Below are 50,014 nucleotides of genomic sequence, written 5' to 3' on the forward strand. Positions count from 1 at the left end.
TGCGATCAGGTTTCGGACAACTTCCGCGTCATCGATCCTGCAGATTTCAGAATCATGGCTTGAGCGAGCGACGATTTCGCGGGTCGTCAAGCAGACGGAGTATAACGTCGATCTGTCGTCTGGCGTGTCCACCGGCAAATCGGAAGTCGTTCGCGGTGTTGCGGGTTTCGATGGAGAGGTGACAATCTTGCAGGCGCGGCCTTGGCGCTTCGAGGGGTATGTCAATTACGGCCGGTCGCATGTGACGAGCCGCAATCCCGAGCTCAACGAGCAGAACTTCCTCAACGCGATCAACGCGGTATCGTCAGGTGGGCAGATCACGTGCGCGCCGGGCGCTGTCAACTCGCCGATCGCGACCGTCAGCGCGACCTGTGCCCCGATCAATCCGTTTGGCGGCCAGGTCTCGCAGGCCGCGAAGGATTATATCACCACCATTGCAACGCCGGAAAACATCAACAACCAGTATGACGGCGTGGTATCGATCGCGGGCCCGCTGCTCAAGCTTCCGGGCGGGGATTTGGCTTTTGCGCTGGGGTACGAGCATCGCGCAGAAAACTCGCGGTTTAAACCCGGCGCTTTTTATCAGGGCGCCACGACCGACCTTTATCCCGGCGATTTCGACCAGAATGGCGATCCGATCGACCTGTTCTACGGCCGCTCGGTGCCGATCCAGCCGGTCTACGGGGCGTATCACACCAACGAGATTTTTGGCGAACTCAACGCCGATCTGATCTCGCCGTCGAATGCCGTGCCTTTTGTGCATCAACTGTCGATCCAGACCGCCGGTCGCTATATTTGGAATTCGATCGCCGGGAACGATCCGACCTATACCGTCCAAGGTCGATATGCCCCGCTTCCAGATATCGCGTTTCGGGGGGCCTATACCCGCGCGGTCCGTGCGCCCTCGATCACCGAAGCGTTCAATCCAACCTCGAGCGCCTTTGGTTTTGCTACCGACGTGTGCGACCAGTCCTTGCGCAACCAGGGGCCAGCCCCTGCAACGCGTGCGGCGAACTGCGCTGCGGCAGGCGTCCCGGCCAATTTCACCTCGCTTTCGAACCAGCGCTCGTTCTTCACCTACGTGTTCGGTAACCCCAAGCTCCAGAATGAAAAATCGGATAATTTCACGGTCGGCGCGGTAGTGACTCCACGTTTTCTCAAGGGCTTCAGCGCGACGATCGATTATATCGACATCAAGTTGCAGAATGCGATCAGCCAGTATTCCAACTCGCAAGTCGTCGCTGCCTGCTATGACGCCGCGACGTTCCCGGCGAATCAATTCTGCTCGCTCGTAACGCGCGATTTCTCTGCCGCGCCGGCGTCGAGCGGCTATGCTCAACTCAAGCAGGTCGGTTCGTCCTACTTCAACTCCGCGCAACTTCGCTACAAGGGTATTCTGGCCGAGGTGGAATATCGTACCCGCTCGGATTTCCTCGGCGCGGGGAGCCATATCGGCTTCTCGGTCAACTATCAGTATCTCGACACGCTCTCGACCGCGGCGACCGCCGGTTCGGCGCCAACCAACACCGGAAATTCGGTCGGCTATTCGCGGCACAAGGGCATTGCCACGGTTCGTTATGACATTGGCGGTTTCTTTGGGCAGGTGCAGGTCAACTATATCGGGTCGGCGCGGGTCGATCCTGATACCGCTTATAATTTCTACTCGGTGCCGAAGGTTGGTGCTTTCACCTATGTAAACCTCTCGCTGCGCTATGAAGTGAACAAGCAGTTCTCGATCAATGCCGACGTCGACAATCTGTTCAATGCGAAAGCGCCCTTTCCCTATCCTGCGTCGGGTGGGACAGCGACCTACTTTCAGGGCATAATTGGAACGTATCTCCGCTTCGGCGCGGCGGTGCATTTCTAAGCCGGGACACGACGTTCCCGAGGGCGGTGCTGTGCGGCACCGCCCAAGTGGCTACGCTCGGTAACGATCCTGCTCAACCGATTGAACAAGCGTCCGAAGAGGGAATGCGGATCGCACGGCCCGAACGATCGCAATCGGGTCGTACCGGCCGCGAAGCGGTCGGGGAAATTGCAGTTAGATCTACGGTGCGTTGATCGCGCCGCAGCGGATCGGTTTGAGAGATTGTTCTTTTTTTGTTCTAATGCGGGCATGGCTCGCTTCGATCATCAATCCGAACCAGTCGTCACGCCCGACGACCTTGCTGCAACCGTCCTGACGGCTCTGTCAGACCAACGAGGCGCTCGCTATCGTGGCCCAACGAGCCGCAAATCGAGAGCCCTGCCCCCTAGCCCGTTCCGCGTTAGACTGACAGCACCCGCGCAACCGCTTATACCACTACGATTGAGGCTGGCACGCCCGCGATCGAGGAGGGCGCGACCCAGACATCGAATGCCCCCGGCTCGGCGAAGCGGCGATAGTCGCGATGGACAAAGGCCAAATCCGCCCGCGTCAGCCTGAACGCCACGCGCGCACTTTGCCCGGGGTCGAGGTCGAGATGGCGAATGCCCTTCAGCGCGCGGACCGGCTGGGTAAGGCTTGCGACCTTGTCGTGGATATACAGCTGCGCCACCTCGTGCAGTCGCCGTTTGCCCGTGTTGGTGATCGTCGCCGAGACGATGATCGCGCCGTCGCCGGCAAGGGTCGTCGCGCTAACCGCGGTGCTGGAATAGCGGGCGGTCGCGTAGCCCAATCCGTGCCCGAACGGGTAGAGCGCTGCGTTCGTCACGTCGCGGTAGCGCGCTTTCCATGTCGGATCCGCGCCGAGTTGCGGGCGGCCGGTGGTGCGATGGTCGTAGAAGAAGGGCTCCTGCCCCGATGCCTGCGGGAAGCTAACCGGCAGGCGGCCCTGCGGCGCGACGGCGCCGAACACGATATCGGCCATCGCATGGCCCGTTTCGGATCCGAGGAACCAGGTCGCCAGGATCGCCGGCGCCGCGCGCACCGCGCCGCTCAGCGCGAGGGCGCGGCCATGCCGCAGCAGCACGATGACGGGTTTGCCAGTTGCGGCTACCGCTTCTGCCAGCACGCGTTGCGGCTCGGGGATCGTCACCTCGACCCGCGCCTGCGCCTCGCCCGACATGCGCGCACTTTCGCCGATCACCAGCACAACCACGTCCGACGCCTTCGCGGCCGCGACCGCCTCCTCGATCCCGCCCGCGAGCGGCGCCTCGTAATCGGCGCCGCGCGCCACGCGCAGCGTTGCCCCCGGCGCCAGTGCCGCGCGAAACCCCTCTTCCGGTGTGACGCACGACGCGAAATCGGGAAAACTCGCCCAGGGCCCAGGCATGTCGCCCCTGTCGGACACGCAGGGACCGATCAGCGCGATCTTCGCCGATGTCGCCAGCGGTAGCAGATCCCCCTTGTTCTTGAGCAGCACGATCGACTTGCCAGCCGCCTCGCGCGCCAGCACGATCGCCTGCGGCAGGCGCACGTCGCGCTGCTCGCGCGCGAGATCGAGCGATCGATAGGGATTGTCGAACAGCCCGAGCGCCTGCTTGACGCGGAGCACGCGCCGCACCGCGGTATCGACCGTCGCCAGCGTGACCTTTCCCGATCGTACCAGCGCGGGCAGATGTGTGTTGTACAGCCCGCTCTGCATCGAGATGTCGCATCCCGCGTTGATCGCCTTGGCCGCCGCATCGGCGCCATCGGCGGCGAAACCGTGGAGGATCATCTCTTCGTCCGATGTGTAATCGGACACGACCAGCCCCTTATATCCCCATTCGCCGCGCAATATGTCGGTGAGCAGATAGCGGTTGCCGGTCGAAGGCACCCCGGCCACGTCGTTGAAGCTCGCCATCGTCGACAGCGCGCCGGCGTCGAACGCGGCCTTGAACGGTGGCAGATGCGTCTCGCGCAGTGTCGTCTCGGGGATGTCGGCGGTGTTGTAGTCCATGCCGCCCAGCACCGCGCCGTAGCCGGCGAAATGCTTCGGGCAGGCCAGCACGCAATCCTCTGCCGTCAAATCGTCGCCCTGGAATCCGCGCACGCGCGCCGCGGCGAACTGCGCGCCGAGCCAGCTATCCTCGCCCGCGCCCTCGACGACGCGGCCCCAGCGCTGATCGCGCGCGACGTCGACCATCGGCGCGAAGATCCAGTGGATTCCCTTGGCGCTCGCCTCGACCGCCGCCGCGCGCGCGGTGCGCCGGGCGAGCTCGGGATCGAAACTCGCCGCTTCGCCGAGCGGCACGGGAAACGTCGTTTTCATCCCGTGGATCACATCGCCCGCGAAGATCAGCGGGATCTTGTGCGGCCCCTGCTCGACCGCGACTCGCTGGAGTTCGCGCCCCGCGGCGACGCCGATGCCGTTGTACAGCCCTGTCATCCGCCCCGCGGCGATCTCGCGCTTCACTGTATCCATGCTCTGCGCGACGAGCCCGGGATTGACCGGCGGCCCGTCGATCCGTGCGGGATCGCTGAAGATGCTGAGCTGTCCGGCCTTCTCCTCGAGGCTCATCGCGGCGATCAGGCGCTCGATCCGCGCATCGCGCATAAGACCGACACGCGCGACCGCGGGCGAAAGCATGATCGAGATCGCCGATACGGACGCGCCCTTGAGCAGCGTGCGGCGCGAAACATGGCTCGTCACTGGTCATCCTCTCCTGTGCCGTCGCGAATAGCCGTTGAGTCTCGGACGCGACGCATTTTCCGCTTGGCGAATGCGCATGAAACCGGTTACTGGGCAAGCCTTGGAACCGGTTACCCGGCCCGTCAGAGGCCGGTTCGGGGTTCCGTCCATCGCCGCGCTAAGGCAGGAAAAGACGGGTGTATCGCACGGGTTTCGGCCCGCAGGGTCGCGCGACATTCCGTCCCGCGCTGCTGCCGACGGCCCCCGCGCACGTGGCCGATCCGCTGACGAACGAGAACATGACGAGGCTGGCATCCGCCTCGAATTAGGGGAGACGACATGAACACGCTGATCAAGGCGAGCCTGAAGGTGGCGCTTGCGACTACCGCCCTCGTCACCGGGACGCTGCTGCTCAGCGCGCCCGCGATGGCGCAGACGACATCGACCGTGCGCGGGCACATCGACGGTGCGACCGCGGGCGCGACCGTCACGCTTACCGATCTCGGCACCGGCCATGTCGAAACGGTCAAGGCCGACGCCAAGGGCGACTATATTCTGGTCGGCCTGCCGCCGAGCACGTATCGCGTGGCCTCGGGCAGTCGCTCGGCCGAAGTCGTCGTGCCGCTTGGCCAGGCGGTCACTGTCGATCTCGCCGCACCCGCACCTGCCGCTGCCGGCGGTGGCAACGATATTGTCGTCACCGGATCGCGCGCGCGCGACGTGCGCACCGCGACTGTCGGCGCCAATATCTCGCGCTTCCAGCTCGAGAATTTGCCCAATGGCGACCGCAACTTCCTCAACTTCGCAGCGCTCGCGCCCGGCGTCACCGTCTCGCCGCCGACACTCGGCGGCAAGGCGCGCCAGGTTCAGGCGGGTGGCATCAATTCGGACAATACCAACACCTTCATCGACGGCATCAGCATCAAAAATTTGGTGAACCACGGCGGGACGGTTGGGCAGAATCTGTCGTCGGGCAACCCGTTCCCGGCGTCGGCGGTCGATCAGTTCGACGTCCAGACACAGAACTTCAAGGCCGAGTTCGAGCAGGCCGGCTCGGCGGTGATCTCGTCGATCACCAAGACCGGCGGCAACACCTTCCACGGCGAGATCTTCGGCGAATGGCAGCCCAAGGCGTTCATCAGCCGGAACTATGACGACCGCCCGGGTAAGCGCAACAACGCTACCGCGCCGTACGCAGTGAAACCCGATTTCGACACCAAATATTACGGCGCCAATCTCGGCGGCCCGATCGTCAAGGACAAGCTGACCTTCTTCGTCGATTTCGAAGGCACGAGTAAGACCTTCGGCGCGAACGACATCAACGTCTATAACGGTACGTTCCTGTCGGCGCTGCCAGCGGCCGCGCAGACCTATGCGCGAAGCGCCAGATCGCAGTATAACGGGAGCTTCCCCGCGACCTTCGACGAGAAGCTCTATTTCGGGAAGCTGACGTTCTACGCGACCGCGCGTGATACGATCAACGTCAGCGCGTTCATCCGCAAGGAATCGAACCTCCAGATCAATGGCGGAGCGACGACGATCGACGCTTCGACCAACAATCGCAACGACGAGCACCGGTATCAGCTGACGTGGAACCATCGTGGCGAAGGCTGGCTCAATGAATTCATTTTCGCGCGCGACGCCGCCGCCAACGGCGCGATCCCCAACGTCACGGGCCCGTCGAGCGTCGTGACCTTCAACAACGGCGCGACGACGGGCGCTGCGGCGCGGGCGCCCAATATCGGCGATACCAGGGTGTTAATCCTCGGCGGCACCAACTTTACGCAGGACGACAACCAATATCAGACGCTGTTTAAGGACAACGTCACCTTCTTCGGCGGGGCGCACACCATCAAGGCCGGCGTGAAGGTCAACTTCACCAAGTTGCAGAGGCTCGAGGATAATAATAGCGCCGGCACCTATTTCTACGATGCCAACACCTTTGTCGGCCTCGGCAATGCAAACACCGGCGCGCCCTATGCCGCGACGATCAACACCGCGGCGGTCAAGCCGGTCACCGCGAACAACACCGAGATTGGCGGCTTCGTTCAGGACGATTGGCGGCCGAACGACCACTGGTTGATCAGCGGCGGCCTGCGCTGGGACTATGAGTCCAACGCGGTTAACAACAACTATGTCACGCCGGCCGCGATCGCTACCGCCCTTCGCGCCTATCCCGGCTGGAAGGCGGCGGGGATCAACGCCGAAGATTACATCTCGACCGGCAACAACCGGAAGCCGTTCCTCGGCGCGTTCCAGCCGCGCTTCGGGATTTCCTATGATGTGAAAGGCGATCGCGATCTCGTTTTCGTGCTCGGCGGCGGACGCTATTATAACCGCTCACTGTTCATCGATTCGGCGATCGAGACCATCAAGAACCAGTATGAATCGGTCGTTACGATCAACACGCCGCCGAATTGCACGCTAGGAACGGCGCGCTGCGTAGCGACGATCCCGACCAACGTCGACCAGTTGCGCACGCTCGCCGCGATGCAGGGCGGCGAGGTCCATGTGCTCAACAACCGGACGCGGATGCCCTATTCGGATCAGGTCAATTTTGCGGTGAAGAAGCGCCTGGGCGTGGTCAACACCTCGATCACTTTCGCCTATATCAAGTCGCACAACATCTATCAGGAAGTGATCGGCAACCGCAATCCGGACGGATCGTACAGCCCGGGCGGCAACCCGGTCTATTCTTATAACGGCGTGCCCTATGCCGCGGGGATCTTCTACGGCACCGCCGCGATCAACACCGCGCCGCTGCCCGGCTATGGCGCGGTCTTCATCGGCAACAGCGACGGCAAGGCGCATTATGCCGCGGTCTATCTCCAGGCCGACAAGCCTTATACCGAGGCGTCGGGCTGGGGCTTCAGCACGACGCTGACGATCTCGAGCTCGCGCTCGAACGACACGCGCAACGGCGCCTCGATCGGCGATCCTTTCAACTTCGACGCGCCAACGATCGGCGCGCAGGGGTATGGCGATTCGAGCGGGCTCGAGCGCTGGCGCTTCGTCGCGACCGGCACCGTCAAGCTGCCGCTCAACATCCGCGCGACGGGCTTTGCAACGATCTCGTCGGGCCCGTCCTATGGCGGTGCGCTTTGCGGCATCCCGAGCACCGCGCCCGGCGGCGGCGGCTGCTACACGACCAATTTCGGCATCTATCAGCCGGGTGGAATCGGCTACAAGAACATCGACTTCAACATCGCGAAGACGTTCAAGATGCCCTACGCGCACGGCCATGCGCTGACTGTCTATTTCCAGGCGCTCAACGCGTTCGACTTCGTCAACCGCAACTATTCGACGTTCGGCGGCGGTTTGCAGACGCTCAACGGCGCTGGCCCGACACGCAATCCTGACACTGGCTCGGTCGCGAGCCAGGGACGCAACTTCAAGATCGGCGCTAAGTACACGTTCTAAGGGCGAGCGCCCCGGGGAAACCCGGGGCGCTGCCTGCTACGCTGCGAGCCAGCCGCCGGTGAAGCCCGCGCGCTGCAGCCCGAGCCGGATCGGCGCCGAGCGGCGCATCAGCCGCCAGATCATGCCGTCGCGCGCATTCGCGATCGCGCCGAGGATCGGTCCTTGGTCGATCCCGAGATAGTTCTCCGACACCCATCCCCGCACCGGATCGACCGCCCCGCGTTGGATCGGCTTTTCAGGGGTGCAAAAGCTCGGGTTGAACGCGTCGTAAAAGCCGTAGCGGCCGTAGAGCCGGTCGCCCTGCTGCTTGTGCAGCGCCAGCGTCGCCGGCACCACAATCTCGGGCGCAAAGGCGAGCGAGCCGATCGCCGCGGTCGGCGCGATCGTGCCGTCGTCGAAACCGTCGGGCTCGTCGACCGGCCCCCGCGCCGAATAGGAGCGGTAATAGGTGATGTGCCCGTTGACGTCATATTGCACGTCGGCCGGGCCGGCGGACGAGGTCAGCCCCCAGATGTCGCGCGAATAGCCCGCCCAACCCATCGGGTTGCGGATCGCATAATTCCGTTGCGCCCAGGTCGCGCGGCGGCTGTTCTCGAAATAATCCATCCCCGCTGCGCGCATCGCGGCGTCGCGGATGCCGCGAAAGTCGATCCACATCTGGCTGTATTGGTGGCCGAACATCGGCGCAAAGGCGAGCCGCCGCGTCGCGCCGCTGCCGCGCCAGCACTTCGCGTAGGGCCCACACCACGCCGCCCAAGCATCGGGGCCAACCGCGTGCGTGGGCGATCCCAGCGCGAGCAGATTGACCATCATGCCCTCGTTATAGCCGTCCCAATTGCGCGTGATGAAGCCGGCGCCGGGGTGCCAGCCCATCGACAGCACCGCCTGCCCGCGCCGGAACCACTCCCAATCCGCCCGCGCATAGATCGCTCGGGCAAGCCGGCCGATCTCGCGTTCGTCGGGATGGTCCTGATCATAATATTCGGCGGCGAACAGCATGCCGAGGAACAGTATCGTGCTGTCGACCGACGACAGTTCAACATCGCGGAAGCGCAGCCCGCTATCCATGTGGAGGAAGTGGTAGAAGAAGCCGCGGAAACCCACGACGCCGGACGTTCCATCGCCCTGCGGCGCCTGATCGAAGAAGCGCAGCGTCGCCAGCGTGCGCTCGCGCGCGGCGGCGCGGCCGATCCAACCACGCTCGACCCCGATCGGATAGGCGGTCAGCGCGAAGCCGACCGCGGCGACGCTGCAGAATTCGGGATTGGGCCAGGCGTCGGGCACCAGCCCGTTCGCCGGATTGCCCGTCTCCCAGAACCAGCGGAAGGTGCGTTGCTCGAGATCGTCGAACAAGGCCGGCAGCTTGGGTGCGCGCATGGAATCGCGGCGGCGATCGCGCGCCTCCTCGGGCGCCGTGACTCCGCCTGCCAACCCTCCCACCGCCATGAAGGTGGAGGCGGCGAAGGTACGGCGATCGATCACAAGGGCTCTCCAGCCCATGCCGGCTAGCGCATCGGGCACCGCGGATGTAACCGGTTACAGAGGTCGGTCAAGCGAAATGCCGAGCGATCAGCCAAGCCGTGCTATCGCGCCCTCGATGACCGATTCGGCATCCCTTGCACCACAGCTTTGCTGGCCCGCGCGGCTGCGGTTCGCGTCGGGGGATTTCGCGTGCAATCTCTTCTGGCAGAGCTCGAGCCTGTTTCTGTTTTTCTATTATACCGACATACTGCACCTCGCGCCGCAGGTGGCCGGCCTGATCTACATGATCGGTTCGGTGTGGGACGGTATCGCCGATCTGCTGACCGGCATCTGGGCCGAGCGCGGACGGCCCGCTTATGCGCGCGTAATCAGCTATGGCGCGATTCCGCTCGGGCTCGCCTTTCCATTGCTCTATTTCGCGCCGCCGTCCCACGGCATGGCGCTGGTCGTCGGCCTGCTGGTCGCGCAGATCGCGTTCCGGTCGCTCTACGCGCTGGTCAACATCTCCTATGCTGCATGGAGCGTACGGATCAGCAGCGACAGCCGCGACCGCGCGGCGATCGCGGGCGTGCGGATGCTGTTCGGTACGATCGCCGCGGTGGTGGTCTCGCTGTCCACCGAGCGGATCTCGCTCGCGGTGTCGGGGACGCCGACCGGAACGACGGGGTTCCTCGTCGCGGCGGCGCTATTCGCGGCAATCGCGACGCCGCTTCTGATCCATGTGGCGCGCGGGTCGCCACACGGCGCGGACGCATCGCCGATCGCGCCGCCGACACCCGTGCTGCGCGGTCTTGCCACATTGGGCGCCAACCGCGCGTTCGTCACGCTGTGCGCAGCAATGATGTGCATCGCGATCGCATCGACGATGCTGTCGCGCTCGGTGCTCTATTCCTTCACCTAGGTCGTGCGCGACGCGCTTGCCGGCACGGCCGCGCTGGCGGTTGCGGGCAGCACCGTGTTCGCGCTGACCGACACCGGAGCCGCCTGGCGCGCGGACCTGTTCCTCGTGACGATGCAGGCCGCCCTCGCCGCGTTCAGCTTCGTGTTCTGGGCGATGCTGCCCGATACCGTCGAATACGGCGAACTGCACAGCGGCGTGCGCGTCGAAGCCCTGTCGTTCGGCGTCGCCGCGTTGCTGCAGAAGGTGTCGATCGGCGCCGCGACCGCGATCACCGGATTTGCCTATTCCGCGATCGGCTATGCCCCGCAAACCGCGCAGTCGCCCGAAATCATCACCGATATCCGCTGGATCATGGTCGCCGCGCCGATCCTCGGCTGCCTGCTCTCGGCGCTGGCGATGGCCGCCAACCCGCTGCGCCGCGACACGCACCGGCGGATCGTCGCGACGCTGGCCGAGCGCGCCGCGGCTAGGCCGCCAGCGTAAAGCGGCCCGACACGCCCTCTGCCTCAGCCGATGGCGCGATCCAGACCTGAAACGCGCCGGGCTCGACCGTCGGCTTCATGGCGGTGCCGATGAACGTGAGGTCGGAGCGACGCAGCGTGAAACTCACCTTCTGCGATGCGCCGGGCGCCAGCGTAATCCGCCGATAGGCGACGAGCTGGCGCACCGGGCGCGTGATGCTCGCAGCGACATCGTGCACGTACAGCTGGACGACCTCATCCGCTACGACCTTGCCGGTATTGCTGACCGTCGCAGACACGCTCAGCGTGCCATCTGCCGACACCGTGCCGCCGTTGCTCGTCTCCAAGCCGGTATAGGCGACCTGGCCATAGGTCAGGCCATGCCCGAACGGGAACAGCGCGGTGTTGGGAATGCCGCGATAATGCGCCTTGAACGGCTCAAGCGGACCATCGGGGTTTGGCCGGCCGGTCGCCTTGTGCGCATAGTAATAGGGCGCCTGCCCCGTCGCGCGCGGGAAGCTGACCGGCAGCCGCCCTGACGGGCTGAAGCGCCCGAACAGGATGTCGGCGATCGCCGGCCCGCCTTCCGATCCGAGGAACCACGTCACCAGGATCGCGGGTGCCGCGAGTACCGCCCCGTCGAGCGCCAGCGCGCGACCGTTCTTGAGCAGCACCACGATCGGCTTGCCCGTGGCGGCCAAGGCTTCGGCGAGCACGCGCTGCGCCGCGGGCACGACGATCTCGGTACGCGCCTGCGCCTCGCCCGACATGTCCTGGCTCTCGCCGATCGCGAGCACTACGACATCCGCCGCCTGTGCCGCCGCGACCGCCGCGGCGATTCCGCCGTCGAGCGGCACATCGACGCCCGAGCCCGGCGTCACGCTGATCTCAGCCCGCGGACCGGCTTGCGCCCGCACGCCCGTCGCGAGATCGATCGCATCGGCATCGGATCCATAGACGTTCCACGGGCCGATCAGATCATGCTGTCCCGCCGCGAATGGGCCGACCAGCGCGATCTTGCGGTTCTGCGCCAGAGGCAGCAGCGCGCCATCGTTCTTGAGCAGGACGATCGAGCGCCGAGCCGCGTCGCGCGCCACCGCGCGGTTGGCGGGCGTGCCGATCCGCGCCGCTTCGCGCTTCGCATCGATCCGGCGGAACGGATCGGCAAACAGACCGAGCGCCACCTTCACGCGAAACACGCGCCGCACCGCCTGGTCGAGCCGAGCCATCGGGACGGCGCCCGAACGCACCAAGTCGGGGAGATATTTGATGTAAAGCGCGCTCTGCATGCTCATGTCGACACCCGCTAGGAAGGCCAGCCGTGCAGCGTCGCGCTCGTCGGCGGCGAAGCCGTGCGCGATCAATTCCTCATCGCCAGTATAATCCGACACGGTCAGCCCGCCGAAACCCCATTCGTTGCGCAGCACGTCGGTCATCAGCCAATGGCTGGCAGTCGCCGGAATCCCCGCCACTTCGTTGAATGCCGCCATCACCGACCCGGCGCCGGCATCGAGCGCTGCCGCGAACGGCGGAAAATACACGTCGCGCAGGCTTCGCTCGGAAATATCGACCGAATTGTAATCAAGCCCCCCCTCGCCTGCGCCATATGCCGCGAAATGCTTGGCGCAGGCCATCACCGCGTCGTTCGCGGTCAGCGTGCTGCCCTGGAAGCCGCGCACCCGCGCGCGCGCAAAATCGCAGCCGAGCAGCACGTCCTCGCCCGCGCCCTCGACACCGCGCCCCCAACGCGCGTCGCGCGCGATGTCGACCATCGGCGCGAAGGTCCAATCGATCCCCGCCGCCGCTGCCTCCAACGCCGCGACGCGCGCGGTCCGCTCGGCGAGCGCGGGATCGAAGCTCGCCGCCTCACCCAAGGGCACCGGGAACACCGTGCGGAAGCCGTGGATCACGTCGGCAGCGAAGATCAGTGGAATCTTCAACCGGCCGCGCATCGCGGCCTGCTGCATCGCCAGCGCCATTTTCGCGCCATTGCCGTTGAAGACGCCGGTCAGCCGACCAGCCGCGGCGTCCGCCAACTGACTCTCATAGCCACCGGTCGGGGCGATCGGATTGAGCTTGCTTGCGGCGCCGCCCGCCCAAGCCGCAGCCATCAGCGTCAGCTGCCCTGCTTTTTCCTCGAGCGTCATTTGCCCTACTAGCGCCTCGACCGCCAGCGGTAGCGCGCCGGTGCCAAGCGATTCCAGCAGCGCGCTAGCCGGACTGGAGCGCCACATCAGCGCCGCCGCACCGCCGAGCATTAGGCTGCGTCGCGAGACCTGTATCGTGTTCAATCAATCTTCCCCAGTTTTGCGAGGCCTATCGCAAATGTAACCGGTTACAGCAAGAGCCTTGCCGCGGTGCCGCTTTCGTGGTGCAAGCGGGCTTGAGAACAACAGCCGGAAACCTTCGCTTTATGGCGCATGCCACAATCCGTGATGTCGCTCGCGCGGCGAACGTTTCGATCGCCACGGTCTCACGTGCGTTGAACGGCCACGGAAATGTGCGCGCCAATCTGCGCGAGCACGTCCAGTCGGTCGCAGCCGCGCTCGGCTACGTGCCGCACACCGGCGCGCGCAGCCTTAGCTTGGCGCGCACCAACGCGATCGGCGTGATGTTGCCCGATCTTCACGGCGAATTCTATTCGGAGGCGCTGCGCGGCATCGACGCCGAGGCTTCCGCGCGCGGGTTGCAGCTGCTGCTGTCGAACATGCACGGCGATCAGCGCGGCACTGAGACTTTGCGCTTCATGCGCGGGCGTGTCGACGCCCTGATCATCATGGCGCCCGATATCGACCCCGAGCGCCTGCTCGCGCATATCCCGGCGAGTTTGCCGACGGTCCTCATCAGCTGTCCCGACGTCGCGGCGGACCATCCGCAGTTCCGCATCGATAATGTCGCCGCCGCCGATGCGATGGTCGAGCATTTGGTCGCGTCCGGGCGGCGGCGCATCGTCCACCTCTCTGGCCCGCGCGGCAACCGCGATGCCGAGGAGCGCATCGCCGGCTATCGGGCCGCGATGACCCGCCACGGCCTCAACCCGCGCGTCCTGACGGGCGATTTCGACGAGGAATCGGGGACAGCTGCCGCACAGGCGCTGCTCGGAGACGTCGAGGGGCCCGATGCGCTGTTCGCGGCGAACGACATGATGGCGATCGGCGCGCTCGTCGTTTTTCAGCGCGCCGGGCTTAACGTGCCCGACGACATCGCCGTCGCGGGGTTCGACGATATCCCGCTCGCCCGCTTCGTCACTCCGGCCCTCACCACGATGCGTGTGGGGATTGCGGAGATCGGCGCCGAGGCGGTGTCGCGCGCGGCGGCGATTCTCGCCGGGGGGAACGACACCGGGATACGCTGGGTTGCGCCGCAGATCAGGCAGCGTGCGAGCACGATCAGCGGTACTGCCGATACGCCGCCGCCGGCGCCGCACGGCATCTCCTGACGGTCAATAGACCAAGGTCCCGTGTGACATGCTCCCCAGAAATCATGCCATTGGTAAGTTAGCTCGTCAGATGGAGACGAGTGATGCAGCGAAGCCGATTTGCCGAGGATCAGATCATTGCTGTACTACGCGAGCATGAGGCTGGCGTGAAGACCGCCGACCTGTGCCGCAAGCACGGGATCAGCGATGCGACGTTTTACACCTGGAAGTCGAAGTATGGCGGGCTGACGGTGTCCGATGCTGCGCGATTGCGTGCGCTCGAGGACGAGAACCGACGGCTGAAGAAGCTGCTGGCTGAGTCGATGCTGAACGTGTCGGCGTTGAAGGATCTGCTGCGAAAAAACTGACCCGGTCTGCGGCGCGCTACGTTGCAGTGGAGAAGCTGATGGCCGACCACGGCTTCTCGTAAGCGTCGCGCCTGCAGGCTGGTCGGGGTCAATCGGTCAGCATGGCAATAAGAGCCGCTGCGCGGAAGGGACGACGTTGTCCGCGAGCGGATGCGCGAGATCGCCAATGAGCGCCGCCGGTTCGGCTATCGGCGGCTGGCGATCCTGCTCAAGCGTGAGGGCAAGAGCATGAACCTGAAGAAGGTCTATCGGCTATCTCGCGAGGAGCGGCTGACGGTGCGCAAGCGTGGCGGGCGCAAGCGCGCGCTGGGCACGCGGGCACCGATGGCGATCCCGCAGGAGCCCAACCAGCGCTGGTCGCTCGACTTCGTGTCGGACTCGTTGGCCTGCGGTCGGCGGTTCCGCCTGCTCAACGTCATTGACGTTACAGCCGGGAATGCCTGGCGTGCATCGTCGATACCTCTTTGTCGGGCCGGCGGGTCGTTCGCGAGCTGGGCGCCATCGCCGAACGTCGCGGGCTGCCGTGCGCGGTGTTCAGCGACAATGGCCCTGAGCTCACCTGTCACACCGTCCTCCCTGGTGCCAGGAGACAGGGGTCGAATGGCATTACATTGCGCCGGGCAAGCCGCAGCAGAACGGCTTCGTCAAAAGCTTTAATGGTCGCTTGCGCGACGAGTGCTTGAACGAGCACCTGTTCTCATCGCTGGCTGCGGCGAGACGGATCATCGCGGCATGGCGGACGGACTAAAACAATGTGGGTCCCCACCGCAGCCTTGGCGGGTTGGCACCCGCCGAGTCTACCAACCGCCCCAGCCAAGGGCATATGGACACCAAAGCTAAGGTATCAGCGGCCTGAAAATGGGGAGCACGGGGCAGATGAGGAGCCTACAGAAGTTCGCTTCGGTTCATGCCAACGTCCACAACCACTTCAATCACGAACGCCATCTCATTGATCGCCACACCGGGGATAATCGTACGCGCGCATGTGCTCTCACCGCCCGTCTATTAATGGCTACCGATCGCTGCCTGTTACCCAAAAATACCCCCAAAGCATCGGCACTCTATCGGGTTGAACTTGATCTAGATCATTGACGCGCGAGATTGTGCTGTATCATGATTTTCTGCCAGGCTGCGAGCTTGGCGGGTCAAGAAGGCAGCGGGGTAATCGGACACTGAAATGATGGAATATCGAACGATATAACCACCAGGGAGCAGCGAAGGTGGCTTTAACTCTAGAGCAGGTTCAGCTCGTGAAGGACAGCTACTCGCTGATTTGCAAGCATTCCGAACCGTATTCTATCCTCTTCTATCACCAGCTATTCCTAAAACATCCGTTCGTGCGCGCGCTATTTCCTGACGAATTGACGCACCAAACGAGTGTGTTCAGGCAAACCATCGATGTCTTGGTCGAAAACATCGCTGAACTTGCCCGCATGCGTCCGACCTTGGCGACCTTGGCCAGACAGCATGTTCAGTACGGTGTCGACACATACCAATATGCGATCGTCGGAGCCGTGCTGATCGATACGTTCGCAGAAATTCTGGAGAGCCGTTTCACTTCGGAGGCCCGTAAAGCTTGGGAAGCGCTATATGAAGAGACTGCGGCCATCATGATATCCGAGTCCAGCACAGGACATTAGCGCAGAACGCCAAGGTCGCTCGCACGCCTGCATCGGCCGTCCTGCCCGGCGCGTAGACCGACACGATCGCGGGCGGGACACCGACCGCGATAGCCTTCCCCTCATCGACGGCGATGGCGCCAGGCCGCATTCACGCCTGCGACCATATCGTAGGGGATCGCCGCGGCCTCGCGCATCCACATCTTGGCCTGCAACGGCCTTGGCCCACGCGCGACCATCCGCACTGGACGGCTGGCAAGGCCCAGCAACGCAAACAGCATCCGCACGCGAGGCTGGTGGTACGCATCGGTACAAGTCCGGATCGCCGTATAGCCGTGACGCCGCGCATAGCTCGAAGCCGCGCGAACCGTCTGGAGCGTGTCCGCGCTGACGTCATCGAGGATCAGCCGATCGCGCGCGACGGTGCCGTGCAGCAGTTCGGCCATCACCGCCGCCTCGGACGGTGGATAGGTCCCCACCCCGCCCGAGAGGAACAGGTCGGTGCGCGGATCCGCTTCGGCAACCGCAGCGGCATAACCGACGCGGCGCGCGAGTGCGGGGCTGGCCGTCCCATCGGCCCGCACGGCAGCCCCGAGCACCACGACTAGGGTGCGCGCAGTCGCCTCAGGTCTGTCGATCGTCATCGCGCATCCGATCCGCTATCCCGCGCCCACCCTTTCGCCGCCGGTACGAGCGTCGCGAGGAACGCCTGCGCACTCGCGCGGTAGGAATCGCGCACCTCGGGCTTCATCCGGTTCCACGTCGCGTACATGTTCGCCATGCGGTGATTGCGCCCGAACAGACGTTCGTGCCGCGCGAGAAAATCCCAATACAGCGCATTGAACGGGCAAGCGTCGGGCCCGACCTTCTTCTTCACATCGTAGCGGCATTTGCCGCAATGGTCGGACATCCGGTCGATATACGCGCCGCCCCCGGCATAGGGCTTGGTTGCGAGCCGGCCTCCATCGGCGTGCTGGCTCATGCCGATGACGTTGGGCAGTTCGACCCATTCATAGGCATCGGCATAGACGACGAGGAACCAGTCGGCGACGTCCTGCGGCCGCACGCCGGCGAGCATCGCGAAATTGCCGAGCACCATCAGCCGCTGGATATGATGCGCATAGGCATTGTCGCGCGTGTTGCGCACCGCCTCGGCGAGGCACAGCATCTGCGTGTCGCCGGTCCAGTAGAAATCGGGCAGCGGCCGTGTCGCCTCGAGCGCGTTCGCGGCTGCGACGTCGGGCATCTCGAGCCAGTAATAGCCGCGGACATATTCGCGCCAGCCGATGATCTGGCGAATGAACCCCTCCGCCGCATTGAGCGGGACGCTGCCCGCGGCATAGGCGTCGGCGGCGGCCTGCGCGACCTCGAGCGGGGTCAGCAGCCCGAGATTGAGCGCGGGGCTGAGCCAGCTATGGTAGAGCCAGTCCTGCCCCGTCACCATCGCGTCCTGATACGTGCCGAAATCGGGGAGCGCGGTCGTGACGAAATGCGCGAGCGCCTCGCGCGCCTGCGCGGCGGTCACCGGCAGAGCGAACTGCTCCAGCCGCCCGAAATGCTCGGCAAAGCGATCGGCGACCAGCGCCATCACCGCCTGCGTCGTCTCGTCGGGCGCGAAATGCATTGGCTCGGGATAATTGAGCCCGCGCTTGGGCGGTGCGCGATTGTCCTTGTCGAGGTTCCAGCGGCCGCCCTCGGGCTTGTCGTCGGGCGTCATCAGCAGGCCGGTCTTGCGGCGCATCTCGCGATAGAAATATTCCATCACGAGCTCGCTGCGCGCCTGTGCCCAGGTCTGGAATTCGAGGATGCCGCAGATGAAGCGATCGTCGATCAGCACGTCGACGCGAAGCCCGAACCGCTCGGCCCAGCCGTCGATCATCGTCCGCACGCGCCATTCGCCGGGCTCGACGATCCGGATCGCGCTTGGCCGATGCCGATCGACCGCGCGCGCGACTTCGCCCGAGAAACTCCCACTATTTTCGGGATCGTCGAGCCGGATGTAATCGACGCTCCATCCCGCCGCGCGCAGTTCGTCGGCAAAGTGCCGCATTGCCGAAAAGATCAGCGCGATCTTGCGCTTGTGGTGGCGGACATAGGTCGTCTCGTCGGCGACCTCCATCAGCAGAACGACGGTGCCGTCTTTCGGCACGCCGTGCAGCGAGGCGATGGTGTGCGACAGTTGGTCGCCGAGGATCGGAACGAGGATGGTCATCGCACTCCAACGTCCGGCGTCGCGCCGGGATGCACCACGCCGCGATTCGACGCTCAGAACAGCGTCGTCAGCATGTAGAAGGCCGCGCCGACCGCCGCCGAGGCCGGGATCGTGATGATCCACGCGACCAGCACGTTCTGCGCCACGCCCCACCGCACCGCCGACGCGCGCCTGGCGACGCCGGCACCGATGATGCAGCCCGTGATCGTATGCGTCGTCGAGACGGGAATCCCGAGCAGCGACGCCGCGAACACCATCACCGACCCGCCGAGCGAGGCGCTGAACCCCTGGTGCTGCGACAGTTTGGTGATGCGCGAGCCCATCGTCTCGATGATCTTCCACCCGCCGGTCAGCGTGCCGAGCCCCATCGCGACGTAGCAGCTGATCGCCACCCAATGCGGCACTTCGAAATCGCCGTGGAGATAGCCGGTCGAGAACAGCAGGACGGTGATGATTCCCATCGTCTTCTGCGCATCGTTAAGCCCGTGGCTGAGCGAATAGGTCCCCGACGAGATCAAGTGCAGCGCGCGGAACGAACGCTCCGCAGTGCGATGCGTGGCGCGGCTGAACAGCCAGCTCGACACCAGCATGATCAGCATCGACAGGATCATGCCGAGCACCGGCGACAGCACGATCGCGATCAGCGTCTTGTTGAGCCCGCTCCACTGCACCCCGGTGATGCCCGCATGCGCGACCCCCGACCCGATCATCCCGCCGACGAGCGCGTGGCTCGACGACGAGGGAATCCCCTTGAGCCAGGTCACGACGTTCCAGAACATCGCGCCGACCAGCGCGCCGAACACCACCGCCGGGGTCACCAGTTCCTGCGCGATCAGCCCCTTGCCGATCGTCGAGGCAACCGCGTGCAGGCTCGGAAAGGTGATCGTCAGGAAATAGGCGGCGAAGTTGAAGAAGCCCGCGAAAAGCACGGCGTGGACGGGTTTGAGCAACCGCGTCGACACGACCGTCGCGATCGAATTCGCCGCGTCGTGCAACCCGTTGAGGAAGTCGAACGCGAGCGCGACGGCGATCAGGCCGATCAGCAAGGGCAAGGCTAAGGTGTACATCGATCTGGTCAGGCGTGATCGATGACGATGCCATCGATTTCGTTGGCGACGTGTTTGAAGGCGGCGACGATCCGTTCGAGATGCTTGTACACCTCGCGTTGCACGATGAAGCCGAGCGTGTCGCTCGCGCCGAGTTCCTTGAACGCGCGTTTTACGCCGTTGGCGTGGATCGCGTCGGCCTGGCTCTCCATGCGGACCATCCGCTCGGTCAGTTCGTGCAGCCGCCCGCCATTCCTCCCAACGTCGCGCAGCAGCGGCATCGCCTCGGCGGTGAGCCGCGCGGCATCGACGATGATCGCGGCCATGTCGGTCATTTCCTGGGTGAAGTGCGCGACCTCGTACAGGTCGATCGCTTGCACCGCGGCCTGCATCTCGTCGATCGAATCGTCCATCGCGCCGATCAGGCTCGTTATCGCGCCGCGATCGAACGGCGTGAGGAAGGTGCGCCGCACCGTCAGCAGCATCTCGCGCGTGATGTCATCGGCGTCATGCTCGCGCTCGATCACTTCGCGGATATGGTCGGCGGCGCCGCCGGTGCCGTTGCGCAGCAACCGCGCGACCGCGTCGGCCGCGGCGCCGATCGCGACGGCGTGCGCTTCGAACAGCTCGAAGAAATTGCCGGTGCGCGGCAGGAGGCGTTGGAACCAAGCGAACATCGGACGGACTTTCGTAGTTTTGGCAACGGCCGCAAGCACACCCTTGCGCTCTGCGGCGGTCTTGAATTCGGCGGGGCCGAACGAGCGGATGAGATCGCGCAGATCGCTTTCATCGACCGCGTCCGCGGCGTCGGGGAGCGAGAACCAGCGGCGTTCGCGCTGCGACTGTTCCTTCCACACGTCGTGCTCGCGCGTCACCGCCAACGGGAAGACGTCGACATCGAGCATCAGCGAGGCGCCGTTGCCCTTGCGCTTGCGATAGCGGTACGATCCGAGCGGGGTCGGGCAGACGAGCCCGCTGACGCCGGCCTCCTCCTCGGCCTCGACCGCGGCGGCCCGGTGGGACGCCATCCCGGTCATCGGATTTCCCTTCGGAATGACCCATCGCTTGCTTTCGCGCGAGGTGACCAGCAACACGCGCACGGGCGCGTCGATTCTGGTCCCTTCGGTGCGATAGGGCAGTGCTGCAATCTGGCGGATGATCAGGCTCCCTTTGTTGCACCCCCGTATCGGACCGCCACGACGCCGCCAATCCCATGAGCGGCATCGTCGCTGCGGTTGGATGGGTCGCACGACGATCGCTCGCTACCGCCGAATCGACGCATATTCCACCGCAGACTTGCGTCTCGCGTGCGCTCCGGCGATGTCGGGCCAAGCCGTTCGTCGGAAACGGTACAGGAGCAGAGCAGCAAAAAATGCGAATCCCATGACTGCGCGGTCCCTGTCGCCGTCCGAGCCTGCCGTCCTGTTTCGCTCGCGCGCCGAATGGCCCGACGAGATCGAGCGGGCCGTGCTCGAGCAGATTGGCGACGGCCCTCTGGCCAAGATGATCCGCATCGCGATGACCGATCCCGATGAAGAGCTGTGGCGCTATTCGATCAGCGTGTCGGGACAGACGATCGCGGGGAAAGCGATCCGCGCTTTGGAGCTTCAATAGAGCGGACACGACATTGCGGCCGTACGCGTCGCCGCCTGCGATGTTCGAGATTGACGCAGTGCAGCATCGCACCTACCAGCCCGCGCTCCCAACCTCGCTAAGCCCGATCAGGCGCAGCTTTGCTCAGCGCCGGAGGCGCCGCGTGCCCATGACCATGACTTTCGCCGATCTCGCACTCGCGCCCTGCCTGCTGCGCAGCCTCGCCGACCTCGGCTACGCCAAGCCGACCCCGATCCAGGCCGGCGCGATCCCGCTGCTGCTGCAGGGCCGCGATATGCTCGGCATGGCGCAGACCGGCACCGGCAAGACCGCTGCCTTCGCGCTGCCGCTGCTCCATCGCCTCGCCGCCGATCCCCGCCCCGCACCTGCGCGCGGCGCACGCGTTCTCGTGCTGGCGCCGACGCGCGAACTCGTGTCGCAGATCGCCGCAGGGTTCGAGACTTTCGGTCGCGATCTGAAGCCGCGCGTCACGACGATCTTCGGCGGCGTCAGCGCGTTCCACCAGGTCAAGGCGCTCGAGGCCGGCGTCGACATCATCGTGGCGACACCGGGGCGCTTGCTCGATCTGATCGAGCAGGGCGAATGCGACCTGTCCACGCTCGAGGCGCTGGTGCTCGATGAGGCCGACCAGATGCTCGACATGGGCTTTGCCAAGCCGATCGCGCAGATCGTCGCGACCGTGCCGACCGATCGCCACACCCTACTGTTCTCGGCAACCATGCCCAAGTCGATCACCGCGCTCGCCGATAGCTTGCTGCGCGATCCGGCAAAGGTCGAGATCGCCCCGCCCTCGACCACGGTCGAGCGGATCGAACAGTCGGTGATGTTCCTCGATGCCGCCAACAAGAAAGCGGCATTGCTCGACTTGCTGCGGACCCCCGACATGGGCCAGGCGGTCGTCTTCACGCTGCAGAAGAACATCGCCAACGAAGTGTGCGCGTTCATCAGCGAAGGCGGCATCACCGCCGAGGCGCTCCACGGCAACAAGTCGCAAGGCCAGCGCGAACGCGCGCTCGATGCGTTCCGCGCGGGCACGGTGCAAGTTCTGGTGGCGACTGATATCGCCGCGCGCGGGATCGACGTCGACACCGTGACGCACGTCTTCAACCACGATCTGCCGAGCTTGCCCGAAAGCTATGTCCACCGCATCGGCCGCACCGGGCGCGCAGGGCGCAGCGGCTACGCCATCACGCTGTGCGATGCCGAGCAGCGCGCCTGGCTCCACGATGTCGAACGCGAGATCGGCCAGACGCTCACCGTCCAGGACGATCACCAATGGCATTGCGAGATTGCGCGCCACTCGACCAAGCGCGCGCCCGTGCTCGGCGGCGGCCCGGTCAAGCAAGTCAAGGCGCCCAAGGAGCGCGAGCGCAAGGTCTGGACCGAAGAGGAAAAGGCCGCCGCGCGGATGGCGGCGAAGGCTGCCTGAGCCGTGCTTGGGGCGGCAGCGCCAGATGCGCTCCCGCCCTTTGCGCTTATTGAACCGGTGCGCTCGGGCGTCCGGTGGGCGCGAGCGGGCGACCGCCGTTGAGATCGGCGCCGGTGTTCGAATCGGTCGGTGTCGACTGGATCATCGCACGCATCTGCCACTGATATTTGTCGATCGCGTGCTGGACTTCCTGCAGCAGGTTCGACGTGGTCGGATCGGTGTCGTTGGTCGCCTTGATCCCCTGCGCGATCTCGTCGCTGGTCACCCGGTAATATTGCGCGAACCACTGGATGACCTGCGCATCGTCGACAAAGCCGCCCGGGAATTCAGGGATGCGGCTTGTGCGGATGATCGTGTTGGCGCGACCGTCCGACGAGACGCCGATCCCCTGCAGCCGCTCGGCGACTTCGTCGGCGTATTTTGCCACGCCTTCGTAATGCTCCTGCAGCAATTCGTGCAGCGGGTAGAACAAGGTGCCCGAGACGTTCCAATGCGCCTGCTTGGTCTCGAGTTGGAGCTGCTGGAGTTCGGTCAGCGTCTGCTGGAGCGCCTGGGTCGAAGCGCGCAGCCCCTCGCCCTGCGGCCCCGCATGAACGCGGTCGGTGACGCTGTTGAGCGGGAACGGGCCGGTCTGCGGCTGGGTCTGGGCAAGCGCGGGCGACGCACACAGGAGCGCCGCCGTGGCGAGTAGGATGGAACGCATGGAAGTCCTTTCGATCGAGCACTCGAGACGCCACCGCGTCTCGCTCGGCACGCTCAACGGTCGTCGGGTCGAAGGGTTGTCTAAATTCGCTTTCAGCTTTGCTGCGAGGCGACACTGGACCACAGCGGACCCTTCTGTCTGAACTCGTGTTTAGTCGACGCGAGCGCTCGCGCCGCTAACGGGTGCAGCTCGGTCTGAAGGAAGTAGCATGCGGAATCTTGTCCTCGCGGTGGTGCTCGCCGCTACGCCAGCGCTGGCGGCAGCGCAGGAGACGACGGGGATGTCGCTCGACCGGCTCGCGCAGGATGTGATCTCCAACAATCCCGAGCGGCAATTCTATCAGCGCCAGATCGAGACCGCCGGCGTCGAACGCGCCGCCGCCGGGCGCTGGGCCGACCCCGAGGCCGTGGTCGAATTCGGCCAGCGGAGTGCGAACGACCGCACCACCGGCGCGCTGCTTGGCGACGGGCAGACCTATGCCGTGTCGATCGTCCAGCCGATCGAATTCGGCGGGCGGATCGCGCTGCGTCGCGCGATCGCCGAGCGACAGATCGACCTTGCCAAGATCGGTCTCCAGCAGTTCGACGCGACGCTCGCCGCGCGGGCGCGCTCGCTCGGGTACGGACTGTTTGCCGCTGACGAAAAGGCCGCCACCGCACGAACCGTCGCCGCACGGATGCGCGACCTTTCGCGCGTTCTCGTCGCCCGCGATCCCGCCGGCCCTGCCCCACGGCTCGAAGCGGCATCGCTCCAGGCCGGCGCGATCACCGCCGAGCGCACCGCGGCGATGGCCGATGCCGAGGCGAATTCGGCGCTGTACGAGCTCAATCAGTTGCGCGGTGCACCGTTCGCGGCGCGGATCCGGGTCATCCGCCCCGACATGCGGTTGCCCGATCTCCCCTCGGGCGCAGCGCTTGCGGCGAGTGCCGCCGCCAACAATTTCGAATTGAAGTCGCTACGCGCGCAGTTCGACCAGCAGGGCCTGCGCGTCGATCTTGCGCGCAAGTCGCGCATCCCGATCGTCGGCGTCGGCCCGTATTACGACCGCGCCCGCTCCGACATTCGCGAGACCAATTACGGTGTGCGGCTGTCGACCACGCTGCCGGTATGGAATCGCCAGGCGGGCGACGTCGCCGCGCAACAAGGCCGCCAGGCGCAGGCCAATGCCACGCTGATCAACGCCGAGCGCCGGATCGAGCGCGACGTGTTCGACCAGGCCGCGCAATATGAGGCCAAGCGCAAGGCGCTCGGCCAATGGTCGGGCAGCACGCCGCAGGGCTTTGCCGATGCCGCCGCCGACGCCGACCGCAACTATCGGCTCAGCGCGATCCCGTTGCAGGTCTATATGCAGATGCAGCAATCCTACATCGAGGCGACCAACGCCGTGCTCGATACGCGGCGCGAGGCGCTCGAGGCGTTGCTCCAGTTGCGTGCGCTCAACGGCGGGACCGCGCTCGCGCGATGATCGGCTGGTTGCTCGCGCTGGTGACGCGTCACCGGCTGGCGGTGACGATCGTCACCGCGATCGTCGCGATGCTCGGCATGGGCGCCTATTCGGCGCTCAAGATCGACGCAATTCCCGACATCACCGGCGTCCAGGTCCAGATCAACACGATGGTCCCCTCGCTCGCGCCCGAGGAGATCGAGCGGCTCGCGACGCTGCCGATCGAGCGGGCGATGGCGGGCCAGCCAGGCCTGCAGGAAACGCGCTCGCTGACCAAGACCGGGCTGAGCCAGGTCACTTTGCTCTACAAGGACGGGACCGACCAGCTGCGCGCGCGCCAGCTCGTCGCCGAGCGAATCCAGGCGGTGCGCGATCAGCTTCCGCCGGGTGCGACGCCACAAATGGCGCCGATCACGACGGGCTTGGGCGAAATCTATTACTACACGCTCGAATGGAAGAATCCGCCCAAGGATTATGACGCGCAGCGCCAGCTGATGGAGCTCTACGAGGCGCAGGAATATACCGTCCGCCCGATGCTGCGCGCGGTCACCGGCGTCGCCGACGTCAATTCGAACGGCGGGATGGAGCAGCAGTTCGTCGTCCAGCCCGATCCCGCACGCCTCACGATGCACGGCGTGACCGCGGGCGAACTCGCCGATGCGGTCGGCAAGAATGTCGAGAATGCCGGCGGCGGGATCATCGTGCGCGGGCCCGAGCGCTTCACCGTGCTGACCAAGGCACGCGTCACCAATGCGACCGAGATCGGCTCGATCCCGGTCAAGTTCGCCGCCGGCGTGTTGCCGCTGCAAGTCCGCGATCTGGCGAACGTCGTGATCGGCTCGGCCCCGCGCCAGGGGGCAGCAACGCAGAACGGGCGCGAGACCGTCCTCGGCACGGTGATGATGCTCGTCGGGCAGAACAGCCGCGAAGTCGCATTGCGCGTGCAGGATGCATTGCCCGATATCCAGGCGGCGCTGCCCAAGGGGATGGTGCTCGACCGGCAATACAGCCGCGCCGATCTGGTCGATCGCGCGATCTCGACGGTCGAGCACAATCTCGGCGAAGGCGCGCTGCTCGTCGCGCTCGTCTTGCTCGTCGTGATGGGCAATTGGCGCGCGGCGCTGATCGTCGCGCTGGTCATTCCCCTCGCCTTCCTCGTAACCGTCTCGGGCATGACCGCGATCGGCGTGTCGGGTAATCTGATGAGTCTCGGCGCGCTCGATTTCGGACTGATCGTTGACGGGTCGATCGTCGTGATCGAGAACAGCCTCCGGCTGCTCGCCGAGCGACGGCGCGACAAGGGCGAGGATCTGACGCCCGAGGAACGCCGCCAGACCGTCGCCGATGCAGCCAAGATGGTCGCGCGGCCGACGCTGTTCGGGATCGTGATCATCGCGCTGGTCTATGTGCCCGTGCTCAGCCTCGGCGGGGTCGAGGGCAAGCTGTTCCAGCCGATGGCGCAAGCAGTGATGCTCGCGATCTTCGCCGGGCTGATCTGGACCTTCACGATCGTCCCCGCGCTCGCCGCCTGGCTGCTGCGCGCGCCCGCTGGCGAAGCCGGCGACGGCGGCAAGACGGGGCTGATCGGCTATGCCGAACGCAGCTATGTCCCCGTGCTCGAGCGCGCGCTTGCGCATCCCAAGCTGCTCGTGCTCGGCGCGCTCATCCTGCTGGCGGGGACGTTCCTCGTCTTCCGCACGCTCGGCTCGCAATTCACCCCGCAGCTCGACGAGGGCGCGATCACCGCGATGGTCTATCGTCCGGTCGGCATGTCGCTCGACCGTAGCCTGGCGATCGAGAAGGAAACCGAGCGCCAGATCAAGCGCCAGTTCCCGCAGGTGACGCACACTTTCTCACGGATCGGCACGAGCGAAGTCGCGACCGATCCGATGCCGCCAAACGAGAACGATCTCTACATCTTCTACGCGCCGCTCAAGGACTGGCCGACCGGCGAGGGCAAGCCCAAGACCAAGGAAGAGCTGGTCGCAGGAATCGAGAAGATCGGGCGGAAGGTCTACAAGAGCCAGACCTTCGAATTCGCCCAGCCGATCGAGATGCGCTTCAACGAGATGCTCGAGGGCGTCCGCGCCGACGTCTCGGTCAAGGTGTTCGGCGAGGATTACGACGTGCTCGAAAAGGCGGCCAAGCAGGCCAAGGCGATTCTCGAGAAGCAGCCCGGCACGGCCGGTGTTGAGTTCGAGACCGCCGGGCGCCCGAAGAGCGTCGTCGTCGAGCTCGACCATGCGGCGCTCAACCGGCTTGGGCTGGGGACCGCCGAGGTCAACAAGGCGATCACCGATGCGATCGCGGGGACCGAGGAGGGTTTCATCCCGCACGAGGAAGCACGCCACATGATCGTCGTGCGGATGAAGGAGGATCTGCGTGCGGATCCCGCTTCGATCCTCGCGCTGCCGCTGCGCGTCGGCGAATACGGCATGGTTCCGCTGTCACGCGTCGCGCACTTGCGGACGATCCGCGCGGTCGAGCCGATCCTGCACGACGGCGGCAAGCGCCGTGCAGCGTTGATGGTCAATCTCAAGACCAGCGATCTTGCAGGCTATGTCAAAAAGGCGCGCGCCGAGGTCGAGCAGCAGGTCAAGCTGCCGCCAGGCTATCGCATCGAATTCGGCGGGCAGTTCCATCAGCTCGAGGCGGCGCAGAAGCGGTTGTCGATCGTCGTGCCCGCCGCGCTGATCCTGATCTTCCTGCTGGTCTATGCAGCACTTGGCAGCATGAAGGAGGCGGCGATCGTCTATACCGGCATTCCGTTCGCGGTGACGGGCGGCGTGCTGGCGCTGTGGCTGCGCGGGATGCCCTTTTCGATCACCGCGGCGATCGGTTTCATCGCGCTGTCGGGGATCGCGATGCTCAACGGGCTGGTGCTGATCGATCATATCAACAGCCTGCGCGACGGCCGCGACGGCGATGCGCTTCCGGTCGACGACGCGGTGCGTCAAGGCGCGCGTGATCGATTGCGGCCGGTGCTGTCGACTGCTTTGGTCGCCTCGATCGGCTTCGTGCCGATGGCGATCGCGAGTGGCGCCGGTGCGGAGGTTCAGCGCCCGCTGGCGACGGTGGTGATCGGCGGGATCGTCACTTCGACGCTGCTGACGCTGGTGCTGCTGCCGAGCCTGTATCGGTGGTTGATCCGCGACGCTGGCAAGGCGAAGCCCAAGGACGAGGTGACGGCGGGGGGATGGCTACGTCTCGTTCCGCCGCGTCGGGAACACCGGCCCGCGCACCGTCATCCGCTCCGCCGGATACGGGCGCTGCAGCGCGACCACATCGTCATAGCTGCCACGCAGCCAGCGCTCGTGATCCTCGGGCGCGAGGATCGTGACCATCGCCTTGGGATGGATCGGCGCGACCAGCGGATTGGGGTCGCAGGTCACCATCGTGAAGCCGTTGCCCTTGGCGGTACGCTGCCAGAACCCAGCGACGCAGAACAGCGGCTGGTCGGTCACCTGGAACCACATCTCGCCCTTGAGCGGCTTCTTGCCGTCGCCGAGATCCTGCGCGTCGGGCGTCCATTCGCAAAATTCGCTGAGCGGTACGAGGCAGCGATTCTCGGGGCTGGCGGCGAGCGCACGCCACTGCGACAGGCCGAGATTGCGGACGTTGGTCATCGGCCACGCCGCCGCGCCGCCGAGCACGTCCCACGCCATGATATCGAGCCCGCGTCGCCCGGCCTCCTCGCGCACGACATACGCGCGTCCGCGCGGCATCAGCTCGCGCGGGTTGAAACGATTGTCGAGCGGGCGCTCGGGTTCGAACACCGTCGCGAGGTGGGTGTGGAGCGTTTCGGGCTCGTAGCTGAGTCGGGCGCGGTTGCACATCGTCGATCGCTCCGGTGGATTGGGCTGAAGGGCCGACACCTCGCCCCTGGAGGAGCGCGCCATAGGCTACCGCGTCCCGCCATCTAAGCAACCGCTTGGCGGCGATCAATCCACCCACACGCCACGTCTCCACTCCGATCTCATGCGGTCGGCAGTGGTATCGCTTCCGGAACATCCCGCAGCCAGCCGCCATTTTTACCCGATCGTTACGGATAGCGTGCAAGGGGCAGTCATGGTCGATACCACTCTATCCGGCGAATCTCCCGGCGCATCGTCAGCCTTTGGGAAAGCGTCGTGCTCGGACTGGCGAGTCCGGGTCGATCAGCTGGTCGAGGCGCAGCGCAGCGTGGCGATCGCGCTGCCGATCAACGTCCTGCTCACCCTGCTCTGCGCCGCCGTCGCGTGGCACGCCGGCGCCACGCGCATGGCGCTGCTCTGGCTCGCTGCATCGTTGAGCGTCAACATCGCACGCGGTGTCTTGCAGTGGCGCACGCGAGGTCGTCGTAGCGCGGCAACACCGCCCGTCACCCCCGCGGCCGTCGAACGCCAGCTCCGCGCCTTGTGGGTCGTCACGCTCGCGTCGGGGTGCGCGTGGGCGACGCTGCCGTGGCTGTGCGCGCTCTACACGACGCAGTAATCGTTGTTCTTTCTCGCGGTCGGCTGCGGCATAACCGCCGGCGCGGTGTCGCATGGCGGCGCGTGCGCGCGCGTGCCGATCGCCTTCATCACGCCGCCGATCGTTTCGACCGCGATCGCGCTGCTCGCGGTCGGCGGGTTCGATCGCACGATGCTCGCGGCGACGATGGTGCTCTATTGGGCGGCGTTGGTCGCCACCGCGCGGCAGGCCGAGGCGACCTTCCGCCGCGCCAGCGCGCTGACGCACTGCATGGCGACGCTCAACAGCTCGCTCGAATCCGCGAATGCCAGCGCGCAGCGCTCCGCGAGCGAGATGCGCCACCGCGCCGACCATGACCATCTGACTGGCTTGCTCAATCGGGCCGGTTTTCTGCGCGCCGCTGCGGCGCAGATGGAGCGGGCCAAGCCGCCCTTCTGCCTGATGCTGCTCGATCTCGACGGCTTCAAGGCGATCAACGACGTGTTCGGTCACAAGATCGGCGACGAGGTACTGGTCGAGGTGGCGCAACGGCTGTGTCGCGAATTGCCTGAGGATGTCCTTATCAGCCGCTGGGGTGGCGACGAGTTCGCCGTCCTGCTCGCGGCCGACGCCGCGCTCACCCCGCCGCTCGATCTCGCCGACCGGTTGATCGGCGCGGTGGCGGCGCCCTACCCGACCTTCGGCACGGTGGCGCGTGTCGGGCTGAGCGTCGGGCTGCATTTGACGCACGACAGCGAGATGCCCGAAATGTTGTCCTGCGCCGATCTCGCGCTGTATGCGGCCAAGGCGGCAGGGCGGAATCGCTGCCACGTGTTCGGCGACGATCTGCGCAGCACGCTCGACCTGCGCCGCGACATCGAGCGCGATCTGCCCGCGGCGCTGATCCGGGCTGAAGTGGACGTGTGGTTCCAGCCGATGTTCGGCGATGGCGGCACCCGGGTCTTCGGGCTGGAGGCACTGGTGCGCTGGCAGCATCCGACGCTCGGCTGGATCATGCCCGCCGATCTGATGGCGACCGCCGCCAAGGCGGGCTTCGCACGGCCGCTGATGGACCTGATCCTCGACCGCGTCTGCACGATGATCGCGGCGCTTCGCGAGCGCGGTGTCGATCATGTCACCGTCGCGATGAACGTATCGCCGCGCGAAATGTCGCAATTGCCGGTCGACCGGATGATCCTGTCCGCGCTGGCGGAGCGCAGCTTGCCCCCCACCGCGCTCGAGATCGAGATCACCGAGGAGACCGCACTCGACACCGCCGATTGCGCACGCAAGCTGATGGCGCTGTCGAATGCGGGAATCCGCATCGCGATCGACGATTTCGGGATCGGCTATTCGTCGCTGTCGCTGCTGCGTACGCTCAAGGTCGACAGCCTCAAGATCGATCGCTGCTTCGTCTCGGGGCTTGCCGATTCGGCGGGCGATCAAGTGCTGGTCAAGGCCGTGCTCAATCTCGGCCAGTCGCTGCGGATCGACGTGACCGCCGAGGGCGTCGAGAGCATCGACGATCTGCGTATGTTGCGGACCTTCGGCTGCCAGATGATGCAGGGCTATCACCTCGCGCGCCCGATGCCGATGGCGCAGTGCCTCGCCTTCGTCGCCGACTCGCAGGCGCGGTCGCTCCTGCCGGGCGACGACGGCGTGCACCGGCTCGCGGGCTGAGGCCCTAGGAGACCTCCGCCTCGGCGGTCGCGAGAACGCCGACGAGATGCTGCACCGTCGCGCGGAGATCGGAAAGTTCGGCCGCCGACAGGCCGAGCCCGCTCGCCAAGGTCTGCGGCACCGCGCGCGCGGCGTCACGCAACGCCAGCCCCTGTGCGGTCACGCCGACCAGCACCCGGCGTTCGTCGGCGGAATCGCGCTGACGCGTCACCAGCCCGGCGCTCTCCATCCGCTTGAGCAGCGGCGTCAGCGTGCCACTGTCGAGATGCAGCCGCTCGCCGAGCGCGCCGACGCTTTGCGGCGCCTGCTCCCACAGCACGAGCATCACCAGATACTGCGGATAGGTGAGCCCAAGTTCTGCCAGCACCGGGCGATACAACCGGCCGAACAAATTGGAGGCGGCGTAGAGAGGGAAGCAGACCTGTCGGTCGAGCCGCAGGAAATCGTCGTCTTCGCGCATCGCCGCCTCCGTGTGCGTCACTTGGTGGTGACGGTGATCTTGACGTCGATATTGCCCTTTACCGCGTTCGAATAGGGGCACACCGCATGCGCTTGCGCGACGAGCGCCTCGGCAGCGGCCTGATCGAGCCCGGTGATCGTCACGTCGAGCGCGACCGACAGGACAAAGCCACCCGAAGCGTTGGGCGACAGGCCGACCTCTGCGACGACGAGGATATCGTCATCCTTGACCTTCTGCGGCTTGCTGCGGCCGACATGGATCACCGCATTTTCGAAGCAGGCGGCGTAGCCCGCGGCGAACAGCTGCTCGGGATTCGTCGCGCCGCCCTTGCCGCCGAGCGCGGTCGGCATCGCAAGCTGGAGGTCGAGCAAGCCGTCGTCGCTGCGAATCGTGCCGCTGCGGCCGCCGACTGCGGTTACCTTGGTGCTGTAGAGCGTGCTCATCGTGGGTCTCCTGAAGTGAGGATCGAAAGGAGCTTTTATATTGTGCGCGATTTAATTGAGCGCAAGTGTTTCCCACCCCTGTTTTTGCGCCGCCCAGTCCCCACATCGCCTTTCAACACTCCAACCGCAGATGGTGCCTTATGCCCAAGCCAATGAAGATCGATTTCGTTTCCGACGTGTCCTGCCCGTGGTGCATCATCGGGTTGCGCGCGCTCGAGGACGCGCTCGCGCGGACGAGCGACGTGGTCGATGCCGAAATCACCTTCCAGCCGTTCGAACTCAATCCGCAGATGGGCAAGGACGGCCAGAACATCGGAGAGCATATCGCCGAGAAATATGGCGCGACGCCCGAGCAATCCGCCGCCAACCGCGCGACGATCCGCGAGCGCGCCGCCGATCTCGGCTTCACGATGGCGATGGGCGCCGACAGCCGCATCTACAACACTTTCGACGCGCACCGCTTGCTCCACTGGGCTGAGCTCGAAGGCAAGCAAGCAGACCTCAAGCGCGCGTTGTTCCAGGCGTATTTCACCGATCAGCAGGATCCCTCGGACCATGCCGTCCTGGTCGCGCTCGCTGAAAAGGTCGGGCTCGACCGGGCACGCGCCGCGGAAATCCTGGAGAGCGACGCCTATACCCGCGAAGTCCGCGCCGCCGAGCAGCTATGGCAATCGCGCGGCATCACTTCCGTCCCCGCGATCATCATCAACGATCGTCACTTGATCTCGGGCGGCCAGCCGACCGAACTCTTCGAGCGCGCGATCCGCGAAATCGCTGCCGCTTGATCCCCCTCACCGACCGAAAGACACACAAATGGCTACCCTGTTCGACAGCTACACGCTCGGCACGATCCCGCTTGCCAATCGCATCGTGATGGCCCCGCTCACGCGTAACCGCGCGGCGGCGGGCTTCGTCCCCGGCCCGTTCGCCGCCGATTATTATGCACAGCGCGCCACCGCCGGCCTGCTCATCGCCGAGGCGACGCAGGTCTCGCAGCAGGGCCAGGGCTATCAGGACACGCCCGGCATCTACACCGATGCGCAAGTCGAAGGCTGGCGCGTCGTGACCGACCGGGTCCACGCGGCGGGCGGCAAGATCTTCCTCCAGCTATGGCATGTCGGGCGCATCTCGCATGTCGACCTCCAGCCTGACGGCGGCGCCCCCGTCGCGCCCTCGGCGATCCGCGCTGAAGCGAAGACCTTCGTCGGCAATGCCTTTGTCGACACCTCGACGCCGCGCGCGCTCGAACTCGATGAGATGCCCGGCATCGTCGAGGACTTCCGCCGCGCGGCCGCCAACGCGATCCGTGCCGGTTTCGACGGCGTCGAGGTCCACGGCGCCAACGGCTATCTGCTCGACCAGTTCGCCAAGGACGGTGCGAACCACCGGACCGACGCGTATGGCGGCAGCATCGAGAACCGCGCACGACTGATGCTCGAGGTGACCAAGGCGGTCGTCGCCGAGGTCGGTGCCGATCGCACCGGCATTCGAATCTCGCCGGTCTCCCCTGCAAGCGGCGTTTCAGACAGCAACCCGCAGCCGCTGTTCGACCATATCGTCGATGCGCTGAGCGCGCTGGACCTGGTCTATCTCCATGTGATCGAGGGTGCGACGGGCGGCGATCGTGATTTCGCGCCGTTCGATTACGCCTCGCTGCGCCGCCGCTTCGCCAACACCTATATGGCGAACAACGGCTACACGCTCGAACTCGCGACCAAGGCAGTCGAGTCGAATGCTGCCGATCTGGTCGCGTTCGGGCAGCCTTACATTGCCAACCCCGATCTGGTCGAGCGGTTCAAGCAGCATGCGCCGCTCAACACAATCGATCAGGCCACGCTCTATGGCGGCGGCGCGAAGGGCTACACCGACTATCCGACGCTCGCCAAGCAGACCGCCTGACGGGGTGGCGGGGCCGGCGCAGTGCCGGCCCCGGTTGCATTTAGGTGAGCGAGCCGGTCCGGATCAGGTCGCAGACATCGTCCGCGACTTGATTGTTCGCGCCGAGCCGCTCGATGAGCTGCGCCGCGCGGCTGCCGCGCAGTCCGGCAATGGTCAGCGTCTTGTCGCGGACATAGGTGTAGACCCCGCTCACCGCGAACGCCGACGCATAGGCGATATGCGCCTTCTGCGCGTCCATCGTCGCGCGGAACGCTTCGGTTTCGAAGAAGGCGCGCCGCGTCATCGGCGTCTCGAACGCGATCTCGACCACGGCAATCGTCGTCCGCTCGGGCGGCACCTGATGGTCGACATTGGGGGCGGGCGGTGCCGGCTCGGCATTGTCATAGGTCTGCGGAAGATGCAGCCGCAGCTTCAGCACCGCTGGCTCCGCCGCAAGCGTTTCGGCAAAATTGCTCATGAAGTCGCCGAACGCCTTCGCGTCGGTCCCGGCCGCGCCGAAATGGACGTGGATCCGGTCGATCCCGTCATCGCCATTGGGAACCGGGTCGGGCAAGCGGTCGACCAAAGTGCGCGACCCGTCCGGCAGAGCGTATGCGACGGTCGCGGCGAACATGTTCTGCTCGTCGGCGAAGAGGATCGAGCTCGCTGCGTTGAACACGCCCTGATCGTCCGCCGACAAGAAGCCGATCTCGACCCCACCATCGAGTTCATAGTCGGGGAACGGCGCGATCCCGTCGACTTCCGGCCAGAGATGCGCATCCTGCTCGCGGTCGAAATGGTTCTGAACGTACCAGCCGAGCCCGGCAATACGCGAGCAGAGCGGGCCATGGACGTCCCGCCAATAGGTCGCAAACACGTCGTGCGGCACGCGCGGGCGGCGCAGGACGGTGGTGTAGCTGTTGATCGCGATGCCGGCATCGCGCGCGGCATAATCGGTGGTGATCGAAACCTTGGGCATGACGATACTCCTGAAAAGCGGTGGGGGCTTTATGCGGCGGCGCGCGCCGGCTTGAGCCGACCGACCAGCGCCGCTACGATCGCGGCCAGCACGGCGATGGCCGCTGCGACATAGCCGACCGTCCCCAGCCCGAGATGCTGGATCACCGACCCGCCGATGATCGCGCCGAGCCCGATCCCGGCATTCGCCATCGACACGTTGAGCGTGCCCGCAAGCGCCTGCGCATGGCTCGCCGACTGCATCACGCGGACCTGGCAGATCGGATAGAGCGCCGTATTGGCGATCCCCCACACCGCGATCGCCACCGCGAGCCAGAGATGCCAGCCCGCCACCAGCGTCGTCGCCGCCATGCCGATCGCGAGCACGAGCGCTGTGACCGCGGTCACCATCAGCGGCCCACGTCCGACGAACTGCCCGCCCAGCCAGTTGCCGCCAAGCCCGACGACGCCGAAGCCCATCAGCCACCAGCCGACTTGCGAGACCGGGATCTTCGCGATCTGCTCGAGCGTGTCGGCGAGATAGGTGTACGCCGTGAACATCGCGGTGAAGACGATCACCGACAGCACGACATTGCCGAGGAAATACGGGTCCTTGAGGATCCGCGCCTGCTCGGCGAGTTTCACGCGCGCCGGCCGCGCCAGCGTCGGCATCACCACGAACAGCAATACCGCCATCACCAGCGACAGCCCCGCCAGCCCCCAGAACGTCCCGCGCCAGCCGAACGCGGTCGAGGCGAGCGTGCCGATCGGAATGCCGAGCACCATCGCGCCCGAAATCCCGAGATAGACATTGGCGACCGCCTTGCCGGCCTTTTCGGGCCCGGCGAGCTCGCCCGCAGTCTCGCTCGCCGTGCCCCAGAACACCGGCAGCGCGAGCGCGGGAAGGAAGCGCGCGAGACCGAGAATCCAGATGTCGGGCGCGGCCGCGGCAAGCGCGTTGGCGCCGGCGAAGATCACCAGGATCGTGACGAACAGCCGCTTGCGCTCGAAATGCGAGAGCAGCGCCGTCAGGAACGGCCCCGCCAGCATCACCGTGAAAGCGAACAGCGTAACGAGTTGACCCGCGGTCGAGATCGAAACCCCGAGATCGCGCGACAGGCTCGGCAGCAGCCCGACGATGATAAACTCGGTCGTCACGATCACGAACGCCGAGATGGCGAGTAGCAGCACCGCGAGCCCGCGCCCCGCCGATGGTACCGCGGGCGGCGCTGCGAGATGGGGATGGACGACGGACGACATGGGCAGGCTCCTGTTCAGCCGCCTCTAACGCGCGACGGAAAGTTCAGTCGCACGGCGTTTTTTCCGCTATGGTGCGACAGAAATTCCAGAATGGAGCTAGGTTTGATCCCGTCCGAACGTCTCAAGGGCATCGAAGCATTTGTCTGCGCGGCCGATGCCGGCAGCTTCACCGCCGCCGGCGCACGCCTCAACCTCACCAACTCGGCGGTCAGCAAGAGCGTCGCGCGGCTCGAGGCGCGGCTCGGCAGCCGCTTGTTCGACCGCACGACGCGCCGTCTCGCCTTGACCGACGCCGGCGCGGCCTTTTACGAAACCTGCGCGCGCGTGCTCGGCGACTTGGCGGATGCCGAGGCGGTGCTCGCCGCGCAGCGCTCCGAAATCGTCGGGCGGCTCAAGCTCGACGTGCCGGTGGCGTTCGGGCGGATGCAAGTGATGCCGGTCTTGCTCGCCTTCGCAGAACAGCATCCCGGGGTGCGCCCGGTCGTCACCTTCACCGATCGCGTGGTCGACATCATCGAGGAAAGCGTCGACGTCGCAATCCGGATCGGCGGCTCGGAGGTTTGGGCGGACAATCTCGGGCAACGCTATCTCGGGAGCGAGCGCGTGATCTTCTGCGCGGCGCCCGGCTATCTCGCGCGCCGTGGGGCGCCGGCTTCGGTCGAGGCGCTCACCGCGCTCGACTGCATTCTCTACGGCCGCGCCGATGGCAGCACGATTGCGTGGCGCTTCGCCGATACTGCGGGCGCGATCGAACAGCGGACGATGGACGGGCGGATCGTGCTCGGCAGCGCCGAGGCGCAGGTTGGCGCGGTCAAGGCAGGCTTCGGCGTCGCGCAGCTGGCGACCTGGCTGATCAAGGACGAGCTCGCGCGCGGCGAACTGATCGAGATCCTGCCCGAGCTGGCGACGGTCGGGCTGCCGCTGCATCTCGTCTGGCCGCGCAGCCGCCAGCTCAGTCCGAAGGTCGATGCGCTGATCGAAGCGCTGACCGCCGGCCTCGAGATCGCCTGACCGGCATCCTGCCAAAACAAAAAGGGCGACCCGAGGGCCGCCCTTTTCGCGTCACGTCTCAGACGATCCTCATGCAGCCGTAGGCGGCGCGTCGACGAACACCGTCCACAGCCGCGCGATTGCCTTGTTGGGCTCGGCGGCGACCTTGGCGAGCGTCGTCTTGGCGGCGGCACGATCCCCCGACAGCGCGAGCGCCATGCCGAGGTGGAGGTTGTTGCGGTCGGCGTCGGGTGCGCCCTTGGTCTCGCACAGGCGGTACATCTCGATCGCCTTGGCGTAGTTGCGCGTGCCGAAATAGGCGTCGCCCGCCTGCTGCGCGAGATCGCCCTTCGGGGCGCCCATCGCGTTCTTTTCCTTGATGGCGAGCGAAGAACTGCCCGCGATCCCGGTCTTGGCGCGCGTCTGCAGCTCGGTCGCGGTGATGTTGCCCTTGGGGATCACGCCCGACGCGAGACCCTCGTCGATCACGGTCTTGGCTTCATTGGGCAGGCCGATCGTCAGCGCGGCGTCGGCATAGTCGATATATTCGCGCTGGCCGGCCTGGCTCTTGGTCGCCCACAGCAGGCGGAACAGATCGATCCGGTTCTTGCTGTACTTGACCGCCGCCGGGCCCTGGAAGCCGAAGGTGTAGATCGCACCGCGCCAGTTCGGCGCCGTGCCATATTCGGTCAGCCAGGCTGCGGTCCAGGCATCGGCCTGCTCGGTCAGGCCGGCCTTGGTCAGACGCGTGAAGGCATATTTATACCAAGCCTCTGGCGCCTTGCGGCCAGCGGCCTTCTCGGCCTTCACTGCAGCTTCGAGATCGGCGGTGCCGCCAGCGACGTCGCCGGCTTCGACCTTCGAGCGCGCGATGTTGAGCTGGAGGTCGGCATCGGTCGCGCCGAGCTCGCGCGCCTTCATATAGTCTTGCGCCGCCAGCTTATAATCCTTGGTCGCAAACGCGAAACCGGCGCGCTCGTTATAGCGAATGCCGAGTTCGGTCTTCGGCGTCGCGGGATTGGCGATGATCGCGTCGAGCGGCGGGGTCAGCGCGGCGACGCGCTGCGTTTCGGGCTGGCCGGCGGTCTGCGCATTGATCAGCGCGAGGCGCAGACCCGAGGCGAGGTACTTTTCATAGTCGCTCTTGGCAGCGGCATCGAGCGCGTCAAGCGATGCTGCGGCCTTCACCAGATCCTTCGGGGTCGCGTTCATCGCGGTCTGCACTTCGACCGCAGCAGCGCGCGCTTCCTTCGACAGGCTCGGCGCGGCCGCATCGGCGGCCTTTTCCTTCTTTGCGGCGAAGGCGGGGGCGACGAGCGCCGCGCCGTTCATGCCGACGACAAGCGTGGCAGCCAAAGCGATTTTCGAGACCATCTTCATTGTCGAACTCTCCTCTTGCCGCGCGGCCGCGCGCGGCGGATTGCTGCCGCCGCTCTAACGCCGCGGGGTATACCGTCAAGCGACGGCAGTAGTGTCACCGCGACTGAACACCGCTTGAACCCGATATATCCCTGACGCGAGACTCTTTGACGCATTCGCGGCGGAAGCTTAACGGCGGGGCGATGATCGCCTTGCTCTCCCCCGCCAAGACGCTCGATTACGAGAGTCCCCTGCCCGCCCTCACGCCGACGACGCCGCGCTTCGTGGCCGAGGCCGAATCGCTCGCCAAATCGGCGGCGAACCTGTCGCAGAAACGGCTGTCCGAGCTGATGCACATCTCGCCCAAGCTCGCCAAGCTCAACGCCGACCGCTTCGCCGGTTTCGCCGATGCGCCCGAGCGTCCCGCGCTGTTCGCCTTCGCCGGCGACGTCTATACCGGCTTTGAGGCGCCGACGCTCGACGAGCCCGCGATCGCCTTTGCGCAGGATCATGTGCGGATGCTGTCGGGGTTGTACGGCCTGCTCCGCCCGCTCGACGCGATGAAGCCGTATCGCCTCGAGATGGGGACGCGCTGGGCACCACGCCGCCACAGCCTGTACGAATGGTGGGGCGACCGCATTGCCGCCGCGGTGCGCGAGGAGGTCGCGGACGAAGGATCGGGCGTCGTGCTCAATCTCGCTAGCCAGGAATATTTCGGCGCGGTGCTCGGCAAGCTCGACGGCGTGCGGGTGATCGACGTCGATTTCCGCGAGCCCGGCCCCGATGGCCCGCGTTTCGTCAGCTTCCACGCCAAAAAGGCACGTGGACTCGTCGCGCGCTGGCTGTGCGAACATCGCATCACGGAGATCGACGACATGAAGGGTTTCGACACCGACGGCTATCGTTTCGACAAGGCCGAGAGCACGGCCGATCGCTGGCGGTTCGCGCGGTCATGAGCGGCGCGGCCGTCATCATCGGCGCCTCGGGCGGGATCGGCGCAGCGTTCGAAGCGGCGCTGATCGAGGAAGGCGCGTACGACGTCGTCCACGGTTTCGCGCGGTCGCGCACCGGCGCGCAGCATCTCGATCTGACCGACGAGGCGAGCATCGCGGCAGCGGCAGCGCACGTCGCCAAGGGCCCAGCGCCGACGCTGGTGATCGTCGCGACCGGTATCCTTCACGGCGACGCGCGTGGCCCGGAAAAGGCGCTGCGCGAGCTCGATCCGGCATGGCTGGCGCGCGTCCACGCGATCAACGCGATCGGCCCGGCGCTCGTCGCTAAGCACTTCCTGCCGATCACGCCCAAGACCGGGCGCAACGTCTTCGCCGCGCTGTCGGCACGGGTCGGGAGCATTTCGGACAACAAGATGGGCGGCTGGCACGGCTATCGCGCGTCGAAGGCCGCGCTCAACATGCTCGTGCGCACGATCGCGATCGAGGAAAAGCGCCGCAACGATCGCGCGATCGTCGTCGCGCTGCATCCCGGCACGGTCGACACCGCGCTGTCCAAGCCGTTCCAGGGCAATGTCCAGCCCGGCCGGCTGTTCGACACCGAGCGCGCCGCGCTGCAACTGCTCGACGTGATCGAGGAATTGAAGGCGCCCGATACCGGCAAACTGTTCGATTTCGAAGGCAAGGAAGTGCCCTTCTAAGCCAACGGGGTGCTCTCCGGCCCGTTCGCCCTGAGCCTGTCGAAGGGCGCCGCTCCCCAAGTGCCGGTGCAAGTGGGGCTTCGACGGGCTCAGCCCGAACGGGAAAGCAACCGCCGCACGATGACGAACTTGTCATCGTCGACCCATTGATATGGTCGCAAATCGGCCGCATTCTCCCGGCCATCGCGCATAACGCTCGAAGGTTTTTTGAGGGGACCGTCATGATCAGACACGCATTCACCGCCATCGTCCTGCTGTCGGGCACCGCCGCACTCGCGCAGACACCCGTCGCGACCAAGACGACCACCAAGACCACCGTCGCCAAGCCAGCCGCCGCGCCGACGACCAAGACGATGGTGACGACCACCAAGACCACCCCGCCCACCACGGCGGTCAAGGCCACCACCGTCGCACATTCGCGCACCACCAAGACGACCACCACCGGCGGTCGCATGGTCCAGGCCAAACTCGCCAACGGCAAGACCGTCACCTACAATTGCTCGCTGCCAGGCAACAAGACCAAGAGCGCCTGCAAATAACGCTCTCCCCACCCCTGCGCCCCCATCCGGGACATGCGCAGGGGTGGCATTCGTCGCCGTGCTGGGCTAGGGTTGTCGCAATCCCGTAACACAGCCGAAGGCACCGAAAATTGACCGACGAGACCGTGCTCGCCGACCCTTCCGATATTGCGCCGATCTCGATCGTCGACGAAATGAAGTCGAGCTATCTCGACTATGCGATGAGCGTGATCGTCGCGCGCGCGCTGCCCGACGTTCGTGACGGCCTGAAGCCCGTCCACCGCCGCATCCTGTGGTCGGCGAGCGAAAGCGGCTTCGTCTACAACCGCCCGTATCGCAAATGCGCGCGCATCGTCGGTGATGCGATGGGTAAGTATCACCCGCACGGCGACAGCTCGATCTACGACGCCTTGGTCCGCATGGCGCAGGACTGGTCGATGCGCGTCACGCTGATCGACGGCCAGGGCAATTTCGGCTCGATGGACCCGGATAAAGCCGCGGCGATGCGCTACACCGAGGCGCGTCTCGCCAAGGTGACAAATTCGCTGCTCGAGGACATCGACAAGGACACCGTCGATTTCACGCCGAACTACGATGGCTCGGAACGCGAGCCTTCGGTCCTCCCCGCGCGCTTCCCCAATTTGCTCGTCAACGGCGCCGGCGGCATCGCGGTCGGCATGGCGACCAACATCCCGCCGCACAACCTCGGCGAAGTGATCGACGCGACGCTCGCGATGCTCGACGCCAAGACCGGCGCTCGCGAGGCGCTCACCACCGAGGAACTGCTCGAGATCGTCCCCGGTCCCGATTTTCCAACGGGCGCGATCATCCTCGGCCGCTCGGGCGCGCGCTCGGCGTATGAGACGGGCCGCGGCTCGGTGATCATCCGCTCGCGCTACGTCGTCGAGGAAGGTCGCGGCGACCGCCGCTCGATCGTGCTGACCGAGATCCCCTACCAGACCGGCAAGAACGGCCTGGTCGAGAAGATCGCCGAAGCCGCCAAGGACAAGCGCATCGAAGGCGTCAGCGATATTCGCGACGAATCGAGCCGCATGGGCGTGCGCATCGTCATCGACCTCAAGCGCGATGCGACCCCCGACGTCGTGCTTAACCAGCTGTGGCGGCACACCCCGGCGCAGTCGAGCTTCCCGGCGAACATGCTCGCGATCCGCGGCGGCCGTCCCGAACTGCTCAACCTGCGCGACATCCTCGAGGCGTTCGTCGGCTTCCGCGAGGAAGTGATCACGCGCCGCTCGAAGTTCGAGCTCGCCAAGGCGCGCGAGCGGGCGCATCTGTTGCTCGGCCTCGTCATCGCGGTCAGCAACCTCGATGAAGTCGTCAAGATCATCCGCGGCTCGTCGAGCCCCGCCGCGGCGCGCGAAGCCTTGCTGTCGCGCGACTGGCCGATCGCCGACATCGCGCCCTATATCCGCCTGGTCGAAGCGGTCGATACCGAGGTTACCGGCGCGACTTATCGCCTGTCCGAACTGCAGGTCCGCGCGATCCTCGACCTGCGCCTGCATCGCCTGACCGCGCTCGGGCGCGACGAGATCGGCAACGAGCTCCAGGGCCTCGCCGATTCGATCGCCGAATTGCTCGAGATCCTCGCCAACCGCGCAAAGCTCTACGCCGTGATGCGCGAAGAGCTGGTCGCGGTCCGCGCCGAATTCGCCACGCCTCGGAAAACCGAGATCGCCGCTGCCGCCGATGGCATCGACGACGAGGATCTGATCGAGCGCGAGGACATGGTCGTCACCGTCACGATGCAGGGGTACATCAAGCGCACCACGCTCGACACCTTCCGCGCCCAGGCACGCGGCGGCAAGGGCCGCGCCGGCATGGCAACCAAGGACGAGGACGCGATCACCAATTTGTTCGTGACGTCGACGCACACGCCGGTGCTGTTCTTCTCGACGCTCGGCAAGGTCTACCGGATGAAGGTCTGGAAGCTGCCCGAGGGGGGTGCTGCGACACGCGGCCGGCCGATGATCAACCTGCTTCCGCTGGCCGAGGGCGAGGTCATCTCGACCGTGCTCGCGCTGCCCGAGGACGAGGCCGAATGGGCCAAGCTCCACGTCATGTTCGCGACCGCAAACGGCAGCGTGCGCCGCAACTCGATGGACGCGTTCGCCAACATCCCGACCGCGGGCAAGATCGCGATGAAGTTCGAGGGGATCGACGAAGACGATCGCCTGATCGGCGTCGCTTTGCTGAGCGAAGAAGACGACGTCCTGCTCGCCACGCGCGCGGGCAAGGCGATCCGCTTTGCCGCCCACGAAGTGCGCGAGTTCCAGAGCCGCAACTCGACCGGCGTGCGTGGCATGGCGCTCAAGGGTGACGACAAGGTCATCTCGCTGTCGATCCTCCACCGCGTCGGCGCGACGCCCGACGAGCGCGAGGATTATCTCCGTTTCGCGCCGTGGAAGGGCGAGCGCGAGGGCGAGCCAACGATGGAGGCCGCGCGCTATCAGGAATTGATGGAGCGCGAGCAGTTCGTGCTGACCGTCTGCGAGAACGGCTATGGCAAGCTGTCCTCGGCCTATGACTATCGTCGTACCGGCCGCGGTGGCCAGGGCATCACCAATATCGACAACATCCCACGCAACGGCCTCGTCGTTGCGAGCTTCGCTGCGACCAAGGGCCATCAGCTGATGCTCGTCACCGATCAGGCGAAGGTGATCCGCACCACGCTCGGCTCGATGCGCGTGATCGGGCGCAATTCGGCGGGCGTGAAGCTGTTCGATGTCGGCAAGAACGAGCATGTCGTCTCGGCCGCGCGAATCGAAGAGTCCGAAGGCGATGCCGAGGCCGACGTCCGCGACCTGACCGCGGTCGAGATCGCGCCCGACGACACCGCCGATACCGGCGACGATCTCGCCGCCGGCCCGGAGAATGGCGAATGAGCGACTTGCCGCTGACCGCGTACAAGGTGCTCACCGCCGAGCAGATGGCGACGCTGGAGCAGGAGGAATCCTTCGCCGGCGCGCCGGTCGATCTTGCCGACGGCTACATCCACCTCTCGACCGCCGAGCAGTTGACCGAGACGGTCGACAAGCATTTCGCCGGGCAGAGCGATCTGCATGTCGCAGCGGTCGATCTCGGATCGTTCGGTGCGGGCCTCAAATGGGAAGAGTCGCGCGGTGGCCAGCTCTTCCCGCATCTGTACGGCGGTCCGCTGCTGCTCGAGACGGTAATCGCCTACGGCCCGCTCGAGCGCGATGCAGACGGCAAGGTCAAGCTGCCCGTCGCCGGCTGAGCGCAAGGCTCAACCGCGCATCGCCACCGCTTTGGTGAAGGTGTTGAGGTTGGGCAGATAGGGATTGCTGCGAACGACGGCGAGCGGCGCGATCGGCTTGTGAAAGTTGACGCCGCACGCGGTGCCGTCGCTCCAGACCACGGTACCGACGACTTCGAGATCCTTGGCCAGCAACAGGACTTCCTGGCCGCGCTGCGGCAAATCGTGCCCGCGAACGCACGCGCCGACGCAGGAAATATCGGCGATCTCGATCGCAAGTCGCTGGCGATCGACGATCACTGTCCCGGCGAAGCGAGTCGGGTATCGCTGCTCACGCCGCGCCGTCTGAAGCTCCTTGATGCTGCGCACGCCCATAATCCTGTCTACTCGGGTATTGGCCCTCGACCGATAACAGACGCTACGCAGCTGTGTTCCTAAGATTGATGCTTAGCAAAGTATGACGACACTTTAAGCGAACAGATCGATCACTTCGGCATCCGCCGCTTCGGCCTCGAGCAGCAGCGTGCGATGGCAATGCCGCGGGTCGCGCTCGAAGCACAACAGGGCGCTCGGCTTCTCCGCCGCGAGTTCCAGCATCCGCGCGGTTTGCGCCTGCGCTTCGGGCAGAACGAGCTGTTCGGCATAGACCGCCTCGAGCGTCGCCACATCGCCCTTCTTGGCAGCATCGCGCCCGCGCTTGGGGGTGCCGAGCGCTTTCAGATGGACATAATCGATTCCGGCTTCGGCGAGCGACGCCGCAAGCGACGTCTTCGAAAAACCCGGCCGGCGCGATAAAGGCAGCGCGCGGACGTCGATCACGCGGGCGACGCCCGCACGAGTCAGCGCATAGATAAACGCCGCCATCGTCGTGGCTTCATACCCGATCGTATAGATCTTCATCGCAACTCCTCGTCCGCCATGTCGGTACGAAGCGTCGCGCGATCAATGCGTCCGCCGTGATGCCGCGGCTCAGCGCGCGGCGTGTTGCGCAGCCCCCGACGCCGCAAGCAGCGCCTGTGCCCGGGTCTTTTCGGGTGAATCGTATCCGCCATAGAGCACCGGTATCAGCACTTGCCGCGCGAGATCGGCATGCCCCTGCCGCACCAGTTCCTGCGCGAGCAGCAGCCGCGGCCCGGGCGCGGCGGGGACTTCCTGCGTCACCTTGACGAGCCCGAGCATCGCTTGGTCGGGCACAGGCTCGCCCGCCTCGGCATAGCTGTTGAAGAAGGCGAGCAACGGGAGCGGCGTATCGTTGTCGATCCGCAGCGCGCGGACGATCGGCACGCGCGCCGCTTTGAGCGCGGCCACGCGATCGGCCGTGGGGCCTGCCAGCGCCTGATGCGTCAGCGCGATCCCCTTCCACGCGAGCGCGCGGATATTGTCGGGAGCCCTGGCAAGCACGCGCTCGGCCGACGCGAGACAGGCGGCATTCTGACCAGCGCGGCACTCGACCTCGGCTTGGGTCAGCAACGCCTCGGGATTGTATGGCAGATCGGCCACCGTATCGTGCAGCCGTGCGACCCATCCGCTGTCGGCCGGCGCGGCGGCAAGCCGAGTTCCTAGCTCGAGCCGCGCCTCGATCACGGCGGCGCTGCTGCGCGGCACGACGTTGATCGACGGATCGCCGCCCGGTGGTGGCACCGCGTCGGCGCGGGCATATTCGGTGCCGCGCTCCTGATAGATGTCGAGATCGTGCTGGAGACGGCTGAGATCGCCGAACACCTTTGCCGCCTCGGCCATCGGCACGCCCTGTCCGATCGCCGCCATATAGCGTTGGAATTGCGCGCTCCGCTCGGCCTTGAGCTGCGAGAAGAGGAAGAAATGCGTGAGCAGCCAGGCATGATACGGCGTCCAGCGCATCTTGCCCGTATCCCCCTGGAGATATTCCCCGGTTATGATCGGCTTCACGCGAAGCGGCCCATAGGCATTGAACACCTGACGGTAATCGAGCGGATCGCGCGCATAGTCGACCTTGCCGTCCCGCCGCACCTCGAGCGTCGAGAACAACGCGCCGACCCCGTCGAGATACCAGCGCGGATAGGCGGCTGGCACGTAGGTCAGCAGAAAATGCTGCGCGAACGCCGAATAGAGCACCGCCTCCCATCGCCGTGCGATCGGCGCACGCGCCATCGCGCCCATCATGCTCGTCCCGCCGCTCGCCTCGTCATTGGTCGACGTCGACCCATCTTCGAGATCGCGATCCTCGGCGAGCGCGGTGGAAAGCTTGATCACTTGATCGGTCCGCGCGACGGCGAGGACCGGACCGTCCTCGCGCGGATCGTAATAGCGCTCGCCCGCAAAGGTCGTCGCATAGGGGCCTTCTTCGGAGCGCAGGTTGCGCAGCTTCATCGCCTTGAAGAAATCGGCCGAGTCGACGAGCGTCACTTGCAGCTTCACCGTGTCGTCGGCGGCATTGGTCCGGTGATAGAGCCGCGCCATCAACGCATAGAGCCGCTCGAGCGTGTTGGTGACGCGCTTGAGTTCTGCCTCGCTCCCCTTGCTCGTGACGATGACATGCGCCGACTCGGCGCGACGCCATGCGCTCGGCGTATCCGACAGCCCTTGAACGACGATGTCGGGCCCGGTCTTGGCCTGGACCGGCGGCTGTTGTGCCGCGCCGGGTGCCGCGACGCCCCACCATATCACCGCTGCAGCAAGATACCGGCCGATCGCCATGACACGACTCCGTAAGGGGCGGCTTTCGACCGCGAGGAACGTTCTCCGAGCGCAACCATATCGCGCGGCGGAGGCGAGCGGTAGAGGCAGAGCGCGCTAAGTCCCGAATTTCATGCGTGAAGTTTCTGTCATCTCGCGAACGCATTGCTGTCGACGCGGGGCCGCCAAGCGCTCCGCACGCACGGCCTTTGCCACCCCGCCCCGCGCCCGCTATCAGCCAGCACATGACACACGACGTACACATTATCGGCGGAGGCCTTGCGGGCTCCGAAGCCGCCTGGCAGCTCGCCGAGGCCGGCTTCAAGGTGAAGCTCTCCGAAATGCGCGGATCGGGCGAGATGACCCCGGCGCACCAGACCGACGGCCTTGCCGAACTCGTCTGCTCGAACAGCTTCCGCTCGGACGATGCGACGAGCAATGCGGTCGGGCTGATCCACCAGGAAATGCGCACGCTCGGCTCGCTGATCCTGCGCGAGGCGGACGTCCACAAGGTGCCCGCAGGCTCCGCGCTCGCGGTCGATCGTGATCGCTTTTCCGACGGCGTCACCGCAGCGCTCAGCGCGCACCCTAATATCACGATCGTCCGCGAACGCGTCGACCTCCTGCCCGCCGAGGGGCTCACGATCGTCGCGACGGGTCCGCTCACCGCGCCCGCGCTGGCCGACAACATCGGCGGCGCGACCGGCAAGGATGCGCTCGCTTTCTTCGACGCGATTGCGCCGATCGTCCATTTCGACAGCATCGACATGGAGACCGCCTGGATGGCGTCGCGGTGGGACAAGGGCGATACGAAGGATTACATCAACTGCCCGATGACGAAGGACGAATATCTCGCCTTCCACACCGGGCTCATGGAAGGCGAAAAGACCGAGTTCAAGGAATGGGAGAACGTCCCCTATTTCGAAGGCTGCATGCCGATTGAGGTCGCCGCATCGCGCGGTGTCGACACCTTGCGCTACGGGCCGATGAAGCCGGTCGGGCTCGACGATCCGAGGACCGGGCGCTGGCCCTATGCGGTCGTGCAGCTGCGCCAGGACAATGCCTCGGCCACGCTGTGGAACATCGTCGGCTTCCAGACCAAATTGAAGCATAGCGAGCAGGTCCGCCTGTTCCGCACGATCCCCGGTCTTCAGAATGCCGAGTTCGCGCGATTGGGCGGCTTGCACCGCAACACCTTCATCCGCTCGCCCGAACTGCTCGATCCGACGCTGCGGCTGAAGGCGCGCCCTAATATCCGCTTCGCCGGACAGATCACCGGCTGCGAAGGCTATGTCGAAAGCTCGGCGATCGGATTGCTCGCGGGGCGCTTCGCCGCGGCCGAACTCGGCGGGGCCGCGATGACGCCACCGCCGGTCGAAACCGCGCTCGGCGCGCTGCTCCACCACATCACCGGCGCCGCTGTCGCCGAGACGTATCAGCCGATGAACGTCAATTTCGGCCTGTTCCCGCCGATCGAAGGCCGCACCAAGAAGGCCGACCGCAAGAAAATTTACACCGACCGTGCCCGCGATGCGCTTGGGGCGTGGATGGCAGCGTAACGCCGCCGTTCAGCTCTCCTCGGCGTTCGCCGGCGCGTCGTCCTTGGCCGCCGGCGGACAATCGCGCCGCACGCGCGGCGGCTTGCGCTTGACCGCGGTCCTGGCGAATTCGACCGGGGTCATCGCGCCCGATTTGTCGCCATCGGCCGCGGCAAACTTGCCTTCGGCCTTCACTGCCCATTCGTCGAACGCCAGCAGGCCGTCATGGTTGACGTCGAGCTTGGCGAACGCCTTGCGCCGCGCGGCGAGATATTCCTCGCGCGTCACCTTGCCGTCGCGGTCCTTGTCGTAGCGGTCGAAGCGCTTCTGCTCGCGCGTCCTGTCGCTCGCCTCGGGAACGGTATCGGGGAGCGGCGCCGCCGCGCCCGTCGCCTGCCCCTGCCCCTGCCCGACCGGCGCCAGCGGCAACGCGGCGACCGAGCGCGCGTTGCGATTGAACACCAGCATCCCCGCCGCCGCCAGCGCCAAAGCCGCCAGCCCGCCCACCAGATAGCGCCACATATCGTCCCCCCACGATCGTCGCGGCAGGATAACCCGTTCTGGCGCCTTGCGAAAGTCTATCGTCCGGTAATGCGGTGCAACGCCAGTCGCGCGACCCGCCGCGGTGCCCCATGCGGCACGGCGGTATCAAGCGGGACCGCCAGGTCCATCCGCGCCAGCTGCGTCAGCGCGCCGAGCGGGCGCCCGGCGCGGCTCCAGCGCACCGCCGTTGCCGCTGCGATCGCCTGTGAGGCGGACGTCGCGGCGCGACGTGCGACCGCCGGGTCGCGTACGTGGCGCGCGAGGTCGGCCAGCACCCATCCCTCCCCCGCCGCCTCGACGGGGTCGGCTGGCGCGCCGCCAAGCACGGTCCGCGCCGCGACGAACAAACCGCGCCCCCGCGCTTCAGCATGGAGCTGCAGCGCGGGTCCGTCGATCGCCTCGGCTTCGAGCAGTGCTTCCCACCCATCGATCATCGCGGCGAGCTGCGCGCCGCTAACGCCCCGCGCCACCACATGGTCGGCGAGCGCCTGTAAAACAGGCTGCGCGGGGGGCGGCGCGCTGTCGAGCGCGCGCAGCGCCTCGTGCCACCATGTCAGCCGCATCTGTCCCACCAACGGCTCGCGCGTCGTCCGCAGGATCTGCCCCAGCGTATCGTCGAGCGAGAAAAGCGCGGCTAGCCCCGGCCGCGCGGTCTCGGCCGCATAGGAAAGCGCCAGGGCCCGCTCGGCCGACCTGGCCTGCGCCGCGGTTAACGCACCTTTTACCATCGATCTTGTACCCAATTTAGCCGCCTCTTGTTCAAGGCGGCCCGATCTTATGTTCAAGGCGTAACCATGTTCCGGCGTATCGCGAAACCCAAAGACGACGTACGACCATTTTTGAGCCGCCTGCGACACGATGTGCGTGGCAACGCCCTGGCGATCATGGCGGCCGCGATGGTCCCGCTGATCGGGTTCGCCGGCTCGGCGATCGACATGGGGCGGCTTTACGTCGTCAAGGTCCGGCTACAACAAGCGTGCGACGCGGGCGTTCTGGCCGGGCGCAAGACGATGACCGACACATCGACGACCACAGCGCTCGATTCCACGGCATCCGCGCAGGCGCAGAGCTTTTTCGCGAACAATTTCAAATCGGGTTTCTATTCGAGCACGGCGGTGGCGTTCACGCCGACCAAAGCGGTCAACGGAACGAACTCGACCGTCGCCAACGCCGTGACTGGCAGCGCCACTGCGACGGTACCGATGACGTTGATGACCTTTTTCGGCCAGCCGGCGATAAAGCTGACCGTTGCGTGCCAGGCGGTGTTCGACCTCGCGGATACCGATGTGATGTTCGTGCTCGACACGACCGGTTCGATGTCATGTCAGCCGAGCGATCCGGCGAGCTGCGCGAACGGCGTGGTGTCGTACACGCGCGGCGACCAGACGACCGGCTATTACAATCAGGAAAGCAGCAATTCGAAGATCGAGGCGCTGCGGCAGGCGGTCGTGCTGTTCGATACGACGATGCGGTCCAGCGCCGACGTGACGACGCATTTTCGCTATGGCTTCGTGACTTATTCGTCCGCGGTCAATGTCGGCGGGGTCATTCCGCCGAGCTACCTTCAGAACACAAACTGGACGTATCAGAGCCGGCACGTTCAGGGAGATTACAATTACGGTGCGGCCACGTCGGCCAGCTATACCGGTGTTCCAAGCGCCTCTTGCGTGGGGCCGCAGCGAATGCCGTAATTACCCACCCCCTACCGGCTATAAGGCAGAGACGGCACCGAGGATGGTCTGGAATGGACTGCCTCCTGCGAGA

The 50,014-nt window shown here is 65.8% G+C and carries 38 protein-coding genes and 3 pseudogenes; 22 read left to right on the top strand and 19 right to left on the bottom strand.

What is annotated here, in order from left to right; genetic code table 11:
- Positions 1-124 precede the first annotated feature (124 nt).
- Positions 125-1,867, top strand: coding sequence for a TonB-dependent receptor domain-containing protein (locus tag QN347_RS09435; protein WP_322163088.1), 1,743 nt, complete (start codon positions 125-127; stop codon positions 1,865-1,867).
- 427 nt (positions 1,868-2,294) lie between these two features.
- On the opposite strand, the gene QN347_RS09440 is transcribed toward QN347_RS09435, so the two are convergent.
- Positions 2,295-4,556 (bottom strand): glycoside hydrolase family 3 N-terminal domain-containing protein, encoded by a 2,262-nt coding sequence (locus QN347_RS09440; RefSeq protein ID WP_322163087.1) that lies wholly within the window; start codon positions 4,554-4,556, stop codon positions 2,295-2,297.
- Between the two features lie 318 nt (positions 4,557-4,874).
- Here QN347_RS09440 and QN347_RS09445 point away from each other — a divergent pair, with 318 nt between their 5' ends.
- Positions 4,875-7,955, top strand: coding sequence for a TonB-dependent receptor (locus tag QN347_RS09445; protein WP_322163086.1), 3,081 nt, complete (start codon positions 4,875-4,877; stop codon positions 7,953-7,955).
- A gap of 36 nt (positions 7,956-7,991) precedes the next feature.
- Here the strand turns inward: QN347_RS09445 and QN347_RS09450 are convergent, their stop codons facing one another.
- Entirely contained in the window at positions 7,992-9,437 is a 1,446-nt protein-coding gene (locus tag QN347_RS09450; protein ID WP_322163085.1) for a glucoamylase family protein, read from the bottom strand.
- Positions 9,438-9,552: 115 nt separating this feature from the next.
- On the opposite strand from QN347_RS09450, the pseudogene QN347_RS09455 reads away from it, so the two are divergent.
- A pseudogene (locus QN347_RS09455) lies at positions 9,553-10,821 on the top strand (MFS transporter).
- Here QN347_RS09455 and QN347_RS09460 read toward each other — a convergent pair.
- The gene (locus tag QN347_RS09460) at positions 10,805-13,033 is read right to left on the bottom strand and encodes a glycoside hydrolase family 3 N-terminal domain-containing protein (protein WP_322164190.1); all 2,229 of its coding nucleotides are present in this window, start codon (positions 13,031-13,033) and stop codon (positions 10,805-10,807) included. The pseudogene QN347_RS09455 and the gene QN347_RS09460 overlap by 17 nt on opposite strands.
- 179 nt (positions 13,034-13,212) lie before the next feature.
- On the opposite strand from QN347_RS09460, the gene QN347_RS09465 reads away from it, so the two are divergent.
- The 3 genes and pseudogenes from QN347_RS09465 (at position 13,213) to QN347_RS09475 (ending at position 16,225) form a co-directional block, all read left to right on the top strand.
- On the top strand, positions 13,213-14,238 hold the full coding sequence (locus QN347_RS09465) for a LacI family DNA-binding transcriptional regulator (RefSeq protein WP_322163084.1): 1,026 nt from the start codon (positions 13,213-13,215) through the stop codon (positions 14,236-14,238).
- Between the two features lie 83 nt (positions 14,239-14,321).
- Positions 14,322-15,441, top strand: a pseudogene (locus QN347_RS09470) (IS3 family transposase).
- Positions 15,442-15,805: 364 nt separating this feature from the next.
- On the top strand, positions 15,806-16,225 hold the full coding sequence (locus QN347_RS09475) for a globin domain-containing protein (protein ID WP_323494019.1): 420 nt from the start codon (positions 15,806-15,808) through the stop codon (positions 16,223-16,225).
- 101 nt (positions 16,226-16,326) lie between these two features.
- Here the strand turns inward: QN347_RS09475 and QN347_RS09480 are convergent, their stop codons facing one another.
- Genes QN347_RS09480 through QN347_RS09495 form a run of 4 tightly spaced genes read right to left on the bottom strand, consistent with a single transcriptional unit; the run spans position 16,327 to position 20,601 of the window.
- Complete coding sequence (locus tag QN347_RS09480) at positions 16,327-16,848, bottom strand: YdcF family protein (RefSeq protein WP_322163082.1); 522 nt, start codon at positions 16,846-16,848, stop codon at positions 16,327-16,329.
- Entirely contained in the window at positions 16,845-18,416 is a 1,572-nt protein-coding gene (locus tag QN347_RS09485) for a cryptochrome/photolyase family protein (protein WP_322163081.1), read from the bottom strand. The genes QN347_RS09480 and QN347_RS09485 overlap by 4 nt, the downstream gene beginning before the upstream one ends.
- A 53-nt stretch (positions 18,417-18,469) precedes the next feature.
- A complete protein-coding gene (locus tag QN347_RS09490; RefSeq protein WP_133189042.1) occupies positions 18,470-19,483 on the bottom strand; it encodes an inorganic phosphate transporter in 1,014 nt (337 codons plus the stop codon).
- A gap of 8 nt (positions 19,484-19,491) precedes the next feature.
- The gene (locus tag QN347_RS09495; protein WP_416194525.1) at positions 19,492-20,601 is read right to left on the bottom strand and encodes a DUF47 family protein; all 1,110 of its coding nucleotides are present in this window, start codon (positions 20,599-20,601) and stop codon (positions 19,492-19,494) included.
- A 244-nt stretch (positions 20,602-20,845) separates the two neighbouring features.
- On the opposite strand from QN347_RS09495, the gene QN347_RS09500 reads away from it, so the two are divergent.
- On the top strand, positions 20,846-21,076 hold the full coding sequence (locus QN347_RS09500) for a hypothetical protein (RefSeq protein WP_133189044.1): 231 nt from the start codon (positions 20,846-20,848) through the stop codon (positions 21,074-21,076).
- A 148-nt stretch (positions 21,077-21,224) separates the two neighbouring features.
- Positions 21,225-22,505: a DEAD/DEAH box helicase gene (locus tag QN347_RS09505; RefSeq protein ID WP_322163078.1), complete on the top strand. Its 1,281-nt coding sequence runs from the start codon at positions 21,225-21,227 to the stop codon at positions 22,503-22,505.
- A 46-nt stretch (positions 22,506-22,551) separates the two neighbouring features.
- Here QN347_RS09505 and QN347_RS09510 read toward each other — a convergent pair whose 3' ends face one another.
- Positions 22,552-23,208, bottom strand: coding sequence for a DNA starvation/stationary phase protection protein (locus QN347_RS09510; protein ID WP_322163077.1), 657 nt, complete (start codon positions 23,206-23,208; stop codon positions 22,552-22,554).
- Between the two features lie 208 nt (positions 23,209-23,416).
- On the opposite strand from QN347_RS09510, the gene QN347_RS09515 reads away from it, so the two are divergent.
- On the top strand, positions 23,417-24,673 hold the full coding sequence (locus tag QN347_RS09515) for a TolC family protein (protein WP_322163075.1): 1,257 nt from the start codon (positions 23,417-23,419) through the stop codon (positions 24,671-24,673).
- Positions 24,670-27,783, top strand: a pseudogene (locus QN347_RS09520) (efflux RND transporter permease subunit); the annotation flags it as partial. The gene QN347_RS09515 and the pseudogene QN347_RS09520, both read left to right, overlap by 4 nt.
- A 69-nt stretch (positions 27,784-27,852) precedes the next feature.
- Here the strand turns inward: QN347_RS09520 and QN347_RS09525 are convergent.
- Complete coding sequence (locus QN347_RS09525) at positions 27,853-28,488, bottom strand: SOS response-associated peptidase (RefSeq protein ID WP_189675580.1); 636 nt, start codon at positions 28,486-28,488, stop codon at positions 27,853-27,855.
- A gap of 232 nt (positions 28,489-28,720) precedes the next feature.
- On the opposite strand from QN347_RS09525, the gene QN347_RS09530 reads away from it, so the two are divergent.
- Both QN347_RS09530 and QN347_RS09535 read left to right on the top strand, forming a co-directional pair.
- Positions 28,721-29,125, top strand: a complete 405-nt coding sequence (locus QN347_RS09530; protein ID WP_322163070.1) for a hypothetical protein — start codon at positions 28,721-28,723, stop codon at positions 29,123-29,125.
- A gap of 3 nt (positions 29,126-29,128) precedes the next feature.
- The gene (locus QN347_RS09535) at positions 29,129-30,763 is read left to right on the top strand and encodes a bifunctional diguanylate cyclase/phosphodiesterase (RefSeq protein WP_322163068.1); all 1,635 of its coding nucleotides are present in this window, start codon (positions 29,129-29,131) and stop codon (positions 30,761-30,763) included.
- A 4-nt stretch (positions 30,764-30,767) separates the two neighbouring features.
- Here the strand turns inward: QN347_RS09535 and QN347_RS09540 are convergent, their stop codons facing one another.
- Together QN347_RS09540 and QN347_RS09545 are read right to left on the bottom strand one after the other, a co-directional pair.
- Complete coding sequence (locus QN347_RS09540) at positions 30,768-31,223, bottom strand: MarR family transcriptional regulator (protein ID WP_322163066.1); 456 nt, start codon at positions 31,221-31,223, stop codon at positions 30,768-30,770.
- Between the two features lie 17 nt (positions 31,224-31,240).
- Positions 31,241-31,666 (bottom strand): organic hydroperoxide resistance protein, encoded by a 426-nt coding sequence (locus QN347_RS09545; protein WP_322163064.1) that lies wholly within the window; start codon positions 31,664-31,666, stop codon positions 31,241-31,243.
- A gap of 140 nt (positions 31,667-31,806) precedes the next feature.
- Here QN347_RS09545 and QN347_RS09550 point away from each other — a divergent pair, with 140 nt between their 5' ends.
- Together QN347_RS09550 and QN347_RS09555 are read left to right on the top strand one after the other, a co-directional pair.
- Positions 31,807-32,451 carry a DsbA family oxidoreductase gene (locus tag QN347_RS09550; RefSeq protein ID WP_322163062.1) on the top strand — a complete coding sequence of 215 codons (645 nt, stop codon included), beginning with the start codon at positions 31,807-31,809 and terminating at the stop codon, positions 32,449-32,451.
- 28 nt (positions 32,452-32,479) lie between these two features.
- A complete protein-coding gene (locus QN347_RS09555; RefSeq protein ID WP_322163061.1) occupies positions 32,480-33,565 on the top strand; it encodes an alkene reductase in 1,086 nt (361 codons plus the stop codon).
- Positions 33,566-33,605: 40 nt separating this feature from the next.
- Here the strand turns inward: QN347_RS09555 and QN347_RS09560 are convergent, their stop codons facing one another.
- Positions 33,606-34,523 (bottom strand): hypothetical protein, encoded by a 918-nt coding sequence (locus tag QN347_RS09560; protein ID WP_322163059.1) that lies wholly within the window; start codon positions 34,521-34,523, stop codon positions 33,606-33,608.
- Between the two features lie 29 nt (positions 34,524-34,552).
- Entirely contained in the window at positions 34,553-35,761 is a 1,209-nt protein-coding gene (locus QN347_RS09565; RefSeq protein ID WP_322163057.1) for an MFS transporter, read from the bottom strand.
- Positions 35,762-35,863: 102 nt separating this feature from the next.
- Between QN347_RS09565 and QN347_RS09570 the strand changes: the two genes are divergently transcribed.
- Positions 35,864-36,772, top strand: a complete 909-nt coding sequence (locus QN347_RS09570; protein WP_322163056.1) for a LysR family transcriptional regulator — start codon at positions 35,864-35,866, stop codon at positions 36,770-36,772.
- Between the two features lie 69 nt (positions 36,773-36,841).
- On the opposite strand, the gene QN347_RS09575 is transcribed toward QN347_RS09570, so the two are convergent.
- A complete protein-coding gene (locus QN347_RS09575; protein ID WP_133189069.1) occupies positions 36,842-38,131 on the bottom strand; it encodes a tetratricopeptide repeat protein in 1,290 nt (429 codons plus the stop codon).
- A 182-nt stretch (positions 38,132-38,313) separates the two neighbouring features.
- Here QN347_RS09575 and yaaA point away from each other — a divergent pair, with 182 nt between their 5' ends.
- The 5 genes from yaaA to QN347_RS09600 all read left to right on the top strand — a co-directional run bounded on the left by yaaA (position 38,314) and on the right by QN347_RS09600 (position 43,535).
- Complete coding sequence (gene yaaA / locus QN347_RS09580; protein ID WP_322163054.1) at positions 38,314-39,066, top strand: peroxide stress protein YaaA; 753 nt, start codon at positions 38,314-38,316, stop codon at positions 39,064-39,066.
- Positions 39,063-39,761 (top strand): SDR family NAD(P)-dependent oxidoreductase, encoded by a 699-nt coding sequence (locus QN347_RS09585; RefSeq protein WP_322163051.1) that lies wholly within the window; start codon positions 39,063-39,065, stop codon positions 39,759-39,761. The genes yaaA and QN347_RS09585 overlap by 4 nt, the downstream gene beginning before the upstream one ends.
- Before the next feature lie 221 nt (positions 39,762-39,982).
- Positions 39,983-40,300 (top strand): hypothetical protein, encoded by a 318-nt coding sequence (locus QN347_RS09590; protein WP_322163050.1) that lies wholly within the window; start codon positions 39,983-39,985, stop codon positions 40,298-40,300.
- A gap of 110 nt (positions 40,301-40,410) precedes the next feature.
- On the top strand, positions 40,411-43,182 hold the full coding sequence (gyrA, locus tag QN347_RS09595; RefSeq protein ID WP_133189073.1) for a DNA gyrase subunit A: 2,772 nt from the start codon (positions 40,411-40,413) through the stop codon (positions 43,180-43,182).
- Positions 43,179-43,535, top strand: a complete 357-nt coding sequence (locus QN347_RS09600) for a DUF952 domain-containing protein (RefSeq protein ID WP_133189074.1) — start codon at positions 43,179-43,181, stop codon at positions 43,533-43,535. Before gyrA ends, QN347_RS09600 begins: the two co-directional genes overlap by 4 nt.
- 9 nt (positions 43,536-43,544) lie before the next feature.
- On the opposite strand, the gene QN347_RS09605 is transcribed toward QN347_RS09600, so the two are convergent.
- The 3 genes from QN347_RS09605 to QN347_RS09615 all read right to left on the bottom strand — a co-directional run bounded on the left by QN347_RS09605 (position 43,545) and on the right by QN347_RS09615 (position 46,190).
- Entirely contained in the window at positions 43,545-43,883 is a 339-nt protein-coding gene (locus QN347_RS09605) for a PilZ domain-containing protein (protein ID WP_189675149.1), read from the bottom strand.
- A 99-nt stretch (positions 43,884-43,982) separates the two neighbouring features.
- Positions 43,983-44,414 carry a DUF488 domain-containing protein gene (locus QN347_RS09610; RefSeq protein ID WP_322163047.1) on the bottom strand — a complete coding sequence of 144 codons (432 nt, stop codon included), beginning with the start codon at positions 44,412-44,414 and terminating at the stop codon, positions 43,983-43,985.
- 69 nt (positions 44,415-44,483) lie between these two features.
- Positions 44,484-46,190 (bottom strand): hypothetical protein, encoded by a 1,707-nt coding sequence (locus QN347_RS09615; RefSeq protein WP_322163045.1) that lies wholly within the window; start codon positions 46,188-46,190, stop codon positions 44,484-44,486.
- A gap of 224 nt (positions 46,191-46,414) precedes the next feature.
- Here QN347_RS09615 and trmFO point away from each other — a divergent pair, with 224 nt between their 5' ends.
- The gene (gene trmFO / locus QN347_RS09620) at positions 46,415-47,728 is read left to right on the top strand and encodes a methylenetetrahydrofolate--tRNA-(uracil(54)-C(5))-methyltransferase (FADH(2)-oxidizing) TrmFO (RefSeq protein ID WP_322163043.1); all 1,314 of its coding nucleotides are present in this window, start codon (positions 46,415-46,417) and stop codon (positions 47,726-47,728) included.
- Between the two features lie 9 nt (positions 47,729-47,737).
- Here the strand turns inward: trmFO and QN347_RS09625 are convergent, their stop codons facing one another.
- Both QN347_RS09625 and QN347_RS09630 read right to left on the bottom strand, forming a co-directional pair.
- Positions 47,738-48,229: a histidine kinase gene (locus tag QN347_RS09625; protein ID WP_322163042.1), complete on the bottom strand. Its 492-nt coding sequence runs from the start codon at positions 48,227-48,229 to the stop codon at positions 47,738-47,740.
- 56 nt (positions 48,230-48,285) lie between these two features.
- Positions 48,286-48,978 carry a squalene/phytoene synthase family protein gene (locus tag QN347_RS09630; RefSeq protein WP_322163040.1) on the bottom strand — a complete coding sequence of 231 codons (693 nt, stop codon included), beginning with the start codon at positions 48,976-48,978 and terminating at the stop codon, positions 48,286-48,288.
- A 132-nt stretch (positions 48,979-49,110) separates the two neighbouring features.
- On the opposite strand from QN347_RS09630, the gene QN347_RS09635 reads away from it, so the two are divergent.
- A complete protein-coding gene (locus tag QN347_RS09635; RefSeq protein WP_322163038.1) occupies positions 49,111-49,941 on the top strand; it encodes a pilus assembly protein TadG-related protein in 831 nt (276 codons plus the stop codon).
- The last annotated feature ends 73 nt before the right edge of the window (positions 49,942-50,014 follow it).

Source organism: Sphingomonas sp. 10B4 (genome assembly GCF_035019905.1).
In the GTDB taxonomy this organism is placed as follows: domain Bacteria; phylum Pseudomonadota; class Alphaproteobacteria; order Sphingomonadales; family Sphingomonadaceae; genus Sphingomonas; species Sphingomonas glacialis.

What these genes read in the sequence shown, in the direction of transcription:
- QN347_RS09445 (WP_322163086.1), top strand. Translation starts at nt 4,875, where the DNA reads ATGAACACGCTGATCAAGGCGAGCCTGAAGGTGGCGCTTGCGACTACC.
- QN347_RS09460 (WP_322164190.1), bottom strand. Translation starts at nt 13,033, where the DNA reads ATGTGGCGCTCCAGTCCGGCTAGCGCGCTGCTGGAATCGCTTGGCACC.
- QN347_RS09465 (WP_322163084.1), top strand. Translation starts at nt 13,213, where the DNA reads ATGGCGCATGCCACAATCCGTGATGTCGCTCGCGCGGCGAACGTTTCG.
- QN347_RS09480 (WP_322163082.1), bottom strand. Translation starts at nt 16,848, where the DNA reads ATGACGATCGACAGACCTGAGGCGACTGCGCGCACCCTAGTCGTGGTG.
- QN347_RS09485 (WP_322163081.1), bottom strand. Translation starts at nt 18,416, where the DNA reads ATGACCATCCTCGTTCCGATCCTCGGCGACCAACTGTCGCACACCATC.
- QN347_RS09490 (WP_133189042.1), bottom strand. Translation starts at nt 19,483, where the DNA reads ATGTACACCTTAGCCTTGCCCTTGCTGATCGGCCTGATCGCCGTCGCG.
- QN347_RS09500 (WP_133189044.1), top strand. Translation starts at nt 20,846, where the DNA reads ATGACTGCGCGGTCCCTGTCGCCGTCCGAGCCTGCCGTCCTGTTTCGC.
- QN347_RS09505 (WP_322163078.1), top strand. Translation starts at nt 21,225, where the DNA reads ATGACCATGACTTTCGCCGATCTCGCACTCGCGCCCTGCCTGCTGCGC.
- QN347_RS09510 (WP_322163077.1), bottom strand. Translation starts at nt 23,208, where the DNA reads ATGCGTTCCATCCTACTCGCCACGGCGGCGCTCCTGTGTGCGTCGCCC.
- QN347_RS09515 (WP_322163075.1), top strand. Translation starts at nt 23,417, where the DNA reads ATGCGGAATCTTGTCCTCGCGGTGGTGCTCGCCGCTACGCCAGCGCTG.
- QN347_RS09525 (WP_189675580.1), bottom strand. Translation starts at nt 28,488, where the DNA reads ATGTGCAACCGCGCCCGACTCAGCTACGAGCCCGAAACGCTCCACACC.
- QN347_RS09530 (WP_322163070.1), top strand. Translation starts at nt 28,721, where the DNA reads ATGGTCGATACCACTCTATCCGGCGAATCTCCCGGCGCATCGTCAGCC.
- QN347_RS09540 (WP_322163066.1), bottom strand. Translation starts at nt 31,223, where the DNA reads ATGCGCGAAGACGACGATTTCCTGCGGCTCGACCGACAGGTCTGCTTC.
- QN347_RS09545 (WP_322163064.1), bottom strand. Translation starts at nt 31,666, where the DNA reads ATGAGCACGCTCTACAGCACCAAGGTAACCGCAGTCGGCGGCCGCAGC.
- QN347_RS09550 (WP_322163062.1), top strand. Translation starts at nt 31,807, where the DNA reads ATGCCCAAGCCAATGAAGATCGATTTCGTTTCCGACGTGTCCTGCCCG.
- QN347_RS09555 (WP_322163061.1), top strand. Translation starts at nt 32,480, where the DNA reads ATGGCTACCCTGTTCGACAGCTACACGCTCGGCACGATCCCGCTTGCC.
- QN347_RS09560 (WP_322163059.1), bottom strand. Translation starts at nt 34,523, where the DNA reads ATGCCCAAGGTTTCGATCACCACCGATTATGCCGCGCGCGATGCCGGC.
- QN347_RS09565 (WP_322163057.1), bottom strand. Translation starts at nt 35,761, where the DNA reads ATGTCGTCCGTCGTCCATCCCCATCTCGCAGCGCCGCCCGCGGTACCA.
- QN347_RS09575 (WP_133189069.1), bottom strand. Translation starts at nt 38,131, where the DNA reads ATGAAGATGGTCTCGAAAATCGCTTTGGCTGCCACGCTTGTCGTCGGC.
- yaaA (WP_322163054.1), top strand. Translation starts at nt 38,314, where the DNA reads ATGATCGCCTTGCTCTCCCCCGCCAAGACGCTCGATTACGAGAGTCCC.
- QN347_RS09585 (WP_322163051.1), top strand. Translation starts at nt 39,063, where the DNA reads ATGAGCGGCGCGGCCGTCATCATCGGCGCCTCGGGCGGGATCGGCGCA.
- QN347_RS09590 (WP_322163050.1), top strand. Translation starts at nt 39,983, where the DNA reads ATGATCAGACACGCATTCACCGCCATCGTCCTGCTGTCGGGCACCGCC.
- QN347_RS09600 (WP_133189074.1), top strand. Translation starts at nt 43,179, where the DNA reads ATGAGCGACTTGCCGCTGACCGCGTACAAGGTGCTCACCGCCGAGCAG.
- QN347_RS09610 (WP_322163047.1), bottom strand. Translation starts at nt 44,414, where the DNA reads ATGAAGATCTATACGATCGGGTATGAAGCCACGACGATGGCGGCGTTT.
- QN347_RS09615 (WP_322163045.1), bottom strand. Translation starts at nt 46,190, where the DNA reads ATGGCGATCGGCCGGTATCTTGCTGCAGCGGTGATATGGTGGGGCGTC.
- trmFO (WP_322163043.1), top strand. Translation starts at nt 46,415, where the DNA reads ATGACACACGACGTACACATTATCGGCGGAGGCCTTGCGGGCTCCGAA.
- QN347_RS09625 (WP_322163042.1), bottom strand. Translation starts at nt 48,229, where the DNA reads ATGTGGCGCTATCTGGTGGGCGGGCTGGCGGCTTTGGCGCTGGCGGCG.
- QN347_RS09630 (WP_322163040.1), bottom strand. Translation starts at nt 48,978, where the DNA reads ATGGTAAAAGGTGCGTTAACCGCGGCGCAGGCCAGGTCGGCCGAGCGG.